This window comes from Desulfonatronum lacustre DSM 10312 (assembly GCF_000519265.1).
GTDB classification, from domain to species: domain Bacteria; phylum Desulfobacterota; class Desulfovibrionia; order Desulfovibrionales; family Desulfonatronaceae; genus Desulfonatronum; species Desulfonatronum lacustre.
Window position 1 is genome coordinate 2,938,873 of the sequence record NZ_KI912608.1, and the last position, 57,671, is coordinate 2,996,543.

52 protein-coding genes (2 of these 52 only partly in view) are annotated in these 57,671 nt (G+C 54.8%); 27 read left to right on the top strand and 25 right to left on the bottom strand.

Features of this window, described 5'->3' with window-relative positions; all coding sequences use genetic code 11:
• Positions 1–325: the 3' portion of a hypothetical protein gene (locus DESLA_RS0113860; protein ID WP_028572924.1), read on the top strand. 98 nt of this gene lie to the left of the window's left edge; only the last 325 of its 423 coding nucleotides appear in the window; its start codon lies off the left edge, out of view; the stop codon is at positions 323–325.
• 25 nt (positions 326–350) lie between these two features.
• Here the strand turns inward: DESLA_RS0113860 and DESLA_RS0113865 are convergent, their stop codons facing one another.
• From DESLA_RS0113865 to DESLA_RS0113875, 3 genes are all read right to left on the bottom strand, one after another.
• Positions 351–788, bottom strand: coding sequence for a FlxA-like family protein (locus DESLA_RS0113865; RefSeq protein ID WP_028572925.1), 438 nt, complete (start codon positions 786–788; stop codon positions 351–353).
• 286 nt (positions 789–1,074) lie between these two features.
• The gene (locus DESLA_RS0113870; RefSeq protein WP_028572926.1) at positions 1,075–1,632 is read right to left on the bottom strand and encodes a hypothetical protein; all 558 of its coding nucleotides are present in this window, start codon (positions 1,630–1,632) and stop codon (positions 1,075–1,077) included.
• Between the two features lie 98 nt (positions 1,633–1,730).
• Positions 1,731–2,834: a GGDEF domain-containing protein gene (locus DESLA_RS0113875; protein ID WP_028572927.1), complete on the bottom strand. Its 1,104-nt coding sequence runs from the start codon at positions 2,832–2,834 to the stop codon at positions 1,731–1,733.
• A 258-nt stretch (positions 2,835–3,092) separates the two neighbouring features.
• Here DESLA_RS0113875 and DESLA_RS0113880 point away from each other — a divergent pair, with 258 nt between their 5' ends.
• The 11 genes from DESLA_RS0113880 (at position 3,093) to DESLA_RS20610 (ending at position 18,972) form a co-directional block, all read left to right on the top strand.
• Positions 3,093–4,562 carry an MBOAT family O-acyltransferase gene (locus DESLA_RS0113880; RefSeq protein WP_028572928.1) on the top strand — a complete coding sequence of 490 codons (1,470 nt, stop codon included), beginning with the start codon at positions 3,093–3,095 and terminating at the stop codon, positions 4,560–4,562.
• A 2-nt stretch (positions 4,563–4,564) separates the two neighbouring features.
• On the top strand, positions 4,565–6,274 hold the full coding sequence (locus DESLA_RS0113885) for an alginate O-acetyltransferase AlgX-related protein (RefSeq protein ID WP_028572929.1): 1,710 nt from the start codon (positions 4,565–4,567) through the stop codon (positions 6,272–6,274).
• A gap of 230 nt (positions 6,275–6,504) precedes the next feature.
• Entirely contained in the window at positions 6,505–7,440 is a 936-nt protein-coding gene (locus DESLA_RS0113890) for an alginate O-acetyltransferase AlgX-related protein (RefSeq protein ID WP_028572930.1), read from the top strand.
• A complete protein-coding gene (locus tag DESLA_RS0113895) occupies positions 7,403–9,577 on the top strand; it encodes a LamG-like jellyroll fold domain-containing protein (protein ID WP_028572931.1) in 2,175 nt (724 codons plus the stop codon). The genes DESLA_RS0113890 and DESLA_RS0113895 overlap by 38 nt, the downstream gene beginning before the upstream one ends.
• Positions 9,577–10,260 (top strand): HAD family hydrolase, encoded by a 684-nt coding sequence (locus tag DESLA_RS20605; protein WP_051434698.1) that lies wholly within the window; start codon positions 9,577–9,579, stop codon positions 10,258–10,260. Before DESLA_RS0113895 ends, DESLA_RS20605 begins: the two co-directional genes overlap by 1 nt.
• A gap of 95 nt (positions 10,261–10,355) precedes the next feature.
• A complete protein-coding gene (locus DESLA_RS0113905; RefSeq protein ID WP_028572932.1) occupies positions 10,356–12,884 on the top strand; it encodes a hypothetical protein in 2,529 nt (842 codons plus the stop codon).
• 48 nt (positions 12,885–12,932) lie between these two features.
• A complete protein-coding gene (locus tag DESLA_RS0113910) occupies positions 12,933–14,111 on the top strand; it encodes a glycosyltransferase family 2 protein (RefSeq protein ID WP_028572933.1) in 1,179 nt (392 codons plus the stop codon).
• Between the two features lie 61 nt (positions 14,112–14,172).
• Positions 14,173–15,285, top strand: coding sequence for a glycosyltransferase (locus DESLA_RS22535; RefSeq protein ID WP_084032086.1), 1,113 nt, complete (start codon positions 14,173–14,175; stop codon positions 15,283–15,285).
• Between the two features lie 369 nt (positions 15,286–15,654).
• Positions 15,655–16,632 carry a lysylphosphatidylglycerol synthase transmembrane domain-containing protein gene (locus DESLA_RS22540; protein ID WP_084032087.1) on the top strand — a complete coding sequence of 326 codons (978 nt, stop codon included), beginning with the start codon at positions 15,655–15,657 and terminating at the stop codon, positions 16,630–16,632.
• Between the two features lie 31 nt (positions 16,633–16,663).
• Entirely contained in the window at positions 16,664–17,884 is a 1,221-nt protein-coding gene (locus DESLA_RS0113920; protein ID WP_028572934.1) for a glycosyltransferase family 9 protein, read from the top strand.
• Between the two features lie 146 nt (positions 17,885–18,030).
• On the top strand, positions 18,031–18,972 hold the full coding sequence (locus DESLA_RS20610; protein WP_035261854.1) for a UbiA prenyltransferase family protein: 942 nt from the start codon (positions 18,031–18,033) through the stop codon (positions 18,970–18,972).
• Here DESLA_RS20610 and DESLA_RS0113930 read toward each other — a convergent pair.
• The 9 genes from DESLA_RS0113930 to DESLA_RS20620 form a co-directional block, all read right to left on the bottom strand.
• Positions 18,958–20,844 (bottom strand): ArnT family glycosyltransferase, encoded by a 1,887-nt coding sequence (locus DESLA_RS0113930; protein ID WP_156932973.1) that lies wholly within the window; start codon positions 20,842–20,844, stop codon positions 18,958–18,960. The genes DESLA_RS20610 and DESLA_RS0113930 overlap by 15 nt on opposite strands.
• Before the next feature lie 81 nt (positions 20,845–20,925).
• Positions 20,926–22,104 (bottom strand): glycosyltransferase family 4 protein, encoded by a 1,179-nt coding sequence (locus DESLA_RS0113935; RefSeq protein WP_035263247.1) that lies wholly within the window; start codon positions 22,102–22,104, stop codon positions 20,926–20,928.
• Between the two features lie 23 nt (positions 22,105–22,127).
• Positions 22,128–23,795, bottom strand: coding sequence for a glycerol-3-phosphate dehydrogenase/oxidase (locus DESLA_RS20615; protein WP_035261857.1), 1,668 nt, complete (start codon positions 23,793–23,795; stop codon positions 22,128–22,130).
• Between the two features lie 363 nt (positions 23,796–24,158).
• Positions 24,159–25,262, bottom strand: a complete 1,104-nt coding sequence (locus tag DESLA_RS0113950) for an SGNH/GDSL hydrolase family protein (protein WP_156932975.1) — start codon at positions 25,260–25,262, stop codon at positions 24,159–24,161.
• 102 nt (positions 25,263–25,364) lie between these two features.
• Positions 25,365–25,529, bottom strand: a complete 165-nt coding sequence (locus DESLA_RS23225) for a DUF5989 family protein (protein ID WP_169732633.1) — start codon at positions 25,527–25,529, stop codon at positions 25,365–25,367.
• Between the two features lie 70 nt (positions 25,530–25,599).
• Entirely contained in the window at positions 25,600–27,432 is a 1,833-nt protein-coding gene (locus DESLA_RS0113960) for a carbamoyltransferase family protein (RefSeq protein WP_028572939.1), read from the bottom strand.
• A complete protein-coding gene (locus tag DESLA_RS0113965) occupies positions 27,432–27,887 on the bottom strand; it encodes a hypothetical protein (RefSeq protein WP_028572940.1) in 456 nt (151 codons plus the stop codon). Before DESLA_RS0113965 ends, DESLA_RS0113960 begins: the two co-directional genes overlap by 1 nt.
• Positions 27,877–28,938, bottom strand: a complete 1,062-nt coding sequence (locus DESLA_RS0113970; protein WP_028572941.1) for an SGNH/GDSL hydrolase family protein — start codon at positions 28,936–28,938, stop codon at positions 27,877–27,879. The genes DESLA_RS0113965 and DESLA_RS0113970 overlap by 11 nt, the downstream gene beginning before the upstream one ends.
• A gap of 52 nt (positions 28,939–28,990) precedes the next feature.
• Positions 28,991–29,767 carry an acyltransferase gene (locus DESLA_RS20620; protein ID WP_035261860.1) on the bottom strand — a complete coding sequence of 259 codons (777 nt, stop codon included), beginning with the start codon at positions 29,765–29,767 and terminating at the stop codon, positions 28,991–28,993.
• A gap of 322 nt (positions 29,768–30,089) precedes the next feature.
• Between DESLA_RS20620 and DESLA_RS0113980 the strand changes: the two genes are divergently transcribed.
• The 6 genes from DESLA_RS0113980 to DESLA_RS0114005 all read left to right on the top strand — a co-directional run bounded on the left by DESLA_RS0113980 (position 30,090) and on the right by DESLA_RS0114005 (position 37,596).
• Positions 30,090–30,653 (top strand): metal-dependent hydrolase, encoded by a 564-nt coding sequence (locus DESLA_RS0113980; protein ID WP_028572942.1) that lies wholly within the window; start codon positions 30,090–30,092, stop codon positions 30,651–30,653.
• A 199-nt stretch (positions 30,654–30,852) separates the two neighbouring features.
• The gene (locus DESLA_RS0113985; protein WP_028572943.1) at positions 30,853–32,307 is read left to right on the top strand and encodes a B12-binding domain-containing radical SAM protein; all 1,455 of its coding nucleotides are present in this window, start codon (positions 30,853–30,855) and stop codon (positions 32,305–32,307) included.
• Positions 32,308–32,370: 63 nt separating this feature from the next.
• A complete protein-coding gene (locus DESLA_RS0113990; protein ID WP_028572944.1) occupies positions 32,371–33,207 on the top strand; it encodes a class I SAM-dependent methyltransferase in 837 nt (278 codons plus the stop codon).
• A gap of 104 nt (positions 33,208–33,311) precedes the next feature.
• Positions 33,312–34,331, top strand: a complete 1,020-nt coding sequence (locus tag DESLA_RS0113995; protein WP_028572945.1) for an NAD-dependent epimerase/dehydratase family protein — start codon at positions 33,312–33,314, stop codon at positions 34,329–34,331.
• 67 nt (positions 34,332–34,398) lie between these two features.
• Positions 34,399–36,570, top strand: coding sequence for a LamG domain-containing protein (locus tag DESLA_RS0114000; RefSeq protein WP_028572946.1), 2,172 nt, complete (start codon positions 34,399–34,401; stop codon positions 36,568–36,570).
• A 45-nt stretch (positions 36,571–36,615) separates the two neighbouring features.
• Positions 36,616–37,596: a lysylphosphatidylglycerol synthase transmembrane domain-containing protein gene (locus tag DESLA_RS0114005; protein WP_028572947.1), complete on the top strand. Its 981-nt coding sequence runs from the start codon at positions 36,616–36,618 to the stop codon at positions 37,594–37,596.
• Here DESLA_RS0114005 and DESLA_RS0114010 read toward each other — a convergent pair.
• The 3 genes from DESLA_RS0114010 to DESLA_RS0114020 are packed head-to-tail and all read right to left on the bottom strand — an operon-like array spanning position 37,542 to position 42,214.
• Complete coding sequence (locus DESLA_RS0114010) at positions 37,542–38,480, bottom strand: polysaccharide deacetylase family protein (protein WP_028572948.1); 939 nt, start codon at positions 38,478–38,480, stop codon at positions 37,542–37,544. The two genes, DESLA_RS0114005 and DESLA_RS0114010, sit on opposite strands and share 55 nt — an antisense overlap.
• Position 38,481: 1 nt before the next feature.
• Positions 38,482–39,609 carry a glycosyltransferase family 4 protein gene (locus DESLA_RS0114015; RefSeq protein ID WP_028572949.1) on the bottom strand — a complete coding sequence of 376 codons (1,128 nt, stop codon included), beginning with the start codon at positions 39,607–39,609 and terminating at the stop codon, positions 38,482–38,484.
• Positions 39,610–39,643: 34 nt separating this feature from the next.
• Positions 39,644–42,214 (bottom strand): glycosyltransferase family protein, encoded by a 2,571-nt coding sequence (locus tag DESLA_RS0114020; RefSeq protein ID WP_028572950.1) that lies wholly within the window; start codon positions 42,212–42,214, stop codon positions 39,644–39,646.
• Positions 42,215–42,546: 332 nt separating this feature from the next.
• Between DESLA_RS0114020 and DESLA_RS0114025 the strand changes: the two genes are divergently transcribed.
• Both DESLA_RS0114025 and DESLA_RS0114030 read left to right on the top strand, forming a co-directional pair.
• Positions 42,547–43,347 (top strand): ABC transporter permease, encoded by an 801-nt coding sequence (locus DESLA_RS0114025; RefSeq protein WP_028572951.1) that lies wholly within the window; start codon positions 42,547–42,549, stop codon positions 43,345–43,347.
• 111 nt (positions 43,348–43,458) lie between these two features.
• The gene (locus DESLA_RS0114030; protein WP_051434699.1) at positions 43,459–43,887 is read left to right on the top strand and encodes a GtrA family protein; all 429 of its coding nucleotides are present in this window, start codon (positions 43,459–43,461) and stop codon (positions 43,885–43,887) included.
• A 27-nt stretch (positions 43,888–43,914) separates the two neighbouring features.
• Here DESLA_RS0114030 and rfaE1 read toward each other — a convergent pair whose 3' ends face one another.
• The gene (gene rfaE1 / locus DESLA_RS0114035) at positions 43,915–44,973 is read right to left on the bottom strand and encodes a D-glycero-beta-D-manno-heptose-7-phosphate kinase (protein WP_051434700.1); all 1,059 of its coding nucleotides are present in this window, start codon (positions 44,971–44,973) and stop codon (positions 43,915–43,917) included.
• Between the two features lie 10 nt (positions 44,974–44,983).
• Entirely contained in the window at positions 44,984–45,874 is an 891-nt protein-coding gene (locus DESLA_RS0114040; protein WP_028572954.1) for a ParB/RepB/Spo0J family partition protein, read from the bottom strand.
• Between the two features lie 61 nt (positions 45,875–45,935).
• On the opposite strand from DESLA_RS0114040, the gene DESLA_RS0114045 reads away from it, so the two are divergent.
• The gene (locus DESLA_RS0114045; RefSeq protein ID WP_245590066.1) at positions 45,936–46,394 is read left to right on the top strand and encodes a hypothetical protein; all 459 of its coding nucleotides are present in this window, start codon (positions 45,936–45,938) and stop codon (positions 46,392–46,394) included.
• 348 nt (positions 46,395–46,742) lie between these two features.
• Here DESLA_RS0114045 and DESLA_RS0114050 read toward each other — a convergent pair whose 3' ends face one another.
• From DESLA_RS0114050 to DESLA_RS21895, 7 genes are all read right to left on the bottom strand, one after another.
• Positions 46,743–47,537 carry a ParA family protein gene (locus tag DESLA_RS0114050; RefSeq protein ID WP_028572956.1) on the bottom strand — a complete coding sequence of 265 codons (795 nt, stop codon included), beginning with the start codon at positions 47,535–47,537 and terminating at the stop codon, positions 46,743–46,745.
• Between the two features lie 204 nt (positions 47,538–47,741).
• Positions 47,742–48,038, bottom strand: coding sequence for a GAK system XXXCH domain-containing protein (locus DESLA_RS0114055; RefSeq protein ID WP_028572957.1), 297 nt, complete (start codon positions 48,036–48,038; stop codon positions 47,742–47,744).
• Between the two features lie 46 nt (positions 48,039–48,084).
• On the bottom strand, positions 48,085–48,825 hold the full coding sequence (locus DESLA_RS20625) for a slipin family protein (protein WP_035261866.1): 741 nt from the start codon (positions 48,823–48,825) through the stop codon (positions 48,085–48,087).
• Between the two features lie 4 nt (positions 48,826–48,829).
• Positions 48,830–50,149, bottom strand: coding sequence for an NfeD family protein (locus DESLA_RS0114065; RefSeq protein WP_028572958.1), 1,320 nt, complete (start codon positions 50,147–50,149; stop codon positions 48,830–48,832).
• Positions 50,150–50,213: 64 nt separating this feature from the next.
• Positions 50,214–50,819 (bottom strand): hypothetical protein, encoded by a 606-nt coding sequence (locus tag DESLA_RS22990; protein ID WP_156932976.1) that lies wholly within the window; start codon positions 50,817–50,819, stop codon positions 50,214–50,216.
• Positions 50,820–50,825: 6 nt separating this feature from the next.
• Positions 50,826–52,052, bottom strand: coding sequence for a bifunctional phosphopantothenoylcysteine decarboxylase/phosphopantothenate--cysteine ligase CoaBC (gene coaBC, locus DESLA_RS0114075; protein WP_028572960.1), 1,227 nt, complete (start codon positions 52,050–52,052; stop codon positions 50,826–50,828).
• On the bottom strand, positions 52,049–52,531 hold the full coding sequence (locus DESLA_RS21895) for a hypothetical protein (protein WP_051434702.1): 483 nt from the start codon (positions 52,529–52,531) through the stop codon (positions 52,049–52,051). Before DESLA_RS21895 ends, coaBC begins: the two co-directional genes overlap by 4 nt.
• A gap of 256 nt (positions 52,532–52,787) precedes the next feature.
• Between DESLA_RS21895 and queA the strand changes: the two genes are divergently transcribed.
• From queA to aroE, 6 genes are all read left to right on the top strand, one after another.
• Complete coding sequence (queA, locus tag DESLA_RS0114085; protein WP_028572961.1) at positions 52,788–53,891, top strand: tRNA preQ1(34) S-adenosylmethionine ribosyltransferase-isomerase QueA; 1,104 nt, start codon at positions 52,788–52,790, stop codon at positions 53,889–53,891.
• 116 nt (positions 53,892–54,007) lie between these two features.
• Positions 54,008–54,268: a 4Fe-4S dicluster domain-containing protein gene (locus DESLA_RS0114090; protein ID WP_435050751.1), complete on the top strand. Its 261-nt coding sequence runs from the start codon at positions 54,008–54,010 to the stop codon at positions 54,266–54,268.
• Positions 54,252–55,325 (top strand): 3-methyl-2-oxobutanoate dehydrogenase subunit VorB, encoded by a 1,074-nt coding sequence (locus DESLA_RS0114095; RefSeq protein WP_028572963.1) that lies wholly within the window; start codon positions 54,252–54,254, stop codon positions 55,323–55,325. Before DESLA_RS0114090 ends, DESLA_RS0114095 begins: the two co-directional genes overlap by 17 nt.
• Positions 55,322–56,104, top strand: coding sequence for a thiamine pyrophosphate-dependent enzyme (locus tag DESLA_RS0114100; protein WP_028572964.1), 783 nt, complete (start codon positions 55,322–55,324; stop codon positions 56,102–56,104). The genes DESLA_RS0114095 and DESLA_RS0114100 overlap by 4 nt, the downstream gene beginning before the upstream one ends.
• Positions 56,101–56,649 carry a 2-oxoacid:ferredoxin oxidoreductase subunit gamma family protein gene (locus DESLA_RS0114105; RefSeq protein WP_028572965.1) on the top strand — a complete coding sequence of 183 codons (549 nt, stop codon included), beginning with the start codon at positions 56,101–56,103 and terminating at the stop codon, positions 56,647–56,649. Before DESLA_RS0114100 ends, DESLA_RS0114105 begins: the two co-directional genes overlap by 4 nt.
• A 55-nt stretch (positions 56,650–56,704) precedes the next feature.
• On the top strand, positions 56,705–57,544 hold the full coding sequence (aroE, locus tag DESLA_RS0114110) for a shikimate dehydrogenase (RefSeq protein WP_035261868.1): 840 nt from the start codon (positions 56,705–56,707) through the stop codon (positions 57,542–57,544).
• Between the two features lie 26 nt (positions 57,545–57,570).
• On the opposite strand, the gene DESLA_RS0114115 is transcribed toward aroE, so the two are convergent.
• A protein-coding gene (locus tag DESLA_RS0114115) for a lytic transglycosylase domain-containing protein (RefSeq protein WP_028572967.1) crosses the window boundary here: on the bottom strand, positions 57,571–57,671 show its final stretch. 1,522 nt of this gene lie beyond the right edge of the window; only the last 101 of its 1,623 coding nucleotides appear in the window; the start codon falls outside the window, past its right edge; its stop codon occupies positions 57,571–57,573.

Consider the following 57,671-nt stretch of genomic DNA (forward strand, 5'->3'; position numbering starts at 1 on the left):
TGAAAACGAGATGGAGTTCGTGGAACGGGACGGAGTGAGCGCCAGTCTGCGGGCAAAAATCGCGGAGCCGGACAAGGGCGCTGTCTCGGGAGAACTGTTCTGTCTGGTAGATGTGGTCGAAGACGTGGACGGGCGGTGGCTCTCGGTCTGTTTTTACGCGGACACGGTCAGTGACCCGGAAGAGCGCGGTAATCTCGTGCCCCTGGGGCTGCTTGGCGAGGACGGTTATTGCTTCGACGTGGAAGAGCCGGATTCCGTTCTCGAGGATTATGTTCTGGAGAGAATTGACGAGGCCCGGAAGCGCGTTGGGACGGAACGGCGATAGCTGATGGAGCTATTTAGAGCTCCGATCATGCCGTCTCCGAGGCTTGCGCCTCAAGTTCGGCGATTTGGGCGGAAATCTGATTAATTTCAGCCTGGATTACTTGGATCATGCTGTTTTTCGTCTGCTCCGGCATAGACTGGTTGGCGGCGATGGCGGACAGTTTGTTCGTCAGGTCCTTCAGCCGGGCTTGCAGCGCCTCCAAGGGGCCGCTTGAAGAGGAATCGATCCCGCCTCTGGCCTTGTGCATGTACTTCCTGAATGCTTCCGCCGCGTCATTGTCGCCGGTGTCTTCGGACTTTGCGGCTTGCTGAGCCTCCCTGGCCGCAGGTGAAATGCTCACGGTGTCGCCCCCGGCGGAGGTCGAAGCGCCCCGGAACCAATCCGTTGCCTGAGTTTCCCGGACAATGGGCTGTCCCGCAGACTCCCCTGTCCGCAAAAAATTCTGATAACCGTCTATGCGCATAGCTCACTCCAATTGGGAAATAGTTGCCGTGCGCAGTATCGCAGCAAAAGGCATGCCTCGGTAGCGACTCTGGCCAGAGGTATCCGGCAAGACGTATCTGGCCGGACGCATCTGCTGGCATGAAGCGGCTTCGCCTGCCCTATCCAGCGATAAACTGACTTCTTGAAGACGGAAAAGGAAATGAAAAGGGCGGACAGTCCGCCCTCAATGGGAATATTTTTCCAGGCGACGACAACAGGCCGCAAGCCAGCCACAATGGTCGTCACGGCGAAGACGATGCGCAGGTCTACATTATCACGGAAGACTTGCCCATGATGTGCATCAACTCAGCCAGTCGGGTGTCTCCCCGGACTCGCTCCATCATTTCTTGACGCAGAGATTCGCTGCGCGACTGGTCAAGCACCAGGGCGTTGTAGTGAGACTCCAAGCCGGTAATGTCGTTTTCAGCAAGCATGGCCCGATAATGCCCGCGCACGAGTTCGGCGTATTCCCTACGTTCAGCGGTGGATGCGGCAGCGGCTTGGGGATATCTTTCAGCGAACCAATCTCCTTTGGCCCCAAGCTGGGTGGAAACTTGAAACCCATATTCAGCGAACCAGGCGGGAATCTGATACATTTCCAGGGGGTAGTCGGCGGCGGATGTCTGCCGGGCATCCCCTGTGGCGGAAATGTCGCCGCGCAGAGCATCCGCAGCCCGCCTGCCTTCGCTGGATATCGTCACGGTATCCGCGCTGTTCGAGGAATTGCCGCCAAGGGAATTTGCCCTGGGCGGAACGGTGTGCACCGAGTTCACGTAAGGCGTGGCGGAAGGGTTGCCGATAGATTGCAGGTTTCCTGTAAGCATGTGCCTTCTCCTGGTCGGTCATGAACGGATACCGGATGACGTCCTTTCGTGCTCGAATGCAAGCGTGAGACCAAAAGGCGACTCGACAACCAGTCTCGTCAAGTTGACTCGGAGGTTCGCGCCCGTTCGCTGGCTGAAGGCTTAGCGCTGTACATGCTCGTGTCTGCCCGTTGGATGAACTGGTGGAGGGTTTCTCCGGGGCGATGCATGGCCAAGCCGATGGAGGCCGTGATCCTGAGTTGCGTGGCGACCGCACAGACTTGGGCGACGGGGAGGGTGCGCAGCGCATCCTGGATGCGGTTTGCGGTTCTTTGAGCCGTTTCCCTGTTCACGTCCGGAAGCAGCAGTAAAAATTCGTCGCCTCCCAGACGGATGAAAATGTCGTAGTCGCGAACGATGTTCTGGATCGCATGCGCCACGGCGACCAGGAGCTGGTCTCCGCAAGCATGACCCAAGGTGTCGTTGACTTTTTTGAATCCGTCCAGATCGATGAACAGCAGCGCGACCGGCATTTTTTTACGATGCGCGAACTCCAGGATTCGCGGCGCGTGCTTCATCAGGTAGGATCGGTTATGACAACCGGTAAGATGGTCTTGAGTGGATTCACGCTGGAGTTTTTCGTGTTCCCGGAGCGTTACCAGGGACCAGGAGAACAGGTCGGCGAAGAACTCGATGAAGTCGGTGGCCATTCCTTCATTGTAGCGCAAAGGATCGCCGTCTTTCAGGGCCAGAAAGCCGATCAGGTTGTCCGGCTGATACTTGTCCCAGAGGGGAAAGACGCATACCGAGCCGAGACAGTCCCGTTGGCCGCGTGTTTGGAACAGTTCCCGGGCGGTAGGAGCCTGGATCGCGATGTCCGCGAAGGAGCCGAGCAGTGGGTGCCTGAAGGACTCGGCCAGGCCCATCTCCCTGAGCATGCGTCGAAGAGAAAGCTGGGATCGGGTGGGGATGGAATCGGGGAGAAAACCGGCGTACTGCTCCCGGTCCAAGACGAGATGAATGTCCCGCAATTTGAGGCTGCCGCGCAACGTGGTCAGAAGCGCGGGAAGTTGGTCCAGGGAGGTTATGGCCTGGATTTGAGAGGCGCAAAGTTTGAACTTGTGAAAGACGGAAAGATTTTGCCTGTACAGTTCCAGAGTCCGCTCCAACCTTTCCCGTAGGCAGTGCGCGTCGGCCGCGTTCTGAGCATCGCGACCGCTCATGGAGCTTCCGTTGGAGCCGGGGGGCGCCGGATTCCGGAAAACAAGGCTTGAGCACGGTGGAGAAATGACTGATGAGCCTCTGAAGGGGACATTGTACCGATGATTTTAGTCCGCATGGGTGAAGACCGCAACATCAAACGCCCATAACCTCTCGCCTCTCGGCGGTCTTGATCACCTCAGGCACTCCTGATAGCCTGAAATTCTTGCCTCACCGCGCTTCCCGCGCAACCGAATCACAACGCGTTTTTTCCTGACGACATGGTCTTCAGCTCCCATATTTTCCTTTTCTATTTTCTACCGCTGGCCCTGTTCGCCTATTATCTGCTGCCCCGGCGGGGCAAGCATCTGGGGCTGACGGTACTCAGCTACGCCTTTTACGGCTGGTCCAATCCGCTGTTCGTCCTGATCCTGCTGTCGTCCACGGTGGTGGACTATTTCTGCGGATTGATCATGGCCGGGCGGCGGCCCTTGTTCGACCAGCGGCCCATTCAGGAGTTGGACCCGAAGGGGCCGCGCACCCGCAGCCAGAAAATCGCCCTGGCCGTGTCCATCCTGACCAACCTCTCCCTGCTCGGCTTTTTTAAGTATTTCAATTTCGCCGTGGAGAACTACGACCTGCTGCTGGGCTGGCTCGGCCTGCATGGGCTGCAACTGGAAACGGCCCTGCGGATCACCCTGCCGTTGGGGATCAGCTTCTATACCTTCCAGTCCATGAGCTACTCCATCGACGTCTATCGAGGCCAGGCCAAGGCCCTGCGCAACTTCATCGACTTCGCCTGCTACGTGTCCATGTTCCCGCAGCTTGTGGCCGGGCCGATCATCCGCTTCCGGGAGGTGGCGGATCAGCTCCTGCACCGCGCCCATACCCTGGAAAAGTTCGCCCGGGGCGTGGCCTTCGTCAGCCTGGGCCTGGCCAAGAAGATCCTTCTGGCCAACCCCTGCGGCAAGGTGGCGGACACCATTTTCGACGCCGCGACCATCACCACGGTCCAGGCCTGGTACGGGGCCGCGGCCTACGCCTTTCAGATCTACTTCGACTTCAGCGCCTACTCGGACATGGCCATCGGCCTGGGCCTGATGCTGGGCTTCGTCTTTCCCAAGAACTTCGATTCGCCGTACCTGTCCAAGTCCATCACGGAGTTCTGGCGGCGCTGGCACATTTCCCTGTCCACCTGGCTGCGGGACTACCTGTACATCCCCCTGGGCGGCAACCGCAAAGGCCCCCGGCGCACGGCCATCAATCTGGCCCTGGTCATGCTCCTGGGCGGGCTGTGGCACGGAGCGGCCTGGACCTTCGTGATCTGGGGCGCATTGCACGGCCTGCTCCTGGGATTGGAACGAATCCGGGGCAAGGCCAGCCTCTACCATCGCCTGCCTGGCGGGGTGCAAATCGCGTTCACTTTTGTTCTGATCTTGATCACCTGGGTCTTTTTCCGGGCTGCGGACCTGCCCTCGGCCCTGACCTACCTGGGAACCATGTTCGGCCTGGTCCAGGCAGGCCCAGAGGCCATCGCGGGCGCCGGACTGCTCAACGGACTGATCTACCAACCCTACTACCTGGGCACCTTCCTGTTGGCCGCCGTGGTCACCTGGTCCTGTCCCCAGACCTGGGACTGGACCAGGGCCATCACCCCGGCCAAGGCTTTGGTAATCGTGGCCCTGCTGCTGCTCTCCGTGGCCGTGCTGGCGACCCAGGCCTATAACCCATTCATCTACTTTATATTTTAGCCATGGCCGATTTTGATCTGCAACGCTCGCGAGAACAGACCGCCCGGGAACAGGTGGGCGTGACTCGGATATCCCGGGCCACGGCCTGGCTGCTGACCCTGGCCCTGCTCCTGCTCATCGGCCTGGTGACCGTGAGCCAGCATGTCCATGACCTGCGGGCCGCTTTACGCGGAGAACGATCCACCTGGCTGCCCCAGTCCCTGGAGATTCTCCGGGCCGTGCCCGAAGCCTTAGATGTCTTCCACACTTCCGACCAGCCTTTTTTCTCCAGGGTTCTGGCCGCCAACCGGCTGCTGCTGCGCGAGATGGGCGCGTTCGAGGACGACCTGGAGGACGCATCCATTTTGGGACAACTTGTCCGCCCCGGCATGCAGACCGTGTTGACCCGCCTGGGAGTGGGCAACGAGCAGGTCTACGTGGGGCGGGACGGGTGGCTCTTTTACCGGCCCGGCCTGGATTATCTCACTGGTCCCGGCTTTCTGGTGCCCCGGCAACTGGCCCGGCGGGCGGCAGCAGGCAACGAATGGCAGCCCGCGCCGCAACCGGACCCTCGCAAAGCCCTGGTGGACCTGCACCGGCAGCTGCGGGCCCGGGACATCGAGTTGGTGGTCATGCCCACCCCGGTAAAGCCCATGGTCCACCCGGAGATGTTCGCCGCAGGCTTGAACAAAGCCGAGCCCCTGAACAACCCTTCCTACGCCGCCTTTGTCCGGGACCTGGAGCAGGCTGGCATCCTGGTTTTCGATCCCCTTCCGATTCTGATGCGGGCCAAGGCCGAGACCGGACAACCCCAATACCTTGCCACGGACACCCACTGGCGACCCGAGGCCATGCAGCGCGTGGCCCGTGAGCTGGGAGACTTTTTGCGGCAACAAGATTTACCGGCTCTTCGCGCCGCAACCGGAATGCGAACCAGGGCCGTTGAAATCGCCCATACCGGCGATATCGCCACCATGCTGGAGCTGCCCCAGGACAGCCCCTTGTTTCCTCCGGAAACCGTCCCGTTGGAACAGCTCCTGGGCGCCCGGGACGACTTCTGGCGGCCTGATACCGCCGCCGACGTTCTGCTGCTGGGCGACAGCTTCACCAATATTTTTTCCCTGGAGCCCATGGGTTGGGGAGAGGCGGCCGGGTTTGCCGAACATCTCAGCCTGGCCCTGCAACGCCCCGTGGACCGCATCGCCCGCAATGACCACGGGGCCTTTGCCACGCGGGAGATTCTGGCCCGGGAACTGGCCCGGGGCCGGGACCGTCTGGAGGGCAAACGGGTGGTGATCCATCAGTTCGCCGTCCGGGAACTGGCCGTGGGAGACTGGAAGCTGATTGACCTGGAGTTGGGCGAGCCCCTGCCCTCGCTTTTTTTCCAGCCTGAACCCAACCACCCTCTGGAGGTCCGGGCCGTGGTCGCCGCCGCGTCCCCGGTCCCCCGTCCCGGCAGCGTGCCCTACGCCGACCACATCCTCAGCCTGCACCTGGTGGACCTGGAGCACGATGGGACCTTGCTTGCCGATCCCCAGGCCGTGGTCTATGTCTGGGGCATGCGGGACAATGTCTGGACACCGGCGGCCCGTCTGCGCCCCGGAGACGAGGTGACCATCCGGCTCCAGGCCTGGACGGGTGTGGCCGATGCCTACGACGGGATCAATCGCAGCGAATTGGATGATTTCGCCTTGCAACTGGAAGAACCGACATGGGGAGAGATTTTGGAATGAAAAAATGGTGGATAGATAACAATGGAGCGTGGATGGAGGCAAGGCAGGTCGACGTCAATCTGAACTTAACAGGTCGTCTCTTGAAGATACCGAACCCCTGTCGACTCCTGGTAAATGTCGTCGGCATTTTTGTTCTTCTCTCCTCAGCTCCAGTCTGGGCGGAAGATTCGACAGCGGCTTTTTTTGCCGAATCGGCCAGACTAGCCGTTGAGGCCCGCGAACAAGGAACCATGGCCGTTCAAGGGCTGGAAGGCTGGCTGTTCTTCGATCAGGAACTGGACCACGTCGCCTCGGGGCGGTTCTGGGGCGAGCGAGCCGCTGAGGTCAGCCGGGCTACCAGCCCGGATTTCGCTGATCCTCTGCCGGCCATTCTTGATTTTCATGCCCAGCTCCAGGCTGCGGGCGTGGAGCTGCTTTTGGTCCCGGTTCCTCCCAAGGCCTTGATCTATCCCGACTTTGTTTCCGAATTCATGGCGGACCGTTTATCCAAGAACGATCCTCTTCAGCGACTGGACCCGGCGCACCAGGAATTTTACGAACTTTTGCGCGAGCACGGCGTGCGGGTGCTCGACCTGACCAATGTGTTTCTCCGGGAACGCCTTGCCGACCAGGGCCCGCTGTACTGCCGCCAGGATACCCACTGGTCCGGCGTGGGGTGCGTCGCCGCGGCCCGGGAAATCGGAGGCTTGGCCCGAGAAATGCCGTGGTACGCTGAGGTCGCGGCCCAGCAGTTTGATCATCGATGGCAAGACGTTGAAATCAGCGGAGACCTGTGGCGGGCCTTGGATTCGCCGGACTTGGAACGGGAAACCGTCAGCCTGCGTCAAGTGGGGCGGGAAGCGTCCACTGGCCTGGAGCCCATTGAACCGGACCAAGCCAGCCCGGTGATCCTGCTCGGCGACAGCCACAATCTGGTCTTTCAGGCCGGAGGAGACATGCATGCCCGGGGAGCGGGGCTGGCCGACCAGCTGGCCCTGGAACTGGGTCTGCCCATGGACCTGATCGCCGTACGCGGCTCCGGTGCCACCCCGGCCCGGATCAATCTCTTTCGCCGGGCCCAGCGCAACCCGGATTACTGGCAGAACAAAAAGCTCGTAATCTGGGTGTTCACGGCCCGGGAATTCACTCATGCCGACGGTTGGCGGGTTGTGCCGATTCAACCTTAACTTTGCAAAGGTTTTTTTGTTCATGATGGTTTTTCGAAGATGGTTGGTTGTTTTTGGTATGTGGTTCTTGGTTTTGACCGGATGCGCCCAGGAGAAGGATTCGCATATCGAGGAGCAAATTGAAGCCGGCTTAGCAGATGAAATACGTGAATTGACAGGAGCACCGGCGCGTATTGTCTGGCTTCAGGACACTTCCGATGGTTCGGATTATCTTGCGCGAGGGGACGAACTGCGCCTGATGGGATTGGACACCGAAGTCCTGCCAAGTGTGCGCATCGTGCTTGACGGCCACGGCAATATGGCCAAACCCTTTTTTACTGTTAATGGCGAGTGGGTTGTGTTTTCTGATCGTTACCAGCAAAGGGTTTTTGTCGTGAGCTGGGAAGGCGGGCAGTTGCGGGACCTTGGACCCGGGTTCGGCCTAACCACATGGGTTGACCCGAACACAGGCATCGAGTGGCTTTACGTGGCCAGGGACCGTTTGGATGATCGTCGCATCCTGCCGGCGTACCTGTCCCTCTGGCGTTTTCCCTTGTTTTCCGCTGACGGTAGTTTTCCAGGAGATGATTCTGATCAGACGGAAAAGCAGGAACAGCTTGTCTGGGACCAGACCCAGATCAGCGAGGACAGTTTTCAGCTTTCGCGAGACGGTCGCTACGCCAGCGCTGCCTTTCCTTGGCCGGAAACGGGCATTCTTGATCTTGAAGCCCGGCGCTGGGATCGATTGGGCCAGGGATGCTGGGTGGCCATGTCCCCTGACAATGACTACCTGTTCTGGATTTTTGACGGCCCGCATCGCAACGTATTCATGTTTCGGGGCGATAACAGGGAGGATCGGTGGACGGTGAACGTGAACAACGCGATCGGCATGGACGGCTATGAGGTATACCACCCCAGGTGGTCCAATCATTCACGTATTATTGCCGTCAGCGGTCCATATAAAGTTGGAGAGGGTTCCTACAGGCTCCCGGGCGGCGGCGCTGGGGTGAAAATATACCTGGGAAGGTTCAACCCTGAGCGGACTGAAATCGAAGCCTGGGTCCAGGCAACGGATGACAGCAACGCTGATTTTTATCCCGATGTCTGGGTTCAACCTCACGCAGATCTCAAGGTTGCAAAACAGGATGTGGTTGCCCGGGAAACAAAACCCCAGGAGGCATCATGGCCGCTTCATCGCGAAGGCTTGCTCTATGTCTGGGAGAATGCAGCCGGGCTGCATGATATTATCGTCAAGCAAACCGGCTCGCAGTACTTTTTCAGACCAGAACCCCGTTTGCTGGCCCGATACACCCGGCATAACGCCATGCACCTGGACGGAGGATTCTTCATCGACAAATCGTTCGGGAAGCATCTTCAACGGTTCCCCCCTTTGGATGCATTCACCCTGGAATTCACGGCCACCCCAGCCCTTGCGCAAACCGAAACGGACGAGGCTTGGGTTTTTGCGGTGGAAAGAGCGGGCTTTCCGGTTCTTATAGCATCCAGTGAAGGGCGGTGGCGAGTGCAAGCATTGGATGCCGACGCTATCCTGCAACCGGTCGTTCCTGGACGCCCTGTGCACTTTGCTCTGGCATATCTCCCAGGCGAGATGAGGGTTTATGTTGACGGGAACCTTGCTGGTGTCCTGTCGGTTGATATTGACTCGGACATGTGGCTCGACGCGACCTTGCTTTTCGGTGGAGACAAAGTCGGGGGCCATGACTGGCAGGGCAGCTTGGAAAAGTTTGCCCTGTATCAGGGGGAACTCAAGGCGGAGGAAATTGCCCAACAGCAGGCATTGATCGTCCATGAGCATGCACAGCGGCCGATTCCGGATACGGTCCTGGTCCGGGCACGAGTGGTTCAGACGTCGTCCGTCCCTTCTCCCGAGGATATTGCCCCGTATCAACGGGGCCTTGTGGTGAACGAGTACGAAGTGACCGAGGTGCTGGAAGGCCAATTCAACGAGAATCGGTTTCTGGCGGCGCACTGGGCAATCCTGGATGAAACTCTTCTGGATACGGCCCATCGCATGCCCGGGGCAGAGCGCGTCATGCTCCTTGAACGCTTTGATCAGCGTAAGGAGCTGGAAGGGGAGCGCCTGTCCCAGGACACGGATAACTTTTTGCTGGAACTGTACTTTGACATGTACCTGTGATGGGACGTCTGCTCAAGGAATTGCCCAAGGCCGTGATCTTCGACGTGGACGGCACCTTGTACGATCAACCTCGACTGCGTCGAAAAATGTGCCGCGAACTGGCTGTGCATTGTATCCGCTCACCAATGACCGGCCTGGGGACCATAAAAACCCTGGCCGTTTTTCGTCGTTTGCGCGAAAGCATGCCGACAATGGAAGTCGTCAACGTGGCCCATACTCCGTATGCCATGACTGCGCAGCGCTTGAACTCTCCCCTTGAACACGTGCGCCGCATCGTTCATGAGTGGATGTTTCACCGGCCCTTGCGCCATTTGCCGTCCTGCAAGTTTCCCGGACTGGACTCTTTTCTGGAACATTTGACCATGCGCGGTGTCGCTACGGCTGTCTTTTCCGACTACCCGGCGCAGGCCAAAACTCAAAGCATGGGATTGACGTTTTCCCTGCTCTTGGACGCGGAGGATGAACGGGTCGACCGGCTTAAGCCGGATCCCAAAGGACTCATCGTCTGCTCTGAGCTGCTGAACCTTGATACCGCCGAGTGCCTGTTCGTCGGCGACCGGGACGATCGCGACGGGGAGTGCGCTCGGCGGGCCGGTATGCCGTATTTTTTATATTCCAAGTCATCCCTGGCTCGCCCGAATATGTTTCGTTCCTACGGAGAATTGCTTGAGTCGTTTCGGTAAAAACAGTATGTGATCGTCCCTGGGAGCCATGGGCGCGCATCGAAAGTGTTATGAAACCGCCCTGAAGACCTGCTTGATGCGGCATCAGGTAGGAAATGATTCAAACCTGTCTCCTTGCTGAGCCTCCAGGCTTTTCTTTTCGACCGCAAACCGTCTTTCCTGTCAGCATGCAACCTCTAGACGGGCATATAAATCGGATGATTGCCTGCATCAGACAATTTAGGGTCTTTTTAGCCAAAGCTGGCGATATGAAAATATTTTTCCGGAATTTTCGCTATTTTTTTGCTGCGCTAGTCGGCATCTCTCTCAGTATCTGGTACACCGCTTACTTCCTTCTGCATCCCCCGGTTTACGCCTTTCGTCTCAAAGCCGAGGGGCTTGGTTTCGCGCTCTGGCCATCAGAACAGATCCTTACTCTACGCTGGGTTTTGGCGCTTCTGGCTGTTCTCCTGGCTGGCGTGGCCGTGGCCCTTTGCCTTTGGGCCATGAAAAAAACGCAACATGAACAACCGCGGATTCGGCGGGCCATTGATGTCCTTGCCCCCCTGAGTGTGCTGCCCTTGGCATGTGTTCCGTTGTTCACGGCCGATATTATCCCGCCGATATTGAGCACGAATGCACCGCTGTTCATTCTGCTCGGTGCGCTTTCCCTTTCCCTGGCCAAACTTTTCACTCCGTTGCTTGATGCCGGGGCTGCAAGCAATCAAAAAACATGGCCCTGGGCATGGGGTATCTTTTTGATTGCTCTGATCGGGTATGCGCACGGAGGCTACCAGTTTTCCAAGGCCGTTGGCGAGCATGTCGGCGACGAAGGGCATTATCTGATCCAGGCACAAAGTCTTTATGAAGATGGGAACCTGGATATCAAAAAACAATTAATGAATTCCTTGGGATTGGATGATTCTTCTCATATTAATCGAGACTATTATCATGTCGCGTCACAGTCACGCGGTGATGCATGGTATAGTTGGCATCCTTATGGCTTGCCACTGCTATTGACACCCTCATGGAAGTGGGGGCTTGGCGGACGGCACATCGTGCTGGGCATAATATCCGGGGCTGGGTTGGCCGGCCTTTTTCTGCTTTGCCGCCGAATGGGGGCCGGAACTGCTGCATCCCTGCTTGCCGTGCTTTCCTTGGGAACAAGTGTTTTCTGGGTTTTGTATTCATTTCGGGCCTTACCCGAAGTTCTCGGAGCAACACTGCTTATCTGGGCGTTTTGGGCCGTCGCTGCGCAACGTGACCGTCCCTGGCTGGCCATGTTGATTGCTACGGCCTGCTGTGTGTACCTGCCTTTCGCTCACATACGTTTTGTGCCTATGAGCTTGATGGGAATAGGCCTTTTTGGTGTATTTGGGTTGCTGGGCGAAGAAAGCCTAAAATCCAAGCTTTTGCGTCTTTCAGCCTTCTTTCTTCTCTGTTTGGGAGGATATGGGGTATATTACGGCATGCAGACGTCCATGTTCATAGGAGGCTCTCAAGCACCTATCATGGAGTTTCTTTTCGCCTATCCTTTCGGAGCATGGGGAACCCTAGCCAGCGATCGCGGGCTGATCTCTTTGCTCCCTGTTTTCTATTGGCTTTCAGGAGCAACAGTCGTTTGGCTCTTTGTTGATAAAAAGAACCGCCTGCTTTGCTTAGGTATTTTCACAACATTCTTGGCGGCGTTGCTCATCTGTGCCGCTAACCGCGTATGGACCGGCGGATCGTCCATGCCAGGGCGTTATCTTGTTGCCGTAATACCTCTGCTTTTTGTAGGCGCAGCCGTTATGCTTGAGCGCTCGAAGCTCCCGGCTCGTGCCTTGTTCATTTATCTAAGTATCTTTTCCAGTATGCTCTTGTTTTTGGTATGGAAGCATCTTCCTGATGTTGGTAGACAATTTATCTTGCCGCTACAAGCCCTTTCTTCATTCCCTTCATTGCAAGATATATATTTTCCACATGCTTATTTTTATGGGGATCGTGCTGATATAATTCTATCAAGTATGTATGTTTTAATGTCTATTGTGTTGGTTGGTATTGTAATTATTATAAAATATAGATCGTTTTTTGCGTATTTTTTATCAATTTTTATTTTTGTCATTGGCTTATTTGTCCAAAACAGCTTGGGTGTCGATAGGTTTTCACTGCAGAAATATGTTGAATTGCTTGAAAAACATAACGAATTGTCACAGATAAGCGTCGATAATATAATCAAAATTCAGCACGCAGAAGCAAGGATGCCTTGGTCGACAATTCTTGACTTGCAGAGAATGCGATCATATACAGGTAAAAACTATAATAATGATATCAGCGCTAGAATTGCCTTATCTGGCATAGATAGAAAGGGGGAGCTCGCTTGGGGCAATTATTTTTATATTTTTCCTGGAACTTTTTCAGTAAACTACCAATTAGAGGTTAGTAACTGTATCGATGCCTGCAAGGTTTCTACCTTGGATGTAACTGAGAATTATAACAATTCAATAATTGCAAGCAAAAACATATATTGCGAAAATTCATCACAAATTAATCAACTTTTTATCACAACAGATCGGTTTGTTGTGATAGAGCCTAGAATTTACTATCATGGTTGTGGAGATATTGTCGTAAAGAGTCTTTTTGTCCAAGAAGTTGTTGAATATTGAGTTGATATCCTATTTTTATGAATTTAGATATTTTATGAGGACTTTATTATGAAGGATAAGCAGGACTGTATAGAGCTAAGTGTTGTGATTCCATGCTTGAATGAGGCTGAAACATTAGGCGTGTGTATACAAAAAGCTCAAAAATCTATGGACCAGATCGGGATTGTTGGCGAAGTGGTTGTTGCTGATAATGGAAGCACAGACGGGTCACAGAAGATAGCGGAAGGATCAGGCGCCAGAGTTGTTAATGTATTGAGTCGCGGATACGGAAATGCGCTAATGGGAGGAATTGAAGCATCATATGGCCGTTATATAGTAATGGGAGATGCTGATGACAGTTATGACTTTTTAGAACTTTCAAAGTTCGTACATCTCTTACGTGAGGGCTATGATCTCGTCCAGGGCTGCCGGCTTCCGTCTGGCGGTGGGACTATCAAACCCGGCGCTATGCCTGTTCTCCATCGATGGATTGGCAATCCATTTTTTTCGTGGCTTGCGCGCACTTGGTTTCGGGCTCCGATACATGATATTTATTGCGGTATGCGGGGATTTACACGAGATGCATATAATCGATGGCACCTTCGCTGTACGGGGATGGAGTTTGCCACTGAAATGATCATCAAAGCCAGTCTCTATTGCGAGCGGATTGCCGAGGTGCCTATCACCCTACACAAGGATGGACGGAAAGCAAACAGCCCTCATCTTAAAACATTTCGCGATGGGTGGCGCACATTGCGTTTTTTCATTCTTTCCTCGCCACGCTGGCTTTTCCTCGTTCCGGGCTCTGCCCTGATAACTATCGGAATTTTGGGATATCTGGCAGGATTTTATAACTTGCAAATCGGTGGAATTGGCTTTGATTTGCATACAATGCTGGCATCTAGCCTGTTTATTATCATGGGGTATCAGTCAATTCTTTTCGCTATATTTACTAAGGTTTTTGCGATAAACGAAAGGTTATTGCCTAATGACCATCGAATTGAAAGGATTTGCAAAATATTCACTCTGGAGCGAGGATCAATGGCCGGGTTCCTGCTTTTTAGTATTGGTATATATTTATTAGCACAGTCAACTTGGATATGGCATCAACAACAGTATGGCGTTCTCGATTATTCTGAGATAATGCGTAAAGTAATACCTGGCGTCGTGTCTGCTGCACTTGGCATTCAAACAATTCTTTCCAGTGCATTTATCAGCATATTGTCTTTAAGTCGCCGAATGCGATGATATGATCAATTTTTTATACATAATTAGTATTTCATAGCATTATTTAAATAACGTTATCGTTATGCAGATCACTTTGGCGCATCATTGGATCGTTTCAATGCGTGGAGGTGAAAAGGTACTTGAACAGCTTTGTATGCTTTTCCCGGATGCGCCGATTGAAACGATTGTCGCAGCGCCTGTCATTCCCAGTAAAATTATTTCTAACCATGCCATACGACAAACTTTTTTGGGCCATATTCCTGGAATTCACCGCAATTTCCGCTGGTTTTTACCGCTTTTCCCGCTTTTAATCCAGGGCAAACATGTCAGAGGAGATCTGCTTGTTACTTCTGACGCATCTCTCATCAAGGGCATAAGAAAATCAAAACATACTAGGCATATTTGCTACTGTCATTCTCCTCCAAGGTACCTTTGGGATATGCAAGATGAGTATGTCAGGTCCATGCCAAGAGGGATACGTACACTTTTTAAGATATGCAGTCTTTACCTAAGAGCTTATGATCAAAAAAGTTCTGATAATGTAGATTATTTTGTTGCTAATTCACATTTTGTTGCGCAGCGGATACAAAAAATTTATAATCGCGAATCAGATGTTGTCCATCCACCTGTAGATATAGACAGCTTCAAACCAGGAAATGTAAATGACAATTTTTATTTGATTGTTGCCGCTTTAGAACCATACAAGCGGGTTGATTTGGCAATAAAGGCCTTCACACAGCTCAAGCTACCTTTAGTTGTTATTGGCGACGGCCCTGAAAAGAATAAACTTAGAGAAATCGCCGGAGGGTCGATCAAGTTTCTTGGCGCACAACCTTTTGCAGTTCTTTGTGATTACTATAAACGATGCAAAGCTTTTGTTTTTCCTGGCATTGAAGATTTCGGCATCACTCCTCTTGAAGCTCAAGCATCCGGTCGCCCTGTTATTGCATTTGGAGAAGGAGGTTCCTTGGAAACTGTAATTGATCAAGAGACCGGAATATTCTTCCATGAGCAGTCGGTCCAGGCTTTAATAGAAGCAGTGCAGCGCATGGAACTTGATTTAAACAATTTTGTCCCTGAAAAGTGCAGACAGAATGCTTTGCGTTTCAGTCCAGAAGTATTTAAAGAAAAATTCATGAATGTGCTTTCTCGATTCTATCCAAATTTATTTATCTCATCCAAAGAAAGACAATAGTTTATATTTGTAACGCAATTGAGACTTCATTTGTCATGCCGACTCCAATAGATAATTGCTGCGAACAGTAAAAAGATAAGCTTTCTTATTTTGATTGTACATCCTCTTAATCGTTTTTGAATTTTGATTGTCGAATCCTGGTACAGTAAGTCAGTTTGCACTGAGAAGTTGCAGGTGCTCGGTGATTCAATATTGCTAATTTATATCTGGAAAATTCTGTTGTTTTTGTTATGTAAAAGCTAATTTTCATTGATATATTGATTTTTTTTGAGGTAGTCGATATTTAATAATATTTAGAAAATTATGTTGCAGCTCTGTGCAGTTGTATTGTTGCTTTGATTTATTACTCTCAGTATATTACCATACCTGATGTTAAACAGATTACAATCATTTGTTATTAAATTTTTGCTGATGTCATTATGTTTTATTGTTATAATTAAAACATTTGATTTTTCTAGTATTTTAGGAATTATTTACAATATCAATATAAAACTTGTCTCGGTTGCACTTGCTCTTCTTTTTTTTGAAACATTTATTATGGCTATAAGGTATATAAAGCTATTTTCAGAAAAAAGTATGAACATCAGCTTTATGGATATGGTGCGCATTCTCTATGTAAGTGGTTTTTTAAGTTCCGCAATTCCAAGCAGTTTTGGCCCAGATGCTGTGCGCATAATTATGCTCAAACGTCAAAATTTATCTTTGACCCATTGCACTAGTGTAATGACAGTAGATAGGATATTTTCGGTAATTTCGATGATTTTTTTTTCATTGGCTGGTTTTTTTCTTGTATATAATGTCGTAGATAGTAATATTTTTTTGTATATACTAACGATATCTGCTGTTTCGATTATTTTTATAATCATAATTTTTTCATCTTTGCCACATATTATATTTAAAATACTTTTACAATATACTCAGTCAAAAATATTTTCATTGAAAAGTCCAAATTTTTTAACAAAATATACTGAAAGTTTTTTTGATTTTTTAATAAACACACATAAATCTATTACGGATTTTATTAGCAATCCGCGGCTTCTTTTAAATATATTTTTTTGGAACTGCTTAACGCAGGCATTCAGGATATTACAGATTAATTTCTTGTTCTTATCTGTTGATTATAGCATACCATTGCAATTGCAATTTGCTTTTGTTCCTATGATCATACTTATTACAATGATTCCCGTGACGTACTTTGGGATTGGTGTCAGAGAAGGTGCTTTTTTGTATTTTTTCACTAACGCAGGTATACCTGCCGATATATGTCTTACGGTATCACTGATGTCTAGCGCTATAACAATAGCTGGTATTATCCCAGGTGCATTTCTGATATGGATTAAAAAATAAGAACTATTTTACTTTTAATTTAAATGAAGTCATGATTCATGTTGTTGATCGAAAACGTCGGGTATATGTTTATTTGATAAACATCATATTCTTTCCTCTATGGCTGCCGTATAAGCTAATCAAGTGGAACTGGAAATCAAAAGAGGACGAAATTCTTAATAAGATTTCAAGGAATGGTATTTCAAATATATATTTTAACACTATTGAAAGAATGGGAGACATTCTATGGTTCACACCTTTAGCAGCCGCAATCAAAAATGAATTCCCACAAATTACTATACATGTTATCACCAATAAAATTGGGGAAAACATTCTTAAAAATAATCCCTGCATAGATGAATTAATTATTGTTAAAAGCAATTGGGTCGCCAAAAACTTGTTTAGTTTCAAGGAATTTTTAAAAATTTTTGATAAACAATATGTTATTGAAATATTGGAATTGAGAAATCGAAATATTGACTTGCTAATTGAGGTAGGGGGGGACTTCCGCTCTCTGCTCTTCTTTAATATTTGGTTAGGCGCTAAGTATCTATCGGGATATTCACGTTCTGGATTCGGTTGGTTGTTAGACTGGGAAATGCAATATCCTTTGGGAAAGCATGAAATTGACGTTCGTTTGGGAATTGCAAGGCAATTGGGAGCTGAAATCGGCACCCGAAAAATGAGGATATACCTTGATCAGGAGGAAATAGACTTTGCTAATGACTTTTTATTAACCAAGAACGTTAATAGGACCGATTTTAAAATCGGTTTTTTCATGGGAGGAACGTGGCAGCCCCGGCTTTGGCCTATCGATAATTTTATTAAGCTTGCTGATATATTATTTTCAAAATACAATGCAAAGATCATTTTAATTGGTGATATCACCATGGTTGAAGAGTTCAACCGGTTTTTAAAAGTATTTCCAAATGCAATTAGGACTGATGGCAACACACTTCGCCAAAATGCGTCGATTATTTCAAATGTAGATATTATGGTCAGTAATGATAGTGGTCCTATGCATCTTGCTCGCAGCCTGAGTGTTCCAATAATAGGGTTGTTTGGCCCAGATAGCCAGGCAAGAGTCGGCTTGGAAAGTGATGGCATCGGATTACAACACAATTTTCCATGTCAACCGTGCGGGCAGACAACTTGCCCTCATAAACCTAATTGTATTGCAAGTATTGGTGTTGAGGAAGTTTTGGATGCAATAATGGAAGTTAGAAGTAAAAAGAAGTTTATGACGCATGATGCCCAGTATTCATTCCACTAATCACAGGTTTCATCCTCAAGAACAACATGTGCAGGGAACCTAACACTGAGTTGCCGGAGTTGGCCAATGAAAAGGAAGTATTAATCCGGGAGGAGTAAAAAAGGATTATATACGTCCAAATGACCATCCATTAGGAGCTGATCATCGTGTATACACGTATCGCACCATACATCCGGATTGCGCGACCAGACCACTGGTTTAAAAATATTTTCGTCGTTCCAGGTGTTCTTTTGGCCATTTTTTTCGACCGCAGCATTATGGGGCTGGACATCATTCCAGGGGTTCTGCTCGGTTTTTTGTGTGTTTGCCTGATTGCCTCAAGCAATTATGTCCTCAATGAGATCCTTGACGCTCCGACAGACAAGTTTCACCCCGAGAAACGCAACCGACCTCTGCCCAGCGGACAGGCTAAAATTTCCGTGGCATGGATGGTCTGGAGCGTGCTGAGCTTGGTCAGCTTAAGCCTGGGGTTTTTGGTCAATCCTTTCTTCGGTTTTTCCGGGGTGTTGCTTTGGGTCATGGGAATTCTATACAATACCCCTCCCTTGCGATTCAAAGACGTCCCGTATTTGGACGTACTGTGCGAGTCCGTCAATAATCCCATCCGGTTGGCCTTGGGATGGTATTCCACCGGTATGGGCTCCGCACCGCCGCTGTCCATGTTCATCGCCTATTGGATGTTCGGGTCCTTCTTGATGGCGGCCAAGCGTTTCGCCGAGTACCGCAAGATCGACGACCCGGACCGGGCCGCTAAGTATCGAAAGTCCTTGGGATACTACAACGAGCAACGGCTCATCGTAAGCATTTTCTACTATGCCACGCTGTTTGCCTTGATGGGGGGGTACTTCATTGCCAGCTATCGCTTTGAACTGATTCTTGCGGCACCAATGGTAGCCTATTCCATGGCTTTCTACATGCGATTGTCCTTCAAGAAGGACAGCCCGGTTCAGAGCCCGGAACGACTGTTTCGGGAGAACACAGTGATGCTGGTGATCTTAACGACTTTCGTCCTCTGCACTGTGCTGCTATTTTGGGATCTGCACTGGCTAAGAGATATGTTTGCTCCCTGGATATTACCTGGGAGGTAATTCTTTGGAGTCAATGTTTCTTCTCTCCCTGACGTGCACATTTTGAATGACCATACTGCCGCAGGCATGATAGTACGCCCGAGGCTCAATTCTCGCATACGTATCCACGGCTATCCTCACAATTGCTTTACCAGAGGCCGAGGCTTCACCGTAAATTTCCGTCTCGCTCAGTATTTTTTTTCCTCCGTTCATGGCCACATCCACTGTGGCGATTTTCTCTCCCGACTCGCAGTCTGAGACTTGAATATCGAACTCAACATCATATTTGCCGGGATAAACATAAAAAAACCGTCCAAAAGCCAGTAACCCCGGGTTGTGTTCTTCTTGGCGAGCAATCCGGATTATTTCGCCTGATGCCAAGGCGACGTTTGTGCCTGCCTGTCGGAACATTTTGTGCGCTGGAAAAACAAGGTGATACTCCTGGGACGGTTCCAAGGCTGCCAGCCTGGGAAAATCTCCCCCCATGAGCCGAAATGGAACGCGACTATCAAAGAAATGCATTATTACTTTGTTTTGTTCCCCCAAGCTTCTTGCCAAAATCACATCCGAGTCCAAACCTCGAGGATTGAAAATGATTTCGTGTCGTCGGCCGAAGACACTTGGATGATCTTCAGGGTCAATGAACACTATGCTGTTTTTGGGCGCTTCCTGGAGAACATCGAGTAATTTTCTTGTTTCCATGGTCGTTTCTCTGAATTTCGTCGCATTGACAACGTTGAATATGGAAACAACGGAAACAAAGATCGCCATGCATAGTATAATGTACCATGTTTTGGCCTTGGCGATAAATTTTCGGACTCCAAATGACGCGCCCAGGATGAGAAAGGGCAGCGTTTCCAGATAATAGCCCGGTCCTGTATCTTGGGGGCCGGGATACCAGAAAAAAATATGCCCGAAGACAATGCTAGCCAAGACTGCTGCGAACAGCCAGCTCCAACGTTCGGTCCACCCGATGGCAAAAGCGAGCAATGCGACCAGCAGCGATCCCCAAAAACCCCACAGCCAGACATTGAGAAGCTTGAGGTTGACGGCTATATTTTCTAACCCCCCTGCGAGCGTATGCTCGATTCTTCCATAGTACCTCGTTCCAAAGCCCAGCTTGTCGGTGGGATTATGGAAAAGATAGGTCATTGTCCAGGGGTCGCCGACGGTGATTGTATTGTAGATCAGCATGGCGATCACGCCAAGGAACGATGAGAAAGCAAAAAGTATCGTTCCAATAAATAAATGCTTGTTCTGTTTTTGGTAAAGGTGAATCAACGAATCCAAGGCAAAGGGAATGGCAATCAAAAAGGCCGTAAACGTCCTGGTATTGAAAAGATATCCCCAGGCGAGCCCGGATAGCGCGGCGAAAATGACGGCATCGGTCCTGCGCCATGAGATGTAGGCCAAAAGCATCAACGATGTCACCAGCAGGCCGCTGGTGTGGCTAAGCAATGTGCCGTGATAAAAAAGGAAATACGGGGAAAAAAGCAAGAGTGATCCTGCGGTTGCTCCAAGCGCATGGCCGCCCAGGAGAACTCCGGATCTGTAGACCACAACGACGGTAAGACCCGCTGCCAGGAAGACCATAATATGGGCGGAGCCGATGAATACGCCCGGAACGAGGAAAAGTGAGTGGCCGAAGGGATATCTGGACAGCCAGCCCACGTCCTCCCTGAGAATAATCATGAAGTAGTCAAAGGATTCATGAAAAGGCGGGAACGGCCTGGCAATGAGACCGTCAAGGAAATTGTTCGCCTGAAAGAGATAGCTGCATTCATCCGAGGTCAGAAACCACTGGAAAGCGTGCTGGGCGAGAAACAGTGAAAACGTCGCTGCAACGATGAAGAAGAAGGCCGGTACCGCGTATTTTCGAAGATGGAAGGTCATATTGTGCAGACTCCGAATCATGGATACGCAAAGTCCTTCGGCGTTGCGTATGGGATCGACCGGGTACTTTTGGACAGGATGCTAGCGGTCGGCTAAGAGCCTTTGGTAGATCTCTTCAAGAACCTCGGTCCGCGAGGCTTGGCAATGGTCCCTGAAGGCTCGTTCCTTGTTCATTGCGCCAATGCGCGAGGCTTGAGACCCGTCTGCCAGGACATCGGCGATTTTTTCCGAGAGGTTCATGACGTCTCCCGGTGCCGCGAATATGCCGTTGGTACCGAGCAAGGCGCGGTTAGCCGGGGTGTCAAAGCAAACCACCGGCAAGCCCGCGGCCATGTAGTTGAGGATTTTTCCGCTGCCCTCTCCGGAACCTTCCTCTTTCGGGTCGACTGCCACGTCGATCACGGCCAAGTGGGAGAATAACTGAAAATAGTCCACCTTGCCGCAGAGCGTCGTCACGTCGCCGGCACCGATTGCGTCCACACGCCCCCGACAGTCCTCCAGCGGATAACCTGCCAAGAGAAAATGTACATTTTCCACGCGTTGTCGGATAGCGGGCATGGCTTGGATCAAAAGATCAACCCCCTTGGCCTGAATAAGCGAACCAATGTATCCGACGATCTTTTTTTCCTGCGGAATGCCCAAACGCTTCCTGACGCTTTTTGCGTCGTCCACTGAGCAGGTCGATTCGTCGACACCTTCGCGGATCACTCGAATCTTTTCTTCCGGCACGCCGAATTCGGCTTTCATGAGATGTGCCGCGGCCTCTGAACTGCAGATGAAAAAATCCGGCAGTTTGCAGACCAGCTTTTCAAGCCAGGTGAAGAGAAACAGCAGTTTTTTGAGTGGTCCCAAAGAGCCGTAAGCTTTTATTTCACCGGTCAGGCTGCCCTGTACGTCGAATACCACGGGGATTTTGCGGGCCGAGGCAAGCAGGCTTGTTGCCCAGCCGAGAGCGGCGCCTTCATGCAGATGCCCGTGAATGACGTCGGGCTTGAAGTTCAGGCAAGCACGCCAAACCGTGAAGAACAGCAGGACGTCGAGGTATATTTTGTGCCAGGAAAAACCCGCATCAACCTTGGAATACCAGGGCACGCGCAAGCTTCGCCGGGTCGTGATGCCCGGAACATCCCGTCCGTGATGATAGGTCGTCAGAAGTATGTCGTGGCCTTGGCGCTGCAATGCGGCGATCTGATCGTGGATGCGGATATGGCAACCGCGATCGGAGAAAAAAGGCGTCGGTGCGATATGCAGGATTTTCATGGGCAGGTCCGGGGGCCTGGGACTCATACGGCCAGATAACGTGCATCCACCGCGAGGACTTCCGTTTCTATTCTGGCGTCGTCCCACCCCAGTTCCTCGGCCATGATTCGGGCTAGACCGCGCAGGACTTCGGGAGCAGGTCGCCCAACGCAGGCCAGCGGCAGGCGCCGAAAGACGATATCCTGAAGGGTCTGGGCCATTTCTCGGCGCACGGCGTGTATGACTTGGGCCTTAAGGATGAGGATTTCCGGGGAGATGCCTTTGGCAAGGCCTGGGTCTTGGCCGTATAAATCGAGGATTTCAGTATAGCTCGTGCCGTAGCCGTGAATCAGGTCCGCAACCTGAGATTCGGGAAGCATGCCTTGCCAACACCTAGATTCACGAGCGACGAAGTCCTTAAGGTCCGGGATGTCGCCGCCGAGCACTGGTGCGCTTTTCGTGCGGCAGGGCTTAGCTGGTCGCGCCAGCTTGTGGCATGCCAAGTCTACGATCTTCTGGGCCAGCAGGCGCGCCGTGGTGTACTTCACGCCGATGACCGAGATGAGGCCCTGTATTTTCTGGGAGACGCCGTGATCAATGATGTTATCTTCCCGGGAGCCCTGGTAGCCCGTCCCGGAGGGACGGGACGGGTCGTCGGGATAGAGGCCCCCATAGAAGAATCGGATATCGTCGCGGCAAAGTCCGGCCGACGGATACACCGAATTCACGTCGTCGATCAAACCGTGGATGTCGTCCTCGGTGACGATGTCGTCGTCGGGAGCGCCGTTAAAAGGACTGTTGGTGGTTCCGATCAGGGAAAGGCCCTGCCAGGGGACGATGAAGAAGTGCCGTCCGCCGCGGTCCACCCATGCCCCAGAGTGCTTGTGGCGGGTAGCCAGGGCCAGGGCATGTCCGTTGGTCAGCGAACGGGTGATGATGTGGATGCCTTTGGAAAGGATTCTGGAGGCGCCTTCAGCGGTATCGGCCAACCCCGCGGACTTGAGTACGGAGCTGACCCATGGGCCGGCGGCATTGACCGTGACATCAGCCTTGACGGTCAGTTGCCGGCCCGTAAGGATGTCCATGACGTTCACCCCAGTGACCCGTCCGTCGTTTACAAGTAAATCCTTGGCCTGCACATAGTTTAGTACGACGGCCCCTTCTTGCCGCGCGGAAAGAACGATAGCCAGGGTCAGCCGTTCCGGAAAGGGCATCTGACAATCGTAAAAGCGGATGGCACCGGTGAGCCCGTCGGCGTGCAAATGCGGCTCCAAGGCCAAGGTTTCTTGGCGGGAAAGCCGCTTGTGGCCGGGTAATGCCGTGCGGGAATTCTTGGAGTCCTCGGTCCAGGCAAGCAGGTCGTAGATGGTCATGGCCAGCCCAAGAACCTCCTTGCCCTTGAAGCCGTGGCCGTATGTGGGAATCAGGAACGGTACCGGACGGACCAGATGTGGTGCCGAACGAAGAAAAAAATTTCTTTCATGCAGGGAGGCTTTGACCCTGCCAAGGGCGAGGTGTTGAAGATAACGGATCCCGCCGTGAATCATCCTTCCCGTGGCCGCGGACGTTGCCGCCCCGAAATCGCCCTTGTCTATCAGGGCCACGGACAGTCCGCGCATGGCCGCGTCCCAGGCGACGCATGCGCCGTTGATGCCTCCGCCGATTACCAAGAGATCAAAACGTCGAGAGGCGATCTTTTGCAGATCCCGCATTATCATTAGTAGTGAAAGGGGCTATCAGTTATTGGTTTCATGTGTACACCAAAAGGCTTTGCGTATGCGTTTGACAAAACGTCAATACGACGGTCGCAAAGGGTCATGTTATAGTTGCGAGGGAGAGAGGTCGCCATGACACCCACCCATGATGGTTTTGATGATCATTCATAAACCCTGCGTAACTACTCAGCTTGAGAGGGAAAAGGTGGCTTTTCAAAAACTTGAGGCAAGCATGACCTGGATTCCGGCCTTCGCGGGAATGACTTGTTTTTCCAATGCCCTCTCCGAGTCAGTTATACCCGCGAAGGCGGGTATCCAGTCCGTTTTACTCGGGTGAGCTGAATAGTTACAACCCTGCTGTCAAAGTAAAGTCAATACATAATGTGCGATATGTTCCGCTTTCTCCCGTTCTCCGGGGGCGTTCAGGTGACAATGGTCGGTCCAGTTACCGGGAGAGACGACTTCAGCAGGGAAAGGGGCAAAGCCGGTGGAATATCTCATGGAGAAATCCTTGAGGATTTCTTCGTGGCGCAGAATTTGAGCAAGTTCAAAATGTTTTTCCTGCCTTTCGTATGCGCCTGGCGCTGCACGAAAAGGGACAAGCAGCGTCTTGACGTCGTCTCTTTGCAGTTCATGAATGAGTGTTTCAATGTTATGGGCGAAGGACAATCTTTCCAGCGGAATTTCTCGCGGCTCGGCGACAAGTTCGCCGTTGATCCGAAACCATGGGGCGTGGGGTATGGCCCCTCCATCGATATGGAACTGGCCTCCGGCGATCAGATCTCGATAGAAGACGTTCAAAATGATGTAGCTGGTAAACCTTGAGCGGGCCATCCAGCGCCATCCTTCCGGCAAAGGGCGCAAATTTCGCATGGGTTGGCGCCAGTTGCTGTTGTCTGGATGGTAGTAAGGGTAGGTGTAGCCGTTGGCGTCGTTGCCGCCTGAGTTGATGACGACGACGTCGGGCTGATAGTAATGATATTTGAAGTGGTAGTGGGTCAGTATCTCGGCGGACGTCCCCCACGGAAGGCCTCCGTTGATCACTTCCACGTCTGTATAGTCCGCGGGGAGATTCGCACGCAACAGTTTCTCCAACTGGGCCGGATAGGCCTGTTCCGGGCGGTCGACGCTCCAGCCGTACGTCGTGGACCCTCCGAGGCATACGATGCGAAGCACCCCGTCGCGTTTTTCCATGGGCGTCAATTTGCCGCGATACCCATCGGCGTTGTGTTGGGGACCGTGGCGAGGGTGCGTGTAGTTCGGTGCGCTGATGTACAGCAGGTAGGGTTGGCCGATGGTGTTCTGCAACCGCGTCAGATACTGATCCTCCTCACCTAACAGAATGCGCCGCCCCGTCTCATGGGTAGGGGTCATCATTCCCTTGGCCGACCACTCGATAAACCATAGTCCGAGGCTCAGCATAAGAATGGTCAGGAGTCCAAGCCACAATTTTGGAGATTTCACGTTTTTTATCCCATTCCGTTGTTCAAATGTCGGTGGCGGATCGAGATCCGCCACCGGCTTTGCTTCAGGGAAAATAACCTGTTCAGGTAGGATCGTGGTCGATTAAAACAATGTGTAGATAAACGGAGCCGTGGACTGGCCGACAACGATCAGCAGGCCCATGGCCAGGAAGACGAGAATCAGGGGGATAATCCACCATTTTTTGTGCTGCATGGCGAATCCGAAAAATTCTCGTAAAAGATTGAGTAGATGTTTGAGAAATATCATCGGGGGACGTCCTTCTGTATTCAATTAAAATGTGTGATTATTCGGGGCAATTGACGCGACAAAACGTCCGTTAATCCAGTACGTAGTCCTTGCGCCAATCGTCGGTTTCCTTCCATTCAGGCTGGTCCTTTTTGCTCAGGATGTAGGATTCCAGCACGAGATAGTCCATTTCCGTGCGCATGAAGCAGCGGTAGGCGTCCTCCGGGGTGCAGACGATGGGTTCGCCTCGGACATTGAACGAGGTGTTGATGATGATCCCGTATCCGGTCAGATCCTCGAAGGCCTTGATGATGGCGTGGTAGGCCGGGTTGGTCTCCTTGTTCACGGTCTGGACCCGTGCCGAGTGGTCCACATGGGTGATGGCCGGAACGTCGGAGCGGGTCTGGTTGATCTGGTCGTGCAGGTTCAGGGTCGTTTCCTTGGGTGTCTGGACCTGACGGTGCTTCTGGACCTGGGCCACCAGGAGCATGTACGGCGAGGGGCGATCCAGCTCGAAAAAGTCGCTGACCCGCTCTTCCAGACAGGACGGGGCGAAGGGGCGGAAGGACTCCCGGTACTTGATTTTCAGGTTCATGATGGATTGCATTTTGGGAGAGCGGGCGTCGCCGATGATGGAGCGGTTGCCCAGGGCCCGCGGGCCGAACTCCATTCGACCTTGGAGCAGGCCGACGACGTTTTCATCGGCGACCAGCTCAGCGATCCGCTTGGCCCGTTGCTCCGGGTCCGGAACGTGTTCCGCGGGATAGCCGTTGTCGGCGAGGAATTTTTCGACCACCGGGTCAGGGAACGACGGGCCGAAATACGAGCCGCGCATGGCGTCCCTGCCGGGCATCACCCGGCGCTTCCCGTTTTGGCCCATGTGCCAGACGGCCAGGGCCGCGCCCAGGGCCCCCCCCGCGTCGCCGGCGGCCGGCTGAATCCAGATGTCCTCGAAAATCCCTTCCCGCAGCAATCTGCCGTTGGCCACGCAGTTCAGGGCCACCCCCCCGGCCATGCAGGCGTACTTGCAGCCCGTCGCCTCCCGGGCGTACCGGGCCATGCGCAGAACGATCTCCTCGGTGACCATCTGGATGGAACTGGCCAGATCCATTTCCCGCCTGGTGATCTCGCTTTCCGGACTGCGTGGCGGGCCGCCGAACAGGACGTCGAAGCGCTTGTTGGTCATGGTCAGGCCGTCCAGGTAGCCGAAGTAGTCCAGATTCAGGCGAAAGGAGCCGTCTTCCTTGAGATCCAGCAGGTTGTCCAGGATTTTGTCCCGATAGACCGGCTCGCCGTAGGGGGCCAGACCCATCAGCTTGTACTCGCCGGAATTGACCTTGAACCCGGTGTAGTAGGTGAAGGCCGAGTAGAGCAGCCCCAGGGAGTGGGGGAAGCTGAGTTCCTTGAGAATTTCGAGCCGGTTGCCGCTGCCCTTGCCGATGGTGCTGGTGGCCCACTCGCCCACCCCGTCCAGGGTGAGCACGGCGGCTTCTTCATAGGGCGACGGGAAAAAGGCGCTGGCCGCGTGGGATTCGTGGTGTTCCGGAAAGAAGATATTCTGACAGTCGCAGCCCAGGCGCTTTAATGCGGACTCGATCTGCATGGGGATCCAGAGCTTTTGCTTCAGCCACAATGGAATGGCCATCACGAAGGATTGGACGCCCTTGGGCGCGACGCCGAAGTAGGTCTCCAAAATACGCGAAAATTTGGTCACGGGTTTGTCGTAAAACGCCACCCCGTCCAGACCGCAGCCTCGAATACCTGCCTCTTCCAGGCAGTACTTGACCGCGTTGAACGGAAAATCAGAGTCATGCTTGATCCGGGTGAAGCGCTCTTCCTGAGCCGCGGCGATGATCTCGCCGTCCCGAACCAGGGCCGCGGCGGAATCGTGGTAAAAGGCGCTGATGCCGAGAATCGCAGCCATTAGTATTGCCTCTTAAAGTGGGTTGCGTCGAAGGGGGCCTTCCGGTCTTCCCAATAGCTTTCGGCCTCGGGTTTCCATTTGCGCTGGAGGGGGTCGCGCCCCAGGAACGTGATCACCAGGCGTCCGAAGGTAAAAACGATGTAAAACATGGGTACCAAGAGGATATACGTCAGGGCGGTGCCGACGAACTGACCCAGCCAGGCCCCGAAGCGCTCGAAGCCGTTGACGATGGTCGGAGAAAACAGGAATCCGAACAGCAGCAGACAGGCCAGAAACCAGATGATCCCGGCGATGATCCGATGGCCGAAGAGAAAATAGACGATGGTTCCGGCCAGGGTCATGATCAGGATTTGAATCAGGACGCGGACCCGGCGGTGACTTGCCGGGGCGTTGGGGTCAGCGGTTTTGCACGCCGCGCCGTGCCGTGCCGGGTCGTGTCGGGTGTCATTGGTCATGGTGGGCCTTGTGGCTCATCTCCCGGATGAGCGGAGTGAGGATGGTTGCGATTTCACGGGCATAGAACCGAGAGCCCGTGTCGGAAGCATGGATACCGTCGTACAGGTAGGTCAATGGATTGGCGGTATAATCGGCGTGCTCCTCAAGGCGTCGTTCCAAGTCCACGAGCGGAACGTTCATGGACTCGGCAACGGTACGGATGACCTCGTTAAACCGCTTCTGGTTGAGGCTGTCCGCCCATTCGGGAGTCAGCTCGGTGGTCGCCTCGGCCAGGGGCTGGGTCATCAGAACCGGCTGGGCGCCGAAGCTTTGAACCATGGTCACGAAGACCTTCAGCCTGTCGGCGAACGGTTCCGTATCCACCGATGCCCCGGCGGAAGAGGTGACCATGCCCACCTGCCGGTGTCGCGGGACCAGCCAATATTCGACTTCGCGCAGCAAACCGAAAATATGCGACCTGGTGCTCAAGTTCAGCAGGAGCCACTTGGCTTGTCTGGGCGTGGTGACCACTTCGCCGCTTCGGGTGGCGTAGTTCGGGTCCTTGGCCAGCAGCCCATGATCGTTGATGGCGTGCATCAGCACCACGATTTCCGGTTTGTCCTGCACGACGTGGTTGAAATAGTTGTTGATGCTGTCATGGGACGTGTTCCCGGAACGGGAGGCGTTCAGGATGTTCGCGGATATGCCTTGTTCTTGCAGCACGTTGGAAACCAGCGCCGGAAAGCGCAGTTCGGGACGGACGTACCGGCATTCCGTGGTGGAGCCGCCGAGAAAGGCGATGGTGACGTCAGGGGCGGTAAACTGGTCCACGGGGAGGATGTAGCCGCGCTCGTCAGTCCGGAAGTCCACAAAGGGATCGTCGGGATCAAGCCATGCCCGATTCAACGTCCGATCAAGCAGGGGCGTCAGCAGTCTCAGGTCGACCACCTCCGCAGTATAGGTCTTCTGGTAGGGGTTCTTCCAGACCAGCCGCAGGGCGATTTCCATCACGCAGACGGCGATCAAAAAGGTGACCAGGCTCAACAACAGTTTTTTGGAAAATGCATGCATGAGGAAAGCTTTGACGGTTCAAGGATGTCAAACGTGAAGGAAATGATGGAGATCACTCCTGGTGTCCCGGTTTGGGGCGGTAGCGGACGATCCTGGCCGGGACTCCCATGGCCACGGCATAGTCGGGCAGGTCCTTGGAAACCACGGCCCCGGCGCCGATGACGCAGCCAGTGCCAACGCGGACCCCATCCGGAATGACCACCCCCGCTCCCATCCAGACGTCGTCTCCCACCTTTACGGGCCCCCGCGACGCCCAGCCCAGATCCATCATCGGAATGTCCGTTCTGTCTGTTTTGTAGTTTCCTCCGCCGATGAGGCAATGCGGGCCGATCAGACCGAATTTTCCCATTTCAACCCTGGAGATGGATGAAATGATCGTGTTGGCACCAATTTCCGTGCGCGAACCAATGGTGGTGGAGCCGATCTTGGCCTGGACCATGCAGTTGCGGGAAACGATCACCTCGTCACCAATGAAGATTCCTTCGCTATCCAAACCGGATGCGTCCAGCAGGGCGTTGTCGTCCACGGCGACCCTGTGGCCCAGGGTAATTTTACCGGGGTGGCGAATACTCACGCCACGCCCGATGATCAGGCCGCGGCCGACGGATCGAAACAAGCGGCGGTAAAACGTTCGGCGCAGGAAAAAACCCAGGCTGGATGGCATGTTGCAAAACAGCAGGTTGACGAGTTCGTAATAGGCCAGGGACAACGGACCCGCGTCGCCGAGAACCTTTCTGGCGTAGCAGCGCAGGGGGGAGGAAGACGCGTCGTTGAGCTGGGCCGCCAGGGTGGGCCGGACGGGAGGAGTCTGGGGAGTTGGGTTGGTCATTCTTTTTTGTGGTTGTTCATGCCGCAGAGGTGTCTTTCCTAAGCTTCGCTCGTGGCGAGGCGGTGGAGGGCGGACATGATACGAATTGATGAACCAAATGGAGATTCAGGGAGTGCTTCCGGGCACCTTGGGGCGGGTTGCCTGGAGCGTTCGCTTCGGGTAAGGAGCCGTGACTCAGACCGCCGCAAAGCGCCGTTACGTCGCCTTCCGTCTTCGCGGTGCATACCGGCGCACTTGTTTCGCCGCGCAAAGCAGAACGACATGCCAGAAAACGAATCAGAATACAAGATTCACGGCGGTCGTTTCCCGGAAACGCTGGATCATGCCTTCACCCCTCGCCCACCTTGCCGCCGGAGCGGCCGTCGCCTCCGTTTGCACTCGCAATGTCGGCGATCCGTTCTCCCGGCGATGGATCTGGGGATCTTCTCTTTTCTTTTCCCTTGCGCCGGACATGGACGCCATCCCCGGATTCCTTGCCGGAAACATGGCTCTTTATCATAATCAGATCACCCACAGTTTGTTTTTCGGGGTCGTCGCCTGCCTGCTCACGTCAGGAGTTTTTTGGTTGTTTTTCAGGCGGTTTCTTGACTGGTGGAGCTATCGGCGTATAGCTTCGTTGGCTTTGGTTTCCTACGGCCTGCACCTGGTCATGGACGCCGCGACCCACGGGCCCGGGGTGAAACTGCTGTGGCCGTTCACGGACGAGCGCTTTTCCGCGCCCGTGGCTATATTCTACGGAGTACGGCATTCCGATGGCCTTTTCTCCCTGCACCACCTGATAACCATCGGCACTGAATTGGCGATTATCGCGGGCTTTCTGCTTTTGGCCCATTTTCGCTTCCGACTGCTCCGTCGGGTTCTTGAGCCTATTTCCTTAAAATCATGACCAACTTCCAGGGTGTATCGGCCGCCGTGCAGGCTTGGCGGAAGGCCGTGAACATTAACGCACCGATTTATTTTCTTCCCGGTCCGAACCGGATCAACCTTTAAGATCGCGGACATCGCGGTCCCTGTTCACCGGGGTGCTTCCTCGCGCCGTGGTCGTCACACTGGAACCGCGTTACGTCGCTCAACGGGTGTTTGATATGAAATGCTTGTTCATTTACCGCACGGCGTCCCTGGACATCACCGATCCCATGGGCATCATGTGTTTGATCGCCAGCGTGAAACAGGGCGGCCACGAAGCGGACCTGATGCTGACCAACCTGGAAAAGGACCTGTTCAAGGCGGTCAAGGAATACCGGCCGGACGTGATCGGCTTTTCGCTGACCAGCGGCTCGGAAGACTATTACCTCGAACTGATCCGACGGCTGCGCAAGCACGTTTCCTTTCTGTCCATCGTCGGCGGCCCGCATCCGACCTTCTTTCCCGAAATCATCGAGAAACCCGAGGTGGACATAATCTGTCGGGGCGAGGGGGACGAGGCCATCGTGGATCTGCTGGACTGCCTTCAGAAGGGCGAGGACTACTCCGGAATCCGCAACCTGTGGGTCAAGAAGGGCGGCCAGGTGGTCAAGAACCCAATGCGTCCGCTGATTCAGGACTTGGACTCGCTACCTTATCCGGACCGGGACTCCTTTTTGAAGTACTACGCCTACGCCAACAGCAGCACGAAACACTTTCTCTCCAGTCGCGGATGCCCCTACGACTGCACCTACTGCTTCAACCACATGCTCAAACGGCTGTACAAGGAAGAGGCCGGGCCGGGGAAGTACTGCCGGCTGCGCAGCGTGGAAAACGTGATCCGCGAAGTGGAACATGTCCGGGACAACTATCCCTTGAAAATCGTCTACTTCCATGACGACCTGTTCATAATGAACAAGGAATGGCTCAAAGAGTTCTCCGCGGCCTACAAGGCCCGGATCGGCCTGCCCATGATCTGTTATGTCCGGGCCAATCTGGTGACCGAAGAAGTGGTCCGGTACTTGAGCGAGGCCAACTGCATCACCATCGCCATGGGCGTGGAAAGCGGCAACGAGACGATCCGCAAGAACGTGCTCAAGCGGAACATGACCGACGGGCAGATCCTCAACGCGGCCCGCCTGTTCCACAAGTACGGCATCTCCATCATGACCCAGAACATGGTCGGCTTGCCGGACGAGACCCTTGAAAATGCCTACGAGACCATTCAACTGAATATTCTGGTCAAACCTTCCTATGCCTGGGTCTCCATTTTTCAGCCCTACCCTCGTACGGAGATGCACGCCTATTGCATCGAAAAGGGCTATCTCGACCCGGCGCATCAACAGCACGCGTCCTATCAGGTGGAATCGCCCATCAACACAGGGATGACGAAACGAGAGTTCGAGAACCTGCACAAGTTTTTCGCCCTGGTCATCGAATTTCCCTTCCTGATGAACCTGTCCCGCAAGCTGATTCGCTGGCCCGGGAATATCGCTTTCAACGTGATCTACCGGGCGTTCAAAGGATATACGCACATTTTCCGCCTGAAGATGAGTAGCGGCGAGATCGGCTTTTTGGGATACCTTTGGGATCTCATGGGCTATAAAGTTCGACGCATGCTCGGAAAAACGTATTAGCCCGCCAATCCAGCCGGCAGCGTGCGTCGCTTCCTGCCTAAAACAACCAGCGAGCTTTTTGCCATGCACATTACCGCCCATCAGACGGATATGCTGACGCTTTCCTGCCGCCGCTACTGGTTCAAGCCCATGGCGGCTTTTTTTAATGCCCTGCAGTTGCGCGCCTATCAAGCGGCCAGCGTGGAACTCGCCTCCCCCGTGCTGGACGTGGGATGCAGTGACGGCGGGTTCGGCGTTTTGTTGAGCGATGCGTTCGGCAGGCCTGATCACCTGGTGGGCATCGAATTGCTCAAAGGCGCTCTGGACGCGGCCGGACCCGAGGCCCGATCCCTGTATCGGGAAATGCTCCACGGGAGCGCCACCAGCCTGCCGTTCCCGGACGATTCGTTCCAGACCGTCACGGCCAACGCCAGCCTGTTCGCCGTTCATCCTGGACTGGACGAGGCCATCGCCGAGTTCCATCGCGTCCTGCGGCCGGGAGGAACCTTCTACGCCTCGGTCTGCACGGATCGTTACGACCAACATTATTGGCTGACGCGTCTTTTCCGACGCGCCGGATCGGACTGTCTGGCCCGCCGCTACGCCGATTCCATGAACACCCGGATGATGCAGATCCACATGTTCAGCCCCAAGGAGTGGCAGTCGCAACTCGTCCGGGGGGGATTCGTCATCCGTCAATGCCACGGGTTTCTCTCCCTGGCCGATACACCGTTCTGGAGCTTTCTGGCCTGGACCCCACTGCGCGTCAACGGGGTGCTGCGATACATTTCGTATCCAACCTGGCGCAATCGCGTCGCGGCGTGTTACGAGCATCTGTTTCGCAAGCGTTTCGAGTCGACCCGGGCGCTGCTTCCTGCTGATGAAAGCGGGTATATTTTCATTGAGGCCAAGAAGCTCTGAATTTGAAATGCCACTGTAAACCATCTTGAAATGCGACGATTGATTTTTTAACTGAAGAGTGTTGCCGTTTGCCACCACTGAAGAAACGAAGAATGAGACTGTTCATGGACAACATTTGTCAAATACCACCGGGTACCCCGGTTCTCGTCACCGGTGCGACGGGGTTTACCGGGATCGTGCTCACTCGCAAGCTGGTCGAGGCTGGCGCGAAGGTCAGCGCGGTGGCCAGGAGCAGTTCCAACCTGGACCCGCTCAAGGATTTGGACGTTTCGTGGTTTATGGGTGAGGTGTTCGATGAACGGATCATCGCCCAGGCCATGGCCGGGCAAGAGTATGTCTTTCATGTCGCGGCCGCTTTTCGACAGGCCCGCAGCTCATACCAGGATTATTGGAACGTCCATGTCGGATCCACCCAAGTCCTGGCCCGCGAGGCTCTAAAAAATCCGCATTTCAAGCGCTTTGTCCATTTTTCCACCATCGGTGTCCATGGGCATATTGCCGAACCTCCAGCCACCGAGGACGCTCCCTTCGATCCGGACGACGAGTACCAGCAGACCAAGCTGGAGGCCGAACTGTGGCTCCGGGCCCACGCCGCGGAGCATAAACTGCCCTACACGGTGATCAGGCCCGCGGCCATTTACGGCCCCGGCGACCGCCGCTTGCTCAAGCTGTTCCGGATGGCCCTCAAGCCCGTGTTTCTTCTCCTGGGTAAGGGCAAGTGCATGTACCATCTGGTGCATGTGGATGACCTGACCAACGTGTCCCTGGTCTCGGCCACCCATCCGGACGCACTGGGCCAGGCCTTCATTGCCGGGGCCGAAGAACCCATCGCCGTGGCGGATATCGCCAGGATCGTCGCTGAACATTTCGGCAGAAAGCTGAGAGTTGTTCGCCTGCCCATCAGCCCCTTTTTCCTTGCCGCGGACATTTGCGAGCGCATCTGCCGCCCTCTGGGCATAGAGCCCCCGCTGTACCGCCGCCGGGTGGCTTTCTACTCCAAGGACAGACATTTCGACGTGACCAAGATTAAAACCATGCTCGGCTATGCGCCCCGACACGCCAACAAGGACGGCATCCTGGAAACGGCCCGCTGGTACGCGGAGCAGGGCTGGTTGAAGGCTTGAGTTGCTGCGGCATTGACTCTCCGTTCCAGGGGCATACTCCTGTGTCATTCCAGGAGGGTGATGCACCATGACCAAATACATTTACTCCGCAATGCCATCGACCATTGTCGGGTTACTGATTCTGATACTTGTCGTGTCCTTCGGCTGTACACGGGAGGACCAGTCTGCCAATGCGAACAGTACCTCGGATGCACGTATTGACCGGATCGAGGATTTGACCGGCGCCCACACACGGGTCGTCTGGGTTCAGGATCTCGGCCAAGGTGGGAACCCTGGGGCCCAGGGCGACAACCTGCGCCTGATGGGTTTCGATTCACGGGACGGCCATGGTCAGCGGGTTATCCTGGATGGGCCGGCTAATTTCGCCAAGCCGTACATCACCCCGCGCGGCGATCGGGTGGTTTATACCGATCGTACCCGGGACGTGGTGATGATCGTCAACTGGGACGGCTCAGGGCTGCGCGAAGTAACTTCCGGCACGGGCTTGGCCGTGTGGATGGACCCCTTTACCGGTCACGAATGGCTGTATGTCGGAGTCGGACAGGATGGGAACCGGGCCCCTACCAGGCAACGCATGGAGCGAGTCCGGCTGGATGATCCCGAAGTCCGGGAACTCGTTTGGGATCAGACCCCGGTGACCGAGGATCAGGTTCAGCTTTCCATTGACGGCAAAATGGCCGGGGGCACCTTTCCCTGGCCCCACGCCGGTGTGGCGCGACTGACCGAGGGGGCCTGGGACAGGCTGGCCCAAGGCTGCTGGCCGTCCATCTCTCCCGACGACCAATATCTTTTCTGGGTCTTCGACGGATCGCACCGCAACTTGACCATGCAGCGATACGGCACGGAACACCGCTGGCAGGTACCCATCAACACCGCTCCCGGCATCGACGGCTACGAGGTTTATCATCCACGCTGGTCCAACCATCCCCGGTTTCTGGTGGTCACCGGGCCGTATATCAGCGGGAGCGGCGGCAACCGGATTCGTACCGGCGGGCCGGAGGTTTCCCTGCATATCGGCCGCTTCAGCGAGGATTTCTCTACCGTGGAGGCCTGGCATCGTGTGACGGACGATACCTTGACGGACTACTACCCGGACGTCTGGGTGGCCTCCGGCCTGGAGATGATCCAGACCTGGGCCGCCGGAGCCGAATCAACAGATGCTCCAACAGATGCTTCAACTGATGCTTCGGCTCGAACCAATATCTCAGAGCACAGCGCTGCCGCATCCTCGTCGGCTCCAGACAACGGCTTGGTCTTTTGGTGGGAGAACGCCGCTCGTTCCAGCGTCCTCTTCGACTCCAAAAGCAGCCGGTACCGCGACGTCCACCTCGAGCCGCGCGGCACGGCCAGGCTGACCAGGTATTTCGCCATGGACACGTCCCGGGGAGGGCATTTTATCCTGGAGCAGACAGACGACATTCTCTCAGCCCTTCGGAATACCAATCAACTGACCATTGAGGCCGTTATCACGCCGTCCTTGCCGGACCAGTCCGGACCGGCGAGGATCATCACCTTTTCCTCGGGACCAAGTGCTCGCAACGTCACCCTCGGCCAATCCGGAGACCGGCTGGTCCTGCGGCTCCGCACGGAACGGACCGGACCCAACGCCGTTCCGCCGGAGTTGGATTTGCTGCCGCTGACTGCCGGAGAACCGACCCACGTCGTCGTGACCTACGCGGACGGACTGGTAACCGCGTATGCCGACGGCCAACATGTCTTTTCCTCTGATGCCGTTCATGGCGGATTCGGCACATGGTCGCCGCAGCATCTGTTGTTCGGAGACGAGTGGGGGGGAGGGCGGTTCTGGGCCGGACAACTGGAAGGCGTGGCCATTTACAATCAGGTCTTGACCCCGGAGAAAGCGGCCCAGCGTTACTCGGAAGCCCAAGCCCGCGTCGCGGATCGAGTTCCTGCCGAGGTGTTGGTTGCCCGGGTTCGACTCCTGGAAGCGCTGCCCGTGCCTACGGTGGAGGCGGTCGCGCCCTATCAACGGGCCTTGCTGGTGAACCGTTATGCCGTGGAGGAGGTTTTGGAAGGGGAGGCGCACGGACAGGAGATCCTCATCGCCCATTGGGTGATCATGGATGGCCGGGTCCTGGAAACCGCCCCCCGGCGGCAAGGCGATGTTTTCCAGCTCCGTCTGGAGTTTTTCGACGACCGGCCCGAGCTGGAAGGCGAGAAGATTTCCTTGGAAGGGCACGATTTTCTTTTGCCCCTGTATTACGATGTTCAGAGTTGAGGCACGGATGTCCCGTCACATCTCCCATTCACAACGGACGGCAATTTGAACAGTCCTTATCGGGATCATCTGAAACTCTTTTTCCGGGTTGCGTTAAGTCTGGGCCTCCTGGCGGCCTTGGCCTACACCATCGATCTTTCCGAAATGGCCCGGTTGATGGTCGGTTTGCGCTGGGAGATGTTCGCCGTATTGCTGCTCCTGGTACTTGGGGAGCGCCTGCTGAGCACCTGGAAATGGCAGGTTCTGCTCATCGCCCACGGCAGTGACCTCACCCTGTGGCAACTGTTCCGCATCCAGATGACTTCCGGCTGTTTCGGCTTGTTTTTGCCGTCTTCCGTCGGTGTCGACGTCCTGCGCATGGTGGCCATTTCCAAGTGCAGCACCAAGCCGGTGCAGGCCGTGGCCGCTTCGGCGGCGGACCGGGCCATTTCCGTCTTCATCCACCTCTTCCTGGGGGCAGTTGTTGCTCTTGTGGCCGCCGGCGAGTATCTGCCCTGGCCCATGGCCGTTGTCTTTCCCATCCTGTTTCTCGGTGTTACCGGCGTGGTCCTGATTCTTGCGCTGCCCACCTTGAACAAGTGGGTCGCGCCTTTGCTGCGCCGAACCGTCGGGGAGAAGATCACCGGCAAACTCAAGGAGTTCTATACCAGCCTTCTGGTTTACCAGGATCATAAACGGGCGCTCAGCACCAACGTTGCCATCTTTGGGCTGATGATCGTCCTGCGCATCATTATCGTTTATACGCAGGCCGTGGCCCTGGGCATTTCCGTCGATCCATTCCTCCTGGCAATGGTCCTTCCGTTGGTCTGGGTGGCCCTGATGCTGCCCATTTCCATCGGTGGGCTGGGTCTCCAGGAAGGGGCGTATTTTTTCTTTCTTCGCGGCATCGGCGTTGGCGGCCCTGCCGCCCTGGCCATTTCCATCCTGGAGCACGTCGTTGTCCGTGTCGCAAGCCTGCCCGGACTCTATTTCTATCTTCGCGGAGGATTGGTGGGTGGGAAAGTCGGGCGACCCATCCAGCGCTGAAACGTCCGTCCGTACCGGGCGCGCAGAATGCTCCCCAACGAAATTCGTCCCTCTCCAGGCAGTCTGCGCAGGAACTCGGCACTGATCCGCACGATGTGATCCGTGGGATCATTCATCCGGTTGCCGGTGGAAAGCGCCGGACAATTGGTCGGTCGGCCCGGCAGGACGCCCCACCAGAAGGATTGATACCCGACCTCTCGTCCGATTCTGAGCGCTTCTCCGGTCCCATCGTACATGGGGAAGGCCAGGTGTCTGACCCCGCTGCCCAGCCGCGCTTCCAGGATTTCCCTGGCCAGGCGTAAATCCTCGTCCATGTTCCGCGCGGGTCCGCGAGCCACGGTCTCGTTCATCCGCGCATCCGCTCCACACAGAGGCACCGGCTCCGGCCAGCGCGGAAAATACCGATGCTCCAGGCTGTGCGACTGGACGTCCACGAATCCGGAACGCCGCATCACCCGCAACTCCTTCCAGGTGCAAGGCCGGTGTTCATCGCCCACGACCTCTTCGGCCAGATCGTGAAATTTGGGCGCGGCAAAGGCCACGGCGCGACAGCCGTGACGCTCCAGGAGGGGCAGGGCGACCTGGAACAAGCTGCGCGAGCAGTCGTCAAACGTGAGCACCACGCTGGGACCGCTGAGGCTGAATTCTCCGCGCAGAAACGCGACAAGTTCGTCGGCGATCAGTGTCGCGTAGCCGTTTTGACGGAGATATTCGAGGTCTTGACGCAGCTCCGGGCCGACCACATCGTGATAGCAGAAAACCGGGACCGCATCCGTTCTCTGCTTGGGGACGCGAGCCAGGACGAAATCCGGGACCGATCCCGTGGCGGCGCAGCGGATTTCCGGCCAGTTTTTTTCCCAGGTGGAACGAAGGCGGCGCAGCATGTCATCGGCCTCGGTGCGCGGACTTCAAGACCTGTCCGTAGACGGCGATCAAGTCCTGAACATGAGACTGGATTGAAAAGCGCTGGACGAACGTCCGCGCCTCCGCGACAACGGATGATCGCAAACCCTCGTCATCCAGAAGACGCCGGATTTGGCTCACCAAGGCCGCACCGTCCCGCTCCGGTGCCAGGACTCCGGTCCGGTCATGGCTGATCAGCTCCGGTATGCCGCCGACCCGGAACGCGGCCACCGGTCGCCCGGCGGCCATGGCCTCCAGGGCGCAGAAGGACAGCCCCTCCATCAAGGACGGAATCACCAACACGTCCACGGCCGCCAGGATGTCCGGGATGTCCGACCGCTGTCCCGTGAACCGCACGGACGCCGATGTGCCGCTCTTGTTCAGAATGGCCTCGCATTCCGCTTTGGAGGGTCCTTCACCGACGATCAGGACCTGGGCCTCGGGATGCGTTCGCAACAGTTCCGGCAGCCAGGGTAGAATAAACGCCTGCCCCTTTTCCGGTGAAAGGCGGCCGATGACGGCCAGCACCGGAGCGGTTGTCGGCAGTCTGAACTCCATGCGGATGCGCTCCCGTGCGTCCGAGGCGGTATTTCGGTATTTTTCCAGATCGATCCCGTTGTAGAGCACCGTCACCCGATCCGGGGAAATACCGAACTGCTCCCGCGCCAGCTTGCCCACGGCTTCCGATATCACCAGGCACCGGTCCGTCCATCCGGCCATGGCTTGGTGGAGCAGTCGAAACATGGTCCCGGGTATGCTGGTATCGTGCAGGTGGGTAATGACCTTGCGTCCGCGGATGCGTCCGGCCGCCCGGCCCAGAAGAATCCCCTTCATTCCGGCAGCATGTACGATATCGCTTTGATCCCGGTCGATCATCCGCAGCAGGTCGAACAGAGCACAGGGGTCCCATTTGCCGCGGTTCAGGAAAACCGGCTGGACGCCCTTGTTTTCGAGAGCCTCGGCCACGGAGTGCCGTTCCCGCAAAAAACAGGCCCGGACATCGATTCCCTGGGCTGTGAGTTCAGGCAGCACCGTCAGGAAATACGTCGTCGCTCCAGTGGTTACACCGTCGGCGTATCCAAGGTGGTCGCTCAAAAACAGCAGCCGCATGGGTGATCCTTTTCCTGTGGCGTTTAACCCAGACCTACCGTTTCCGGGTAAATTCGACATGGTCCACGGTCATGTCCGCGTTGCCGAAATAGTCGAACAAGAGATTTACGGGGAGGTTGTTCGTCACGTCCAGATGAACGTATAGAGGTCGACCGGCGACCACAGGGTAGACCGGGCCCTGTTTCGCGTTCCAATCCGTTTCCACATGCAGCATGCCGAGTACAACGCCTTCGTCAGCCGAAGAATCAAAGGAAAAGCGCACATCGTATTCTCCTGGTGCAAAAGGCATTTTAGGCCCATAGAAAATAACCCGCCGCGGCTCGTACTCGCGGCGGAAAACCAAGTGCCCCGATCCTAGGTCAGTGAATCCGGCATGGAAAAAACTGGGCGCGGGTATCTTAAGGGACTCTCCCGGCTTCAGAAACAGCCACTTTCCAGCAGTCAACAAGGCAGAGTCAAGGTTCACCGCGCCCGCAACATGCTCCAGGCGAAGGCCAATTTCCGCATATGACGAGACCGGAGCGTAAATCGGAATCCATACCCAGTCGGATGATTGCACCGCCACAGTTTGAATGAACATTGTCTCGTCGTTTTCATGGACCTGTGCCTGAAGCTCTCCCTCTCCTCTGGCCCGGATCAACCAGCGTAGTTCAGGGGCTGGCGGCACCCCGGTCGGTGACAGATTCACCACCGCATCCGGTCGGTTCATAGCCAAATAAGCGCCTCCACTGGCGGCGAAGTCCTCAACATGTTCGGCGTTTTCTATCCTGGAGCGCTCCATCTCCCAATGTCGGGCCGATAAAAAGGCATTCCACGTCTTCACGAACGGGAATCGCACCAACGAGTCAGCGCTGTCCGAGCGTGGCTTTTCCAGCATTCTGAAGGCCCAAACAGCCCCATCCTGTTTCAGAAATTGTAGCCTGGGATGCTCCAAAAAGCCCCGGATGGCAAAGGTCACGGGAAATGGTGCCACCTTTTCCGGGTACATGTCTTCATGCAGGATTAAATGGCCGACGCCCCAGGACAAAAACGTGTCAATCTGCTCATCCTCGAGGTATCCTTGGTTGATATTGTAAAAGCGCAGGAATACGTTCTCGAAATAGGCACTGGAGAAGGCCGGACTGTATCCGTTGACGAGCCTCACGTGATGGGCCAAGGCGAAGTGTTGGTAAACCGAAGCTAAATGGCTGTCTCCAGGCCACAGGGTCACCACCACTGCGCGAGGCACCATGCCCTGGGCTTGGGCGTCCTCAACCACTGCCAAGTAGGCCCCTTGAGTTTCTTGAAGCCGAGTCAAAACGGGCGAACTGAGAACCGTATATCCTATTATTAATACGGCACTGAATGCGCACAGGCAAAACGTCCGCCACCATGAACCAAGCGGTGCGACCCGAATCAGGGCACTTAGGGATAGTGCACCGGCCACTGCCATGAACGTCGGCATCAGACAGAAAATTTTTCCGGCTTGGCGGATCATGGCGTACGGCGGAATCAATTCCCGAACGAGCCCGAAAAGGCCGCCATGTCTTAATCCATGCGGGCCTAAGGCTAGAATTGCCGCCAAGGCCGCTCCTGCCATCAACAGGCTCCAATAAAACAGCCTTCGTGACTCATGCCGCGGTCGTCGTGCCGCCAACACGAATGCTGCCAAGCCTCCAGCCGCCAACAGGCCAGCCAAGGGCCAGCCCAGATAGACCTGGGCGGAGGCAGTACTCGGTTTCCACTCGAAAAAACCATCCTTGGTTGGAGAAAACAGCCTTACCTCGCCGAGGCTTCTCCCTCCGGCCATATGCGTTTCTTCCAGCATCGCCGACTGGAACCGAACCACGAAGACGACCAGCACCGCCCCAACCGCCACGGCTAGCAATGCTTTGAACAGTGTCAGGAAACGGTGCGACCATCTCCCCGGAATGGACGATTTCATGGTCAGAGCCAGCAAGCACCAGGCGGGCGTGGCTAGAACGCTAAAGAAAAAGACGTGTACGTCGCCAACGTAAGCCAGCATGAGTGTCGCGGCGCTGAGCAAACCGCCTCGGATACTGCCGTCCCGGACGGCTTTGTCCAATCCCAGGAAAATGAACGGAACCCACATCATGGCAAAGCCGGTGGGGCTGGCGTCGAACTGGGTGATCCAGCGGTACGGGAGCACGATGGCGAAGACTCCGAAAAGCGCCGCGATCCATTCGTCCTCCACGTAGCGGCGTACCAGCAGCCAAGTACCCAGGACGGTGAACCATAGTGAAACAATTACCGCCAGATTCATCCCGAAGGCCTGTCCCAACAAAGAAGCCCCCAGGGCGTAAATCAGCGAGAAGGGCAGATAGTATCCGCCTGGGAAGTAACGCTCCTCGTCGTTCCCGACATTGAACTCATAGAGGTTGTAGAATATCGGCGTGGCTCCAGTGACCCATTCCTTGACCAGTTGGTAGTAGTAGAGCAACTGCAATGCGTCACTGGGCATCATGGGCTGGATATCACCACCGTCTCCGCCGTGGGAGGAAACGGTCACCGCGGAAGTCACATGGAGCGGCAAAGGCCAAGAGAGGGCCGCCCAGGCCAATAAGGCCAGCATCAGGCTCAAGGGAAGCAATAGTCGTATCTTCATGATCTCCTCTCAACCATGTTTCACGGCTTTGCGGGGATCGCCCCCGTCCAGGTCTCGACGAGAAATCCCGTCCAGAGATTTCCCGCCGAATTGTCTGGAAAATTGATCTCGAATCCGATTCGTTGACCGGCACTGATTGACGGTGTGACCTTGCCCGTTTTATTGACAAGTTTTGCATCGAACACTTTGCCACCGTATATGCTAAAAAGGACAGCGTACAGTCACGCAACTATTAATTGATAGCGCTGTAGCTTTTATATTTTTTTACTCTATATATGCTGTTAGCATTCGGAATAAGCGTCATTAAATCTAACAATAAGCAAAGAAAAATTATGATTTTTACTGCAAAAATTGTACAGCATCGTGATCTTCTTTTAAATCTTGTAAAAAGAGAGCTAAAAGGTCGATACAAGGATTCCGTGTTAGGTTTTTTGTGGAGTATCCTTAATCCTCTTTTTCTGGCAATAATTTACATGTTTTTTTTAAGGCTGCTTGTAGGTCGTGGAGTTCCAACTGAGGACGTGATCATCGGTGTTTTTGCTTGGCAATTTACCGCACAGAGCATATCCGGAGGCATGTCATGCATCACCGGAAATGCAACTCTCATAAAAAAAGTCTATTTCCCACGCGTTATTCTGCCGCTATCCGTTATTGCCGGAAATTTGATAAATTATGTACTGACAATATTTGTCCAATTATTTCTTTTGATTTTTGTGCTAGCTTGGAAAGGAAGTATGCTTGGGATAGGCTTGTTTGCAATGCCTCTAGTTGTCTTGTATCAAACATTGTTTATCTTGGGCATGGTTTTAGTTGTTTCATCGGCCAACGTATATTTCAGAGACATCCAACACCTCGTCAATCTACTTTTGACGGCTTGGTTCTTTATGACACCGGCAATTTATAATCTCACCTTCATTCAGCCTATTCTTGAACAGTTTCCTTTTTTGGGTAATCTCTATTTCTTAAATCCAATGGCCTCCATCATTACGATGTATCGGGCCCTGCTTTTGCCGGAAAGTGTTTTCTTCTGGTCCTGGGGGGTCGTTCTTGGTTTAGTTTGGCCAATAATTTTCCTCTATTTCGCGTACCGGATTTTTCAGTCCGCGCAACGTAATTTTGCTGATTACGTTTGATTTGAACATGTTGCCGCATTAGTAAGCATTTGTCACCGCAACTTCGTTCCATTGCAGCCGATACCTCGGAAGCTTTAGTGAGAGCGGTATACCTCGTCATGTGAGAACGGAATGCAAAAAAACCCTTGTTTGCCGAAGTTGTTCGCAGACTGTCTGGAGTTCAAGGTTGTCCGCTATTTTTTCGTCGGCGGTGCGGCAGCCGTCGTTGATCTTTCCTTGTTCTTCATTTTCGCGTGGCTTCTGGGATTTAACTACCTGCTCGTGGGGGCAGGCGCGTTCACTGTGGCCGCCATTTTCAACTATCTCTTATCCATTCGTTATGTCTTCGTAAGCGGTGTTCGGTTTCGTGGAAAAAAGGAGTTCGCCTGGGTTTACCTGGTCAGCGTCTTCGGTCTTCTGCTGAACCAGATCATCCTTTACATCGGCGTGGACATCTTGCACCGGGACATGATGTTGGCCAAAATCGCCGCCATTGGGCTTGTTTTCGGCTGGAACTATCTGGCCCGAAAACATTTCGTTTTCAAGACCGTTTGTCTGTAAAATCCGCCTCCCCCCTAGCTATCGGCGTTACCTCATTGATATTTCACGAATAGTTGACAGTGGCCATGAATTTACGGCTTCTCGGAGCTGTTCCGGTAAAACCGCCGTGGCCCCGATCTGTCCGACCACGACTCCGGCCGCGTAGTTGGCCAGGAGGCAAGCTTCCAGGGATTTCAGTCCTGCTGCCAAGGCCAATCCCAGCACGGCGATGACCGTATCCCCGGCGCCCGTCACGTCATAGACCTTCCTGGCGGCCGTGGGGATGTGGACGGCTTGAGAGGGAGAGCGGAACAGCAACATTCCCTTGGCTCCCAACGTGATCAGCAGCTCCCGGCTTTCCAGCTCCCGCATCAGACGTTTTCCCGCCGCGAAAACATCATCCAGACTGTCGCCCCCCGCGCCGTCGTGACGCACAAGGCTTTCGACCCCGGCTTCCCTGGTGTTCGGCGTGAGCAGGTCGACTCCGCGGTACACGGGATAATTCTTTGGTTTCGGATCGACGATGATCAGAGGCTTGTGGGCCATCGACTCGCGGATCGTTCGCAGCCTGTCCATGACCGGCCCGGAAACCAAGCCTTTTCCATAATCAGAAACGATCAGCACCCTGCTCTTTTCGAGCGCATCGTCGACGCCGTGCAGGAGGTCGTCCAAACCCTCCGTCGAAGGGAGGCAGACGGATTCCCGGTCAACCCGGACGATCTGTTGCTGTTGGGCGATGATCCGGGTCTTTCGGGTCGTGGGACGCTGACACTCTTGAATGCACTTGTCCTGGATTCCGTGTTCCCGAAACATCTCGCGCATCCGCTCACCGGAACCGTCGCTTCCCAAAAAACCGAACAGCTGGGCCTGCCCTCCCAAGGCGGTAATGTTTTTCGCGACGTTTCCAGCTCCGCCAAGCCGATATTCCTCGCTTTCAATCCGGACGACGGGCACCGGGGCCTCCGGCGAAATCCGCTCGACGGCGCCGAATATGTACTCATCCAGCATAACGTCGCCGACAATGACCACCGTGTTCCCGGCTAAGCGGTCGATGTTCGCGAGCAAGTCTTCCGGGTTGTAAAATGTGTTTGAAAACGACGCATTCATGGCAAGACACTCATAATGCCTCAACTCCCAGTTTTCCCAGTAACCTGACCAGTTCTTCCTTGGATCCATAGCGCATGGTCATGCTTCCCTTTTCTTCCGTTCCACGGAGCTTCACCCCTTTCAGCCCGATTTCACGGACGATCATCTCCTCGAATCTGGCCATTTGTTCGTTCTTTTCGCTCAGCGGTTTTGTTGGCGCTTGCCGGGCCTGGAACCCGAAGCGACCATGCTGTTTCCAGTAGGCGGCGTGACGTTCGCACTCGCGAACACTGAGGTCGTCGGCGACAATTTTGTCCCGTAGCGTTATTTGACTCTCCGGATTCGTGATCCCCGCCAGTACCCGCCCGTGTCCAGCCGTGTAGAATTTCTCTTGAATGTCCTTTTGGATATGTTCCGGGAGTTGCAATAAGCGGAGTAAGTTCGCGATATGGGGCCGACTGAGCCCTGTTCGCTCGGCGAGCTCGTTTTGCGTGGCTTGAAATTCAACTTGAAGCTGCTGGAGGGCTTGGGCTTGTTCCAACGCATTGAGGTCTTCGCGCTGGACGTTCTCGATCAGAGCCAGAGCCAGACTTTCCTTGTCCCCAAGCTCCCTGATGATCACCGGTATGTGTCGCAGCCCGGCGAGCTTGCTCGCTCTCCACCGCCGCTCCCCGGCCACCAGTTCATATTCGTCCGGATTTTTCCCAGGCCGAACGAGGATCGGCTGCAAAACCCCTTGCGCCTTGATTGATGCAGCCAGTTCCTCCAGGGATTCGGTTGAAAAGTATTTGCGCGGTTGATATCGGTTCGGCCTCAGGCTATCCACGTTGATCAACATCACGTCGCGTCCGTTCTGGTTTTCATTCCGCCCCGTGTCGCCCAGCAGCGCACCGAGTCCTTTACCCAACCCCCGTACAGCCATGAACCTCCTCCTTCCACCTTGACATCGCGCGAACAAGGATCATTTCATAAGCGCGGACATATTGCGCAACCTTGAACTGCATGAAACCATTAATAGATTCTTACCAAAAACAGGAGACAGCATGCCCTCTAACGACATTGTTCACGCCTTCGACGCCCAAGGCAAACCGCTTGGTGTCTTTATCCCGTTTGCCTTGTGGGAGCAACTGGACGAGAAGATACGAAGCACATTGGATCGCCCGGCTTCCAAACTTCAGGGATTCAAGGAGCCCATCAGCGACTGGGAGATGCTCGTCTCATGCTGGGATTTCCCCTATCCCGTTGATATGGACGTCCATTGTCGACTCTGCGACAATCAAACGCTGGACTGGAGACAGGATGCTCCACGGAAATTCTTGCTCAAGGCGGCCAACCTCGGAGGCTTGGTATCTTTTGAATGTTGCCAATGCCAAGCCCGGATACGCAAAAATCACTTCAAGGATGCCATTGACGTAAGCTGCACCCCGCCGGGCGCAAGATAATCCCCCTTGTCGCATTCAATCCGTACGGCAATGCCAACGGCCCGACACCCTGGCCCTCATCTTGAGGACCAGGGTGTCGGGCCGTTTTTCGTTTCCACGAAAAAAAATCGTAATATTTAGCAAAATTCTGATGAAAGGCAGAAACTGGCCAGGCCTGGCTTGCTTTGATTTTGCGGCCTCGCAAACCTGACTGAGCCAGGATTCGGTCTTCGTACCATTGCCGGAATTTGAAGCGCCGCATGCTGTTTATTCACGCAATGGCTCGATCTGCGAAGTCGGCGAAGGAGCTTACGAGACCGTAAATCAAGAAAGCAGGGCCTTGGCTGAGTAGTTACAGAGAGTTTTTCCTTAACCGTGCCCTGCGCCGTGTTTTCTTTTCTCTTCGAGCCGACCGAAGCATTCTTCCGAGAACTTGAGATATGCCTGCGAACCTTTGGACTTGATATCGTAACTGATCACCGGAAGGCCATGGCTGGGGGCTTCGGAGAGCCGAACATTACGAGGGATCGTCGTCGAGAACACCAAATCGGGAAAGTGGGTACACACCTCGCTTTCCACATCCTTGGTCAGATTACTGCGAGGGTCGTGCATGGTCAGCACAACGCCCAACAACTCCAATTCCGCGTTCAATCGCTGACGGACCAACGTATAAGTCCGCATCAGCTGGGCCATTCCCTCCAGAGCGTAGAATTCGCACTGCATCGGCACCACCAAGTGACGACCCGCGCAGAGTGCGTTCACCGTCAGCAGGCCCAGCGACGGGGGGCAGTCAATAACGATAAAGTCAAAATCGTGCCTCAGGGAATTAATCCCGTCACGCAAAAAAAATTCACGATTTTCTTTTTCAACCAGCTCCAGCTCCGCGCCCACGAGGTCCGATGTGGCGGGGAGCACGGATAAATATGGGAAGTTCGTTGCATGAACGGCCTTATGAAAATCCTGAGCGGAGAAATAGACGGAATAGAGATCGTCCCGACCCGCCTGCTTGTCCCAGCCTACTCCACTGGTGGCATTCCCTTGAGGATCGCAGTCAATCAGCAAGGTTTTTTTTTCCATCACGGCCAGGCATGCCGCCAAGTTCACAGCGGTGGTCGTCTTTCCCACCCCACCTTTCTGATTCGCAAGCACTATGACTTCAGCCACGTCATACCTACTAAATGTTTACCATATGCCATTCCCAGCGCGGACGGCCGACCAGCCCCCGGCATGACGTATCGACTTCGAACCGCGAGACGACAGGGCCGGAGAATGAGGGCACCCAAAAACGCAAAACTGCTGAACAGCTATGGATAGTTGGCAACTCTTGGTGTGCATGGAGCACGGAGGGTTAATGTTTCACGTGAAACATTAACCCTCCGGCTTGAAGGACCGATGACAGAATTCTTGAGCATCTCGAAGAGCGTCAAGAAGAAGAACGGCTTCTTGAACGTTGTGTTTCTTGACGACCATGTGCAATTGGCGAGTCAAGTGGAGAAAGTCTTCCGCTTCGGAATGCCACGATTCATTCGCGTTCATGGCCATTTTCTCAGTTGCTTGCAAAAAGGAGGTGACTTCTTTTAATGCAGGCAATTCACCGGAATCCGCGGCCTGCATAATCACTGAAAACAGATCGTGCATTTGGGATTTTAGCGCTGGAAAATTCATCGGATGAACAAAGTGTTGAGGTTAATCGGAAAAATACTTGCTCTGACTACTGACGATTCAATCTCAGAAAGTCAAGGGGAATAGGCAAGATCGTCGCTTGTCCGGAAGCTGCCATCTCTCGCATTGTCTGAAGGTATCGCAACGAAAGCGCTTCTGGGTTGCGGGAAATGATCTCGGCGGCCTGGGTCAATTTTTCAGCAGCCTGGTACTCACCCTCGGCATTGATGATCTTGGCGCGACGCTCACGCTCAGCCTCGGCTTGCTTGGCCATGGCTCGTTGCATTTCGGTTGGCAGGTCGACATGTTTCAGTTCAACGCCGGAAACCTTGATGCCCCATGCATCTGTCTGGGCATCCAAAATCGACTGAATTTGCATATTCACTTCTTCGCGTTGGGACAAAATCTGGTCCAGTTCAACGGAGCCGCAGACGCTGCGCAAGGTCGTCTGAGAGAGCTGAGAGGTCGCGAACAGAAAGTCCTCAATGGCCAAAACGGATTTGGACGGTTCGATGACACGGAAATAGATGACGGCATTGACTTTGATGCTGACGTTGTCCTTGGTGATGACGTCTTGGTGGGGGACGTCCATGGCAACAGTTCGCAGACTTGTTTTGACCATCTTATCTAAAAGAGGAATCAAAATGATCAAACCGGGGCCCTTTGTCGCGACATACCGACCTAATCGAAAAATGACGCCACGCTCGTATTCGTTGAGAATTCGAATCGCTGAAAAAAGAAAAAAAGCGACAATAAGCAGTAACGGGAGAAAAGAAGAAAAAGCACCCATGAAATCATCCTCCTGACATGTTGTGTGTTGACGTTGGGATAATGTGGAGAACAAGCCCGTCGACTTCGGAAACAGAAACCAAGTCGTCGGGTTGCAAGGACAAAGGGGTTTCACTGACAGCCGTCCAGGTTTCTCCTTGCAGGTGGACGACGCCATGGTCCTTTGACCAGTGTCTGACTTTCGCGGTCTGACCAATCAACTGGTGGGGCCCACTGAACGGTTTGTTGCGATGGGCTTTTGCGACCAGGTACAAACAGAAGCCGACAAACGCGGAAATACCGATGGTCGTAACGATAATGCTGGGCATGGGGACTCCTCCAATCCCGTACTCAAACCGAAACAAGATTACCGATCCGAAGAAGATGGAAATCACGGCGGCCAGGCTGAGGAGTCCGAAGCTTGAGATCATCAATTCGAGTCCAAAAAGCATCAGACCAAAAAGGATCAGCAGGAGACCGGCGACATTGGTCGGTAAAATGGATAAAGCGTATAGACCCAGGAGCAGGCAAAGGCCGCCGAGGACGCCGGGGAAAATCGCGCCTGGATTGGTCAACTCGAAAAAAATCCCCGCCAACCCGCCCATCAACAAAAAATAGGCGATCTGGGGATCCAGCATCCAAGCTAGAATGGAATACCAAAGACCTGGCTCGAAGTCGACAAATGCGACATCGTCGATACTGAAATAGACTCGTTCATTGTGCCACTCAAAGCCGCGAATGCCGATCTGCTCGACGTAATCAGGAACACTGACCGCAACGAGGTCCACCACGCGAAGCATGGCTGCCTCGGTTCCCGTCAGGTTGGCGCTTTCCTTCACCGCGCTGACGTACCAGTCGACGTTTCTCCCGCGACTCTGGGCGGATGCGCGAACTAAGCTTAGGAAATCATTGAGGATTTTGTCGGCCATGGCCTCTGGGATATCCTCTCCTCCGACACCAACGGGGCGGGCGGAGCCGATGTTGGAGTTGGGGCTCATCCCGGCAATGGCTGACGCGGCGACGAGGAAGACTCCGGCCGAGGCCGCGCGTGAGCCGTCGGGACCGACCCAGATGGCCACCGGCAAGGGAGCGTTCAGAATCTGTTTGACCATGTTTCTGGTGGTCTCTCCAAGACCTCCCGGCGTATCCAGTTGAAGAACGAACAGTTGGGCTTGCTCCTTGAAGGCATGGTTTATCGCCTCCTCAAGAAGATCTTGCTGCGCGGGATTGATGGAACCCTGAATCTTCAGAACATGGACCGGAAAGGGGTCATTGGCCGAAACAGGAGCGCCGGGAAACAATAAAAGCGAAACAAGGAATAAAGAGAATAAGAGCGCATGTCTCATAAGGGGGGCTCGCTTGGGTAAGAAAATCGATGTCGAATCCATGTATGGGAGTAAATATTCGGGCTCAGGGGGTCAAGCCGCGGATGATGTCCCAAGCCGCTTTTTTGATCAGCTTGTTGTCGGGCAGCATATCGTCGAGGCTCGGCAGGACGACATGCCTGGCCCGCGACGAGTTGGAGGCGTCGTGAAGCCCAGACTGGGAACGGCCAGCGAAAAGTGCGTCGACGCAGCCGCCGAAATCAAAGATATATTTGGGGTTGACTTCATTAATGACGCGGAAAAAACTGGCCTGCATGACCTCACCAGGAACTGGTATGGGAGCATACACGGCCGACGGCCAAAAAGCCACATCCTCCAGGCTCCAGGGCATGGCTTTGTCGATGATGGCGTGGATCAACCGCATCCGTGCATCATTGGGCCGTCCTCGAAAGTCATGGTCCAGGTGCGTATAGGTAATGATCGCGGCGATGGGTGGTTGGAGCCGTCGCCTGTAGAACATGAGAGGTTCAGGATAGTCGAAATCAGGGACGGTGCTCTTCGGTGCTGAGGGCTGGGGCGGTGCAGATGCGGCATCGCCCGCTATTTTCTCGACCGGCTCAGAAGCGACACGCGGTATCCGCAGCACGAATCGCAAACCGATTTCTCGCCAAACACGGGTTCGCTCGTCCATGGGCGATCAGTCGGAATGGTCGAGGAACCATTCAATTACGCGCATCGCGACTTCAGTTTTCGCCAGGACCGGCCAGGACTCTCTTCGTCCGCAACGGCTGATGACGTGCACTTGATTGGTGGCGGTTCCGAATCCGCTGTCGGGACGAGACACGGAATTGGCCACGATCAGGTCGAGGTGCTTTTCATGCAGCTTCAGCTGCGCGTGACGAAGAATGTCGTCCGTCTCTGCCGCGAAGCCGATGATGTACTGGGAGTCCTTACGCATTCTTCCGATGTCCGCCAAAATGTCGGGATTTTGTTCGAAGTCGAGGGTGATGCGCTCGCCTAGAGAGGACTTCTTGGCCTTGCTTTGTTGCTCGGCGACGGGGCGATAATCGGACACCGCCGCGGTCAGACAAATGATGTCCATGCCCGTCGCAAGGTCGAGGCAAGCTTCGTGCATTTGCCTGGCGGAGGTAACGTCCGTTGTCGGCAAAAAGCGAGGCAACCAAAGGGACGGCGTCGGGCCTCGGACTACGGAGACCTCGGCTCCGTGCAGCCAAGCGGCCAGGGCGATGGATGCGCCCATGATCCCGGAAGAGTCGTTCGTCACAACCCGGACCGGATCTAAATATTCCCGGGTTGGTCCAAGGTTGACGAGGAACCGCCGTCCGGCAAGCTCTTGCGGCAACAGCGCCTTCAAGGCATATAAAAAAATTTCCTCGACTTCAGCCAAGCGTCCTTCACCGATTTCTCCACAAGCCATCAGTCCTGTTTCCGGGGAAACAATACCGGTTCCTCGCCCTTCCAGTTTGGAAATATTGGCCTGAACGGCGGGGGAAGACCAAATTCGTGGATTCATGGCCGGGGCATGGATGATGGGCCCCTTGAAGGAGAACAGCTGTGAGCTGAGCAGGTCGTCGCCGATGCCACCGGCGTGTTTCGCCAGGGTATTGGCCGTGGATGGGGCGACGAGAAACAGGTGGGCGTTCTGAGCCGGTTCCAGGTGGGCGTACTCGGCTTGATTCGAATCGAAAAGTCCTTCATAGACCGGTCCCGAGGTTAAGGACCGAAACTGCAAGGGCCTGACGAACTCCTGGGCTGCCGCGGTCAGAGTAACCCCGACTTGGATGTCGGCTCGTTGGAGCCGACGCATGACGTCCACGGCTCGAAATGCGGAGACGCTGCCGGTGACGCCCAACTGCAGGCGCTTTCCGGAAAAGCCGGTGAAATCAGTCTGAGGGAGAGTCATTGGGTCAGCGTGCGTTCCTGGCGCATGGTTGGCGCGGGCGCGTTGGAGGCCGTTTTGGGGGCGATCCAGATTTCCATCTGAGTGGAAAAACGTCCGTCGTGAATGTTGATGATGCAGTCACGATCCGGCTTGGTGAAAACCATGATGGTCCGTTGGTATCGGAAGGAACTGCTCATGTGCCATCCGTCCTTGAGCATGTTATTGGTAAAAAAGGTCGTCAGGGAAACCGGGTCGACACGCCCCTTGAAAACGAGCATTCCGGCTTTTACTCCCGGGGTTTCCAGGACGAAAGAAGAGCGTGGGACCAGTTTCATGTCCCGAGGCACGAGGATGTCGTCGAAATCGTAATAATAGTTTGCCGGGCCGGACGGCGTGACGGTCGGATCAGTAGTGTCGCCGTTCCCTCCGGGCTGTTTGGAAGCGCAGGAAGCGACAAACAACAACAGACAGGCAAGCAGTATACGAGTGGCGATGTTCATTGGGGTCTCCCTTAAGGTGTAGGTAGAGCGAGGATAACATGCCAGAAGCGGAGTATGCATCAATGGCAACAGGATCATGGCTCGCACGAGTCAAAGATGATTTTCCCAAAAACAGCGTTTCCGACAATCTTTGCCGACAATGTTTGAAAAGTGCCCGATGCACATGGAGCGTTTCGGGTGCGACAATACCGGTTTTTCTTTTGATTTTTATCGTAGACCAAGTAAACCTGGGACTCAAGAGCTAATGACTCCTGGACTGAAATCGCAAGACATCCGACCAACGTTTTGCCTCGACGCATACGACTATGACCTGCCGGAGTCATTGATCGCCCAAAATCCTCCGCAAACCCGCGATTTGTCGCGTCTTTTGATCATGGGAAAGGACGACGAGTCGCAAGCGGTGGGGGTGTTCGACGATATCCTGGACCATCTTCCGCGACGATCACTGATCGTGGTCAATAATTCTCGCGTGGTACCGGGGCGGCTTCGAACAGTCGGGGAGCACGGAGGCGGCATGGAAATGCTCCTTCTGACGCCGCTCAATCTGTTGCGTCGCGCCCAACGCACTGAAGGGCGGAACGTCGTGGTGACGGGGGACGTGCTGCTTCGTCCGGCCAAGAAGGCCAAGGTCGGCAAGGAGTTTCAATTCAGTGAGATCCAGGCAAAAGTTCTGGAAAAAGGTGCGTTCGGGCAGACCAAAGTGGAATTGAGTTGGCCGTCCGAGTCGTCCCTGGAAAAGATTCTACGAGCTTCCGGAGAAATCCCGCTTCCCCCCTACATTCGCCGCCCTTCGGATCAACGAGATCTGGAGCGATACCAAACCGTCTATGCCGATGAGAAGGAGGCCGGGTCCATCGCCGCGCCGACGGCCGGGTTGCATTTCACCCCGTTGCTCCGCGACAAGCTGGTCCAAGCCGGGCATGAATGGGCCGAAGTGACGCTCTATGTCGGGTACGGCACGTTCAGCCCAATCCGATGCGACGATATTCGTGATCATCGAATGCACGGCGAGTACGTGAAGCTCTCCACGCATACAGTGGATGCCGTACGCCGGGCAAAGCAGGAAGGCCGGACGGTTATCGCCGTGGGGACGACCAGCATGCGCACCCTGGAGGGCGTTGCAGCCATCCGGGGCGGGGCGGAGCCGTTTGAAGGGTGGTTGGACACGTATATTTATCCGGGTTTCGAGTTTCAGATCGTGGACGGGCTGATCACCAATTTCCACCTTCCAAAATCCAGCCTGTTGGTCCTGGTCAGCGCCTTTGCCGGTCGGGAACGAATTCTCGCCGCCTACCGAAGGGCCGTGGCCGAAGGGTTTCGTTTTTTTTCATACGGTGACGCGATGTTCATCCGTCCATAATGCTTTGCGGCGAAGAAAGTTTTCAGGGTGACTTTTCAAAACACCTCGGTTCGCGTACATGCTGACAAGCCGTCCATACCGACGGAATTTATTCAGAGTTCCGACCTGGAGGAAAAATGATGAGACCAATCGAGTTTCGGGAAGACCGGTGCAAGGGCTGCGCCCTGTGCATGACGGTTTGTCCCAAGGAAATCATCACCATGTCGTCACGATTCAACACGTCCGGTTACAAGGTCGTCGAGGTTCGTGACGAAGTGGTGGAAGAGTGCACGAGTTGCGCGGCATGCGCGTTGATCTGTCCGGACTACGCCATATCCGTATGGCGCAAGCCGGCAAAAGACAGGAAAGGAGAGATCGCCGATGTCCACGCCGGGTGAACGAGTCTTGATCAAAGGCAATGAGGCTATTTGTCGCGGTGCCGTGGATGCCGGGTGTCAGTGCTTTTTCGGCTACCCCATCACGCCGCAGAACGATATTCCCGAATACATGTCCAAGGTCATGCCCAACCTCGGGCGCGTCTTCGTCCAGGCGGAAAGCGAGGTGGCCGCTGCCAACATGCTCTTGGGCGCGGCAGCCTGCGGGGTGCGGGCCATGACCTCGTCGTCGAGTCCGGGAATCTCCCTGAAGCAGGAGGCGATTTCCTACATGGGCGGTACGGAACTGCCCGCCGTGATCGTGAACATCAGCCGCGGCGGACCAGGGTTGGGCGATATCGGCCCGTCCCAGGGCGATTATTATCAGGCCGTCAAAGGCGGGGGACACGGTGATTACCGGCAGCTCGTCCTGGCGCCCGGCACGGTGCAGGAAGCCTATGACCTGATCGGCAAGGCCTTTGATTTGGCTTTTGTCTACCGGAATCCCGTGATGCTCCTCGGTGACGCGATTATCGGTCAAATGATGGAACCCGTGACCTTGGGCAGCCCCAAGGAAGCGCAAAAAGCCGATCCTGATCTGGGTTGGAACCTGACGGGCAAGGGACGACGCGATCCACGGCTGTTGAAGTCCCTACATCTGACCGACGGCGCCCTGGCAGGCCACAATATTCGCTTGCGGGACAAATATGCGTCCATGGAACGCGACGTGCTTTTTGAAAATTTTCTCGTGGACGACGCCGAACTGATCGTAGTCGCCTTCGGGTCCATCGGGCGGATCGCCAAGAGCACCATTCGCAAGCTGCGGGCGTCCGGCAAAAAGGTCGGCCTGCATCGACCCATCACCCTGTTTCCCTTTCCCAGCCAGGAGTTGAACAAACTGGCCGCGGAGGGCAGGCGTTTTCTGACCATCGAGCACAACCTGGGGCAGATGGTGGACGATGTTCGTTTGGCCGTCAGAAAGCACGCGGATTCGGATTTTTATGGCCATATGCCCGGCAATCTGCCGACTCCGGAAGACTTTGAACAACCCATCCTTGCGGCATTGGGGGTGAACTCATGAAAAACGGTAAGGCGGCTTTCACCTTGCCCGGCGTGCTGGCGGACGTTCCGACCCACTATTGCCCGGGCTGTCAACACGGCGTGGCCCAACGCCTGGTCGCGGAATGTCTGGATGAACTGGCGCTGTCCGAAAAAGCCATCTGCATCGGCTCCATCGGGTGTTCGGTGTTCATCTACAACTACCTGATGGTGGACTGCGTGGAAGCGCCCCATGGGCGTGCCCCGGCCGTGGCCACCGGCGTCAAGCGAGCCCGGCCCGAGGCCGCGGTATTTACCTATCAGGGGGACGGCGACCTGGCTTCCATCGGCATGGCCGAAACTATGCACTGCGCCAACCGCGGGGAACGGGTGACCATCATCTTCGTGAACAATACGGTGTACGGGATGACCGGCGGCCAAATGGCTCCCACCACCATGATCGGGCAGCGGACTACCACTTGTCCGGGGGGGCGATGCGCGGACAACGAGGGCGAGCCCATCAAAATGACGGAGATCATCGCCTCTCTCGGTGGGACCGCTTACGCGGCCCGGGTGGCGGTGGACTCGGTCAAGCACGTTCGGGCGGCCAGGAAGGCCGTGCGCAAGGCTTTTGAAGCGCCTTTGAACAACCTCGGCCTGGGGTTCGTGGAAATCCTGGCCACCTGCCCCACCAATTGGAAGATGACTCCGGTACAGGCCAACAAGCGCATCTCCGAAGAGTTGATCCCCTATTTCCCATTGGGTACATACAAGGACCTCATGGGGGAGCAAGCCGCTGAAGGAACGGAGGTGGAGCGATGAGCGGATATCAAGACGTCATCGTGGCCGGATTCGGCGGTCAGGGGGTCATGTTGATCGGGACGCTTCTGGCCTACGCGGCCATGGAAGACGGGCTCAACGTGACCTACCTGCCGGTCTACGGCCCGGAAATGCGCGGCGGTACGGCGAACTGCACCGTTGTCGTCTCCAAGGAGGACATCGGTTCGCCGATCATCCACCTGCCCAAGTCGTTGATCGCCATGAACCGTCCGTCACTGGACAAGTTTCAGCCTCGGGTCCAGGACGGGGGCGTCGTGGTGGTCAATTCCTCCCTGGTGGACATGGAGCTGGCCGACACGGCGCGGGTTCGGGCCGTGGGCGTTCCGGCCAATGAGATCGCCGACAGCCTCGGCAACACCAAGATGGCCAACATGGTGGCCATCGGGGCGTACGTTCAACTGACCGGCGTCGTGCCGCTGGACGTGCTCAAAGCCAGCCTGAAGAAGGTCATTTCTCCGAATTACGCGAAAATGATTCCCGCCAATGAACAGGCAATTCAGGCCGGAGCCGACGCGGTCCGTGCCTAAGCCTTCGTGATGACCGTAGGGGCGGGTTTCAAACCCGCCCCTACCCTTCTCCGCCATGACTACAAGCAATCCAATTTTCATCCCTGAGCGACTCTACGGAATTATCGGATATCCGTTGGGGCACAGCTTGAGCCCGCTGCTCCACAACTGGGGCTTCCAACACAACAATTTGGGGGCCGTTTATTGTCGGTGGCCGATGCCGACGGACCGACTGCCGGAGTTTATCACGGCCCTGCGGACCTTGCCGATCCAAGGAGTCAGCGTGACCATTCCCCACAAGCGAATGGTCATGCCCTACCTGGACGGCCTGACCGCGGACGCTCTTCACGCCGGAGCCGTGAACACGCTGTTTTGGAGCGGTGAGGAACTCTGGGGCGATAATACCGACGTCCAGGGTTTTTTGGCCCCGCTGACGGTTCGGCGGAGTCAGATCAGGACGGCGCTGGTTCTTGGCGTTGGGGGGGCTTCCAGAGCCGTGGTATGGGGCTTGAAGCGGATCGGTGCCGAACGGATCGCAGTCTGCGGACGCAGCCCGGAAAACGCGGAATCCCTGGCTCGGGAAGCGGGATGCGAACAGCTTTCCTGGGAAGAACGCGGGCAATGGAGCGGAGACCTGCTGGTCAACGCCACTCCGTTGGGCATGTCCGGAAAATTCGGGGGAATAAGCCCTTGGCCCGGCAAAATGTTCAATATTCGAATCGCCTACGACCTGATCTACAATCCCCAGGATACCTGTTTTCTCCGTCAAGCCGAGGAAAGCGGCATCCAGACCATCGGCGGGTTGGAGATGTTCATCGCCCAGGCCCAGGGTCAGTTTCGCCTCTGGACCAAAAAAGAACTCCCGAACGGAACCGTTCGGGAGTTGCTTGTGTCCGCTTTGAGCGGAACCGGATAAATTCGGAGCAAATGCCGCGACGTGCGCTAGCGGGTGACGTAAATCTTGAGATTGTCCCCGGGGCGGATCAAACCGTTGCGAGGCAATTTGTTCCACGCGACCAGATTGCTGGTGGTCACGCCGTAGC

Coding starts and splice junctions, on each gene's coding strand:
- DESLA_RS0113865 (WP_028572925.1), bottom strand. CDS start 788: ATGCGCATAGACGGTTATCAGAATTTTTTGCGGACAGGGGAGTCTGCG.
- DESLA_RS0113870 (WP_028572926.1), bottom strand. CDS start 1,632: ATGCTTACAGGAAACCTGCAATCTATCGGCAACCCTTCCGCCACGCCT.
- DESLA_RS0113875 (WP_028572927.1), bottom strand. CDS start 2,834: ATGAGCGGTCGCGATGCTCAGAACGCGGCCGACGCGCACTGCCTACGG.
- DESLA_RS0113880 (WP_028572928.1), top strand. CDS start 3,093: ATGGTCTTCAGCTCCCATATTTTCCTTTTCTATTTTCTACCGCTGGCC.
- DESLA_RS0113885 (WP_028572929.1), top strand. CDS start 4,565: ATGGCCGATTTTGATCTGCAACGCTCGCGAGAACAGACCGCCCGGGAA.
- DESLA_RS0113890 (WP_028572930.1), top strand. CDS start 6,505: ATGGCCGTTCAAGGGCTGGAAGGCTGGCTGTTCTTCGATCAGGAACTG.
- DESLA_RS0113895 (WP_028572931.1), top strand. CDS start 7,403: ATGCCGACGGTTGGCGGGTTGTGCCGATTCAACCTTAACTTTGCAAAG.
- DESLA_RS20605 (WP_051434698.1), top strand. CDS start 9,577: ATGGGACGTCTGCTCAAGGAATTGCCCAAGGCCGTGATCTTCGACGTG.
- DESLA_RS0113905 (WP_028572932.1), top strand. CDS start 10,356: ATGATTCAAACCTGTCTCCTTGCTGAGCCTCCAGGCTTTTCTTTTCGA.
- DESLA_RS0113910 (WP_028572933.1), top strand. CDS start 12,933: ATGAAGGATAAGCAGGACTGTATAGAGCTAAGTGTTGTGATTCCATGC.
- DESLA_RS22535 (WP_084032086.1), top strand. CDS start 14,173: ATGCAGATCACTTTGGCGCATCATTGGATCGTTTCAATGCGTGGAGGT.
- DESLA_RS22540 (WP_084032087.1), top strand. CDS start 15,655: ATGTTAAACAGATTACAATCATTTGTTATTAAATTTTTGCTGATGTCA.
- DESLA_RS0113920 (WP_028572934.1), top strand. CDS start 16,664: ATGATTCATGTTGTTGATCGAAAACGTCGGGTATATGTTTATTTGATA.
- DESLA_RS0113930 (WP_156932973.1), bottom strand. CDS start 20,844: ATGACCTTCCATCTTCGAAAATACGCGGTACCGGCCTTCTTCTTCATC.
- DESLA_RS0113935 (WP_035263247.1), bottom strand. CDS start 22,104: ATGAAAATCCTGCATATCGCACCGACGCCTTTTTTCTCCGATCGCGGT.
- DESLA_RS20615 (WP_035261857.1), bottom strand. CDS start 23,795: ATGCGGGATCTGCAAAAGATCGCCTCTCGACGTTTTGATCTCTTGGTA.
- DESLA_RS23225 (WP_169732633.1), bottom strand. CDS start 25,529: ATGATATTTCTCAAACATCTACTCAATCTTTTACGAGAATTTTTCGGA.
- DESLA_RS0113960 (WP_028572939.1), bottom strand. CDS start 27,432: ATGGCTGCGATTCTCGGCATCAGCGCCTTTTACCACGATTCCGCCGCG.
- DESLA_RS0113965 (WP_028572940.1), bottom strand. CDS start 27,887: ATGACCAATGACACCCGACACGACCCGGCACGGCACGGCGCGGCGTGC.
- DESLA_RS0113970 (WP_028572941.1), bottom strand. CDS start 28,938: ATGCATGCATTTTCCAAAAAACTGTTGTTGAGCCTGGTCACCTTTTTG.
- DESLA_RS20620 (WP_035261860.1), bottom strand. CDS start 29,767: ATGACCAACCCAACTCCCCAGACTCCTCCCGTCCGGCCCACCCTGGCG.
- DESLA_RS0113980 (WP_028572942.1), top strand. CDS start 30,090: ATGCCTTCACCCCTCGCCCACCTTGCCGCCGGAGCGGCCGTCGCCTCC.
- DESLA_RS0113985 (WP_028572943.1), top strand. CDS start 30,853: ATGAAATGCTTGTTCATTTACCGCACGGCGTCCCTGGACATCACCGAT.
- DESLA_RS0113990 (WP_028572944.1), top strand. CDS start 32,371: ATGCACATTACCGCCCATCAGACGGATATGCTGACGCTTTCCTGCCGC.
- DESLA_RS0113995 (WP_028572945.1), top strand. CDS start 33,312: ATGGACAACATTTGTCAAATACCACCGGGTACCCCGGTTCTCGTCACC.
- DESLA_RS0114000 (WP_028572946.1), top strand. CDS start 34,399: ATGACCAAATACATTTACTCCGCAATGCCATCGACCATTGTCGGGTTA.
- DESLA_RS0114010 (WP_028572948.1), bottom strand. CDS start 38,480: ATGCTGCGCCGCCTTCGTTCCACCTGGGAAAAAAACTGGCCGGAAATC.
- DESLA_RS0114015 (WP_028572949.1), bottom strand. CDS start 39,609: ATGCGGCTGCTGTTTTTGAGCGACCACCTTGGATACGCCGACGGTGTA.
- DESLA_RS0114020 (WP_028572950.1), bottom strand. CDS start 42,214: ATGAAGATACGACTATTGCTTCCCTTGAGCCTGATGCTGGCCTTATTG.
- DESLA_RS0114025 (WP_028572951.1), top strand. CDS start 42,547: ATGATTTTTACTGCAAAAATTGTACAGCATCGTGATCTTCTTTTAAAT.
- DESLA_RS0114030 (WP_051434699.1), top strand. CDS start 43,459: ATGCAAAAAAACCCTTGTTTGCCGAAGTTGTTCGCAGACTGTCTGGAG.
- rfaE1 (WP_051434700.1), bottom strand. CDS start 44,973: ATGAATGCGTCGTTTTCAAACACATTTTACAACCCGGAAGACTTGCTC.
- DESLA_RS0114040 (WP_028572954.1), bottom strand. CDS start 45,874: ATGGCTGTACGGGGGTTGGGTAAAGGACTCGGTGCGCTGCTGGGCGAC.
- DESLA_RS0114055 (WP_028572957.1), bottom strand. CDS start 48,038: ATGAATTTTCCAGCGCTAAAATCCCAAATGCACGATCTGTTTTCAGTG.
- DESLA_RS20625 (WP_035261866.1), bottom strand. CDS start 48,825: ATGGGTGCTTTTTCTTCTTTTCTCCCGTTACTGCTTATTGTCGCTTTT.
- DESLA_RS0114065 (WP_028572958.1), bottom strand. CDS start 50,149: ATGAGACATGCGCTCTTATTCTCTTTATTCCTTGTTTCGCTTTTATTG.
- DESLA_RS22990 (WP_156932976.1), bottom strand. CDS start 50,819: ATGGACGAGCGAACCCGTGTTTGGCGAGAAATCGGTTTGCGATTCGTG.
- coaBC (WP_028572960.1), bottom strand. CDS start 52,052: ATGACTCTCCCTCAGACTGATTTCACCGGCTTTTCCGGAAAGCGCCTG.
- DESLA_RS21895 (WP_051434702.1), bottom strand. CDS start 52,531: ATGAACATCGCCACTCGTATACTGCTTGCCTGTCTGTTGTTGTTTGTC.
- DESLA_RS0114090 (WP_435050751.1), top strand. CDS start 54,008: ATGATGAGACCAATCGAGTTTCGGGAAGACCGGTGCAAGGGCTGCGCC.
- DESLA_RS0114095 (WP_028572963.1), top strand. CDS start 54,252: ATGTCCACGCCGGGTGAACGAGTCTTGATCAAAGGCAATGAGGCTATT.
- DESLA_RS0114100 (WP_028572964.1), top strand. CDS start 55,322: ATGAAAAACGGTAAGGCGGCTTTCACCTTGCCCGGCGTGCTGGCGGAC.
- DESLA_RS0114105 (WP_028572965.1), top strand. CDS start 56,101: ATGAGCGGATATCAAGACGTCATCGTGGCCGGATTCGGCGGTCAGGGG.
- aroE (WP_035261868.1), top strand. CDS start 56,705: ATGACTACAAGCAATCCAATTTTCATCCCTGAGCGACTCTACGGAATT.